Origin of the sequence: Kitasatospora sp. NPDC127060 (assembly GCF_042724935.1) — a bacterium.
Taxonomy (GTDB): Bacteria; Actinomycetota; Actinomycetes; order Streptomycetales; family Streptomycetaceae; genus Kitasatospora.
The window spans coordinates 94,573-151,625 of record NZ_JBHXEG010000009.1; the positions used below are offsets into that span (position 1 = coordinate 94,573).

The following is a 57,053-nucleotide window of genomic DNA, read 5'->3' on the forward strand; positions in this document are numbered from 1 at the left end:
AGCGCCCGTCGTCGGTGCAGGTGCGGAAGTGCTCGCCGACGACCGGCAGTCCGAAGGCGGGGTCGGTGAAGGTGCGTCGGCAGACACAGCCGGTTCCTGCGATGGCGGAAGAGCTGTCGGCATCCTCGTCCACGCAGGCGTGGAAGAGCTTGGGGATCTCCTGGTTGGCGACCAGCGTGGTGTGCAGGGGGTTGGGCTCGCAGCGCTGCAGCCGGTCGAGCCACTCCTGGACGTAGTCGCTGCGGTGCGCGATGACGACCGTGCCCTGCACGTGGGCCGTCACAACTCCGTGGGCTGGCTCGGTGTACAGGACGAAGTGCCCGGAGGACTTGGCCGGGTCGTACGTCAGCGTCAGGTCGTGCTGGGTCTCGGTCACCTGCGGTCGCCCCCTGGAGGTGTCTCAATGTGCTGATTCGGTGACGCACAGTCTTTCAGAGTGGGGATCAGGCGGGGGCGGATTCGCGCAGACCGGCGTTCGAGGGCACCGGTGGCCACCGCCGGCCACCGCGGAGTGCGGGAGCGGGGGTCAGCGGCGGATCGGCGGATTGTCGCTGGGGCCGTAGGCGCGCAGCTGTGGGGGGAGGCCTTCAGGGCGGCGCCACCACACCTCCAGGCCGCAGGCCCCGAGGGCGACGGGCAGTGCCGGGCGGATGGCTTCTTCGATGGCGGTGCGTAGGGTCGCGGCGGGGCCGGTGGCGGCTGTGAGCCGGCGGGAGGGGTTCCAGCCGAGGTCGGCGATGCCGGTGGTGTCGTCGTCGGGGTCCAGCGGCAGGCACGGGCGCAGCGTGATGCCGGGGTCGCCGGGTTGGTGGGCGACGGGCAGTCCGGCGAGGGTGGCGCTGCGGTGGACGGCGGTGATGACGTCGGGTCGTATGCCGGGGGCGATGGGCTCGGGGCCGCTGGGGCGGGGGCCGGGCGGGGCGGTGAGGTCGCGGGGGAGGGGCTCGGCGTCGGTGACGCGGATCTCCCAGAGGGTGGAGGCTTCGCTCGCGGTGACGCCGAGGAGAGGGAGGGCCGTGGTCAGGGCGTGCTGGACGGCGTTGACGACGAGTTGCTGGGCGGTGTGGGCGGGTTGCTGGTGGTGCTCGGTGGCGGCCGCGTGCGCGAGGCGGGGGGAGGGGAGCCAGTGCAGGGCGGTCAGACCGTGGCAGTGGTCGTCGTCTGTGAGGGGTTCGGCGGGGCGCAGGTGGACGCCTGGGCCGTGGCCGCCGTGCGCGATGGGCAGGCCGGCCAGGTGCAGGGCGTCCATCACGCGGTCGGCGAGGACGGGGTCGGGCCGGGTCGGGGCGGTGCCCGGGGGCGGTGGGGGAGTGGTCACCGGCGCAGGGCCTGTTCAGCGTCCTGGTGGTCGGCGCGTCGGTGGGCGCTGGCCTGGGCGGGGATGGAGCCGAGGGCCAGGACCTCGTCCCGGACTCCGTAGGAGAGCCGGTAGGTCAGGGCCTGGGTCGCGGTGTCGAGCCAGGCTTCGGTGTCCTCGCGCGGCGGCATCGGTCCCAGGGCGGTGGTGAACCAGACCGGGAGGAGGTCGGTGCCAGCGAGGGCGGTGCTGATGCGGTCGCGGGCGATCCGGGCGAGGTGCTGGTGGGCGGCCTGGCCGGCGGCCGCGGCCTCCGCGAGGTTCCGGTCGAGGGAGTCGTCGCGGTCGAGGGCGGTGCGGGCGGCGTCAGCGGCGCCCTGGAGGCTGCGAATGTGAGTTTCCGTGGCGCGGGTGATCGTGCTGGCCTCCCGGTAGGCGGAGGCGGCCTGCCGGAAGGCGTCGCTGCCGTGGGCGGCGGTGGCCAGGGTGGCCGCGGCGTCCAGGACGGCGGTTTGGGCCTTCGCCAGGCGGGCGGCCGCTTCCTGGTGGGCGTTCAGGGTGCGGACGTGGCGGGCGCGGTCGGCGGCGGGCAGCAGCTGGGCTTCGGCGGCCCGGCCGGCGGCGATCCGCTTCACCAGCTGCTGGGTCTCGTGGTCGGTGGCGTCGAGGTCGACGGCGCGCCCGCCAGCCGCGGTGCGCACCCGGCGTTCCAGCCAGGCGACCCGCTGGTCGAGGTCCCTGGCCGCGCGGCGCAGGAACCGCACGTCCTCGTCGTGGTCGTCGACCCGCTCGACCAGGCCCTCCGTTTCGTCCTGGCGTTCACGCAGGTCGCGTTCTACGGAGTCCAGGCGCTCCCGGTCGTGGGAGCGGTCCGCTTCGGCCCCCTCCTGGAGGCTCTGCAGGCGCGACTCGACGCGGCCCACGGAGTAGCCGAGTTCGCGGACCTTGCGCTCCAGCTCCGCGTCGTAGGGGGTGGTCACGTGGTGCTCCTGTTCGTACTCGGGCCGTCCGGGAGGCCGGTGGCGAAGGAGGCGGTGGCGCAGCCGAGCGCGGCGATGAGCCACCAGGCGCTCAGCGTGCCGAGGGCGACGGTGCTCAGCAGGAGTGTGCAGGCGGCGAGGAGCGCCGCGCTGGTGCGGTGGCGGTGGTGGGGGCGGTCCTTGGCCAGCGGCTTGGGTGTCAGTGCGGAGTCCAGGGCGACGGCGAGGATGGGCAGTAGGAGGATCAGCCAGCCCCAGGGCACCCAGCCGGGGATCACGGCAGCGCCGGTGAGGGCGGCGAGTGCTGCGGTGCCCCGGGAGGTCCACAGCACGATCGTCTGGGTGGTGCGGCGGGCGGGCTCCTGGCGCAGGCCGGGTACCTGTGCGTCGTAGGCGAGGAGGCGGTCGGCGGCGGCCAGCAGGGCGTCGAACGCGGCCTGCCGTCCGTCGGTGCCCGCTTCGAGCGCGGCCGCGGTGGCGTGGCACCGCCCGACGTCTTTCTGCAGCTGCGCGAACCGTGCGTCGACCGTGTCCACCCGTGCCCCTCTTCTCCCGGAAACGGCTCCTGCCGCTTCGCCGTAGACGGTATCTATGAGCACTGACAGTTCGTCGCCGAATCCGGAATGTGACCACCTGCAGCTGGTCGGCAGCGCGGGCGGCGCAGCAGAGGAGAGCCACTGATGGAGAGCACCGCGCAGACCGAGCCGGCCGGGACCGACCGGCAGGTGTCGCTGCTCCTCGCCAAGACCATGAACTCCGTGCTCAAGGGCGGGCCGTTGCAGCTGCCCGAGGAGGTGGTGTTCACGAGCCCGGCCCAGGACCGCTTCCTCGGGATCGTCCTGGGCGCGGTACGCAGCCAGGACCACGGGTACGAGGACGAGCTGCGCCGCGAGCTGCACGACAAGGGCGTCTACGCGCCGCCCTGCCTCGACCTCGCTCCCATCGGCGATCCGGGCGCGGGACGTCCGGTGGTCGAGGAGGGCTTCCACTGTCTCCACCCGGAGGTGGGCGGTTGGAACATGGAGCGCTGGCGGCTGGCGGTGCCCGGCGCCGGGGACGACGAGCTCGGCCAGTTCGCTGCCTCCGGCCTCCAGCAGCACCTGCTGGGCGCGTCGGACGTCGGCGTGGGCCTGGATCAGGTGCGGGCGGCGACGGTCACGATGCACTTCTTCCAGCAGACCGGCTTCGACGACGCCTTCGGGACGGAGAGTTTCCGGGGGGTGCTCTACGCTCCCGCCATCGGCTGGATCGCGATCGACGGCCCGGGCGCCGAGGACGACCAGGACGACCAGGACGACCAGGACGACCAGGACGAGATCCCGGAGGCGCAGGTGTGGACGTCGCCGTCGCTGGCCGGCCTGCTCGCGGCCGTCGGCGACGGCCTGTCCGGGCTGCACCCGGGCCCCGAGGGTGTAGGCGGCGAGGAGTTCGGCTGCCGCTGGGTCAGCGACTGGCTGGGCTCCGCGCTGGAAGTCTGGGCCGGTCTCGGGCGGGGCATCGGACGCCGCTGAGGATGTCCCGGGCCGGACTTCACCTGGCCGGCCCGGGCCACCCGGCGGGCGCCGGGATGCCGGGCGGGCGGATCGGTGTGGTCCCCGTCACGGTCGCACTGCCCAGTACTGGGCTGTCCGCGGCGGGCGGACGCGGCACGATCTGGGTTCCACCGACTCGGGAGGTCCGACCGTGGCCATGACGCTGCGCCAGCTCACCACCTGCCCTGATCCCGCGACGCGGGTTCTTGAACGCCGCAGCCGGCGCCGTGACCGCGTCCACGACTACGTCCTGTACGCGTGTCACCGGCACCGCTGGCTGATCGACAGCTGGGAGGGGGGCCGCAGGACGGTGGAGGAGGGGGAGCTGCGCTGCGGGGTGGTGTTCGAGTACAGGGACTATGCGGAGGTACTGCGGTCGCACAGCCGGGAGTGGGTCTGCCGGCTGACGTTCAACGACCTGGAGGACGACCACCGGGGCGACGTCGTCGGGTGGTTGCGGGCGGCAGTGGCCGAGCTGTGCGTGGCGGGGCGGGAGGCGCACGAGGGTGTGCGGGTGGCGCTTGGCCACGCGGTCCTGGCGGCCGCGGTGGAACGGGACGCGAAGGTCGCGCAGGCTGCGGTGCTCACCGCGCTGGCGGTCGCGGAGACGGCCGAGGCGGCGGCCCGGGGCGCCTGAAGGCTGGCGGTGGCCGGGGGAGCAGCGGTCGCTCGGGCGAGGTGTGCGCTTCGCCCGGCGGCATATGACAGATGCGTGCAGCGGTGTGAGCGTATGTGACCGGTGGTGAGCGCGTTGCGGGCGCCTGCCTCCGTGGATATGAGGATCAGCCGCATTTCTGCCCGGTTCGGCTCCCACTCTGCGCGCGCAGCGGGTTACTGTCCGCACAAACGAAAGGGCCCCGGGGTGAGGTTGGTCGCCGGCCGCCGGGGTCCCTACTCGCTAACCGTCCCAACCGAACCTGGAGGAGCCATGCGGCTTCCTGTCCTGGGCCGGTCCCGGCGTGTGCTAGCACGCCGGATCGGTCCGCTCGACGCTACCATCCCCGTCCGGCCCGTCGGCCAAACGCGCCAGCGCCCCTGGCAGGGCGCCGGCCTGACGCCTGATCGGCGGGCCTTCGTCGTCGTGGCGCTGGTGGTGGTCGTGGTCTGGGTCGTCGAGCTGCCGGGCGGGCAGTGCGGTCGTGACGTGGTCCGCCTGGTCCCGGTCGTGCTGTGGGCGCTCACGGGTGGCTACCGGCCCGGGGAGAGGCTGCGCACCCGCCGGCGGGTCTAGCGGCGGCGCGGCGCGTCCCGGCCGGGTTCTGCCCCCGGGGTGTCGGGCCGCGCGGATTCCTCCCCCGGCGGGCGGGCGACCGCCCGCCGGGGGCATCCCTCTTCTCTTCCCTCGTACGGTCCCTGTCATCTGCGGGACCTGTCTTCGGCACGGAGCCTCTCGTGACCCAGATCCTGCGCTGCGTGTGGTGCCAGGCCCCCTTCACCCGCCCCCAGCGCCGGGGCCGAACCCCGTCCTACTGCCGTACGCGCTGCCAGCAGCAGGCTGACCGCGCCCGTAAGGGCACACCGGCCGACCGGAGCGTCGACGACCTCGTCGGCGCCCTGGCGCGCGAGCACCTGGCGCTCGCCCGCCGGCTCGCCCAGGCGGCGGCCGCGGTCGCCGCCGCGCAGCCCGGCGAGGACGTCCAGGCCGTCCTCGCCCTCATCGATGAGGCGGAGGAGGACCTGGAGGATCTGCGGGCACACGTCGTGCTCCAGGCCCGCGCCCGCAAGTTGCCTTGGGCGGCGATCGGGCAGCTGACCGGGCGGTCCGCCGACACCGCCCGTCGTCGCTGGGACGAGGCCTACGCCGCCCGGCGCCGCGTCCAGCGGCAGACCCGAAGCCAGCGCGCGCAGCTGGCGGGCGAGGCCATAGCCGTCCCGGCCGCGCCCGCGGGGCCTGCGGCGGCGGGCCGCCGGAACCCGGAGGACGGGCAGTCGTCGGCCGTCGCGCCGACTGCGGCTTCGCGGCACGGCCTTGCCGAGTCGCTGCCGGCGTTCGCCGCGGCGAAGTTGGCCAGCGCGCTGTCGTTCCTGCAGCGCCGGTCGGGACGCTCCGCTCGCGAGCTGGCCGCGGCGGCCGGGCTTTCTGCCTCGAAGGTCTCCCGGATGTTCGTCGGCGACCGGGTCCCCTCCTGGCCGGTCACCCAGGCCCTGGTCGAGGCCGTCGGCGGCCACCCGGCCGAGATCCGCCCCCTGTGGGAGGCCGCCTGCGGCCTCCTGCCCGAGCGGCCGTTCGACGCGACACCAGTCGTCGAGGCCCAGTACGTGGCGTCCTTCGTCGCGGCGGTGCGCGGTCTCCACCTGGCCGCGTTCGCCCCCGACCCGCTCTCGATCAGCCACTCCTCCAAGGGCCGCGTCAGCCCGCAGACCGCCACCGATCTGCTCTCGGGTAACCGCGTACCCAGCTGGCCGACGGTCGAGGCCGTCCTGGAGGTCCTGCACGCCGACCCCGCCCTCGTCCTGCCGCTGTGGGAGCGCGTCCAGCTCGCCCGCCACCGCCACACCTACACCAACGACTACGACGGACCGCCCGCCGAGGCCTTCGGCTGACCGGAGAACCGCATGCTCCCCTTCTCCACCCCGCCCCGTCGGCACGACCCGGCGCTGGGCGTCATCACCCTGCTGGAGTCCCACGTCCACCACTACCTCGCCTACACCGGGCTGCTGCTGCCGCCTGAGGAGGTGCCGTCCGCGGTTCGCACCGCCGTTGCCCAGGCCGCGGCCTGCTGGCAGAGCGTGCTGGCAGCCCCCGACGCGGCCGCCGCCGCCTGGCGGCTGGTCCGGGCCACCCTGGTCGGCCGTGCCGGGCCCGGCGCCCTGGCCCCGCTGGCCCACCTGAGCACGGACCAGCAGGACGTGGTGCTGATGCGCCACGCCCTGGGCTGGAGCGACGCGACCATCCTCACGGTGACGGGCGCCGACCGGTGCGCGCTCGCGGCCACGGCCCGGTCGGTCGCCAGGGTCGCGGCCGAACGCCCCCGCCGGAACGGGCCGTGATGTCCGAAAGCCGCCGCGTCCCCGGCCCCGGCGCGGCCCGGGGACGCCTCGGAGCTGCCGACCGCACGCCCCCGAGACGCCGTCCGGGGGTGCCGGGGCGGAGGCGGGCGGGCACGGACGGATTGCGCAGCGCCGCCCGCCTGCGCAATGGGGCCTTGCGCAGAGTTGATCCTGCGCAATGGGCCTTGCGCAGGACTGCGCCCGGCGTTGCGCGACAGGACGGGCGGAACGGTGTTTCCGCAGGTCAGACGTGCGCATCGGTTGCGCAATGGCGCTTGCGGGATGGTGTCGCCGTCCGGTCGGCCCTTCTGCGCAGGGCGCTCGGGTTCGATCGCGCGGGTGTGGACAGGTGGCTGGCAGGTGGGGGCGGGCGCTCCCGGTCCGGGCGGCTCGCCCCGGACCGTCACGGCCGGCGCCTCCGCGGGCGGGGCGGCGCCTGCCGGGCCGGGGCCGTCGGGTCGAGTGGGACCCGGCTACCTGCTCGGTGCGCCGGCGGGGCGGCCCGGCCTCGGGGCGCGGACCCGGCCCATGCCGCCGGGCACGGGCGCGGTCGCGGCCCAACGGGCCGGGTCCGGCAGCGGGCGGTCCGAGAAGAAGTAGCCGTACACCGCGTCGAGGTAGGTGTAGAGCGCGGTGGTCGACTTCATCGGCACGCCGGTGAGCCTGTCCCACTCGGCGAGGGTGAGCTCCTTCGTGTCGATCAGGGTGCGCAGGCCTTCCCGGACGGCCGCGGTGTAGGCGGACTCGGGGTCGCTCACGCCGCCCTTGAGGTCCGCGAGCTGGCCGATCCACGTGCGGCTGAAGGCGTTGGTGACGAACTGTCGGACGAAGGGGTCCAGCGGCACGGGTCGGCCTCTCGGTCGGCTTGCGGGGAGGGGGTCACACCAGCAGGGCGGTCGGGGCCTGGGAGAAGCGCTCCATGGCGAGCAGGACCGTGCCGCGCACGGCGGCGTGGTGGTCGGGCCAGGTGTCCGCGAGGCGGCCCGAGGGGTCCTGGTAGGCGTACAGGTGGGCGCGGGCGATCGCGTACAGCTCGGCGTGGCGGCGGCGCAGTTCCTCGTCGGCGGACCGGATCGCCGCTCCCATGGCCTCCCGGCCGGGGGCGGTGCGGTCCAGCGTCATCACGATGTCGCTGACCGCCAGGCGCAGACGCTCGCATTCGTGGGTGCGTTCGATCAGGCGGGCGAGGGTCTGGCGGCGGCCGGCGAGTTCGTCGGCTGCCGCCGTCAACATCCGGGCCGAGGTCATCGGGGGCAGGGCGGAGAGCCGGCCGGTCGGCTCCGCGTACGCGGCGGGGGCGGCAACGGTGGACAGGAAGTCGAGTTGCTCGGCCCAGGTCTCCAGCACCAGGGGGTGGCCGAGGGCGTCGGTGCGGGCGCCGGGCTGGAGTGCGTCGCGCAGGACGGCTTCGCGCAGGGTCTCGGCCGGGGAGGCGAGCAGGCGCTCCACCTGGGGACCGACGGGGGCCTTCATCCTGCCGGTGGCGACGTGGCGGGCGACGCGTTCCTGGAAGGTCCCGTGGTGCAGCAGCGCGGAGTCCACGCCGGCGGCCAGGGCGTGCTCGATGACGAGGTCGCGCCGCTCGGCTTTCAGGTAGCGACCCACCCAGGCGGTCGCGACCCGGTGGGGGTCGACGGTGTCCGCGGTGGTGCGGGCCGTGGGGAGGGAGGCCTTCCTCGTCCGGTCGGCGTGCGCGCGGGTTTCCTTCAGACGGCGCCGGACGGCGTCGCGGCGCCGGACCAGGTCGCGGTTGCGGGTGCCTGTGGCGATCTGGTCGGTCTCGGCCCGGATCTGCAGGTCGTGGGCGGCCCGCAGGAGGGCGTCCAGTGACTCGTCGATCCAGTCGGGGCTGAAGAGGAGGTCGCTAATCTCCGGGCCGGCGCGGCCGCAGGCCTCGGCGATGACGGCGTTCTCGTACGCGGTGGGGTCGGCGGCGATGGTGTCGAGGAGGGAGCCGGTGACGGCTTCCCAAGGCCGCTCGTCCAGGTCGCGGAACCTCGCGCGCAGCAGGGCGCCGCGGCGCCGGGCTTCGGTGGCCGTGAGCAGGGCCTGCCAGGTGGTGGTGGCCTGGGGGCGCAGGCCGAACCGGACTTCGAGGTAGCGGTGGGTGCGGCCCCGGTGCAGCACGGGGCAGGGTCTGACCCGCAGCGTGACGCACTGTTGGCCGACGCGGACACGGCAGGTCGGGCACGGCACGGTGCGGACATCGGTCGAGGTCACTCGCCAGGTGCCAGTGCGGACGGACTGACGCACACCAAGCCTTCCGGTCAGGGCGCGGCCCGGGCCGTGCCGGCGTTGGGAATCGGCCGGATCATCGCGAAGGCACGGGTCCGGCACCAGTTCGTGGGGCCGAACGGGCGCCGCTTTCACCTGATCGGTCGACGTCGGCCACCCGCTCGGCGGCTCGTAGGGGCACACACCGTCCGCAGGTCCTGCGGGTGCACAGTGCGGCGGGTTCCTCGCGCGGCCACCGGTACCGCCCCCAGCGTTCGACGGCGCACTCGGAATCCGGCCGGGGCTGGGGGATGAGGCCGAGTGATGCGCGGGCCGCCGCCCGGGCCCCGGCGAGCGCGCCCTCTTCCTCGGGGTCCTGCAGCAGTCGAAGGGCGAGTTCGAGCTGGCGCACGCCTTCCAGGAGCTGCGGGACGTCGCCGATGGGCATGGCAGGTCCGCGGGCGCGGTCTGCGGTGTCCTGTTCGGCGCGCCAGGCCAAGAAGCGCGGGTCCTTGCGGGGGTCGTACCAGGTCATGGTTGTCGGTATCGGCACGCCGGGGCGTGGTCTTGAGACCGTCGCCGACCCGGCCGCCGCCGGGGCCGGTGGGATTCGCCTCGGGTCCGTGGCCGAGGCAGTACCCCGGGATGCCGTGACGTACGGCGGCGGCCGGCGGACGCTCGACCGGACAGCCCGGGTCGGTTTGCGTTGCCGGTCGTACCGCCATGCCCTCCTGTGGTACGGGCCGCCGATCCTGCGGAGCGGCCGATCGGGGACGGCGGAGACGGGCGGCGGCGCTCACCTCGCCCAGCACCCGGGAGTGCGGGGCAAGGTTGCCGGACGGCAGGTGTTCGCCCGCTCCTGCTCCCGAAACCAGCAGGCCGCGGTGCTTCGTGTTGCTACGGGCCGGCGGACGCCGAGTCCGGCGGGGCGCAACCCTGTCCTTGTGGATACTTCGTCGGTCCTACTGTCGTAGCCGGTCCGTATCCTGTGTCAGCCCGCCCGCACTCCAGAGGAGCCGAGTATGCCGACCACCTATGACTGGAGCAGGAAGGACCTCCCCTCCGTCGTCTACGCCCCCGGGGTCCCATCCGAGCGGCGCGCCAGGGAGAAGAGCGGCCGCCCTCTCGGGTGGCACGCTGTGAACCGCGTCGATCGCCTGGGCGAGCAGGCCCTCTACGTCTGGAAGCTTGATCTTCGCCGGGACTTCTTTCCCGGGCAGCTGCCCCTTCCGATGGCTGCCCGGGACCGGCTGGTCCATGTCTTCTGGAACGCCTGCCGCGCCGTGTGGGCGTCGGCCCAGCCGGTGGCCGGCATCGTGGACCTTGCGGAGGTCGATCGCCTTCTCGCCTCCGAGCTCTGGACGGCTGCTCAGTTCGTTGTGCAGCTGCAGGTACTGAAGGACCTGCCCTACAACACGAGCGAGGCGATCGAGCGGCTCCTGGTTCAGCTGGACTCGCGTCGAGTGGACCTTGAGGCGCTCGCCGAGCAGAACGCGCGACTGTACGAGGAATCCGGCAGCGATCCCTCCACCATGCCCGAAGTCGTCCGCCGCGCTCTGGCGCACGCCGAGGCCCTCCATGCGCATCGCCCCGTCCAGGACCTGAACCTGCTGACCGCCGCCCTGCGCGAAGCCGTCCAGCGGATGAAGCTGGCGGAAGAACCGGCTGTCCCGCCCTTGCCCTCCGGTGCCGGGCGACCGTCCACCCCCTGACCTTCTTTGCCGGGCGATTCGCTGGTCAGAGCGGGTGCCAGCCAGCTCGGATCCGCCCCACTCGCAGGACGCACTGGTTGGGGTCCGGCACCACGGTTGCATTCAATGTCTTCTTCATGGTATTCTTTGTCTTGGCACTACGGGTGTCTATCGTCTATCAAGGGAGGCCATCGTGATCAGCTTCGGACGCCAGGTCATCGACCGCGAGGACCTGGCCGCCCTGGCCGGCAAGGCCGTCGGGACGCTGCGCAACAACGGCGTGTTCCGGGAGCTGGACACGGTGGCCGGCGGCGGCCGCGGCGCCAAGGAGCTGTACGACCTGGCGCAGGCCGCCGTCGCGGCCGCCAACGTGCGCCGCAGCAAGGGCGAGGCCCCGGTACCGGTCCCCGCGCCGGCCAACCACCAAGCGCTCGGCGAGAAGGAGCTGCGCACCCTGGTGCGCGAGGTCCTCCTTCAGGAGGCGAAGGGCGGCCCCGTGGCCGGCCTCACGGTCGAGGCCCTGGACGCCCTGACCGACCGGGAGCTGCGGGAATGGGTCCGCGGCCAGGAGCTCCTGACCCTGCAGGAGGCCCGGATGTCGCTGCCGCAGGAGCGCCGGCCGACGCGGGCGACGATGGAGTCGTACTGCCACGGCGGCAAGACGGCCCTGCCGGCTCCGGACGCCGTCTTCTACGGCGTCTCCTTCTGGCTCCGCGTCACCATCGAGACCTGGCACGGGGCCCGCAAGCCGGCCCACGGGGTCAAGGGCCACGGCCGCCCCGCCGGCTCGACTGCCGCTGCCGTCGTCGCCGTCGCGCCGGAGGCGGACGAGGCCGTCGAGCAGACCGTCCAGGCCGAGGAGGCCGCGGGCCGGCCGGAGGCCGCCGTCACCGAGCCGGTGGTGGCGGCCGGCGCCGTCACCGGTCGGGCCGCCTCCGGCTCGGGCGCGGCCGCCGCAGAGGTTCCGGGATCGGCCGGCGCCGTCGAGGCCCCTTCGGCGATGGAGCCCGACGCCGCCGACCCGCACCAGGTGCGGGCGGGTACCGGTCCGGCCGCGAGTCGCAGCCCCTGGAGGGTCGGCCCTCTCGCTCCGGCGGCCTCGGTCCGGCGCTGCGACCGTGTCCGGCGGCTGCGGAGGGCACCCGCTGGCGGGGTCTGCACCGGGACCGGGCGCACCGCCGCCGGGGCGGTCCGGTCCAGGGATCGATCACCCTGGTCCTGGCCCCGGGCACGCCCGGCCTGGAGGAGCTGGAGGAGTACTTCCTGCCCGAGCACCGCAGCGCCAAGGGCTACGGCCTGGCGTTCCTGGAGAGCGAGGAGCACTCGGTCATGTACATCGGCACGGTCTCCCAGATCAAGGAGTACCGCACGGCGAAGGCCGCCGGGCTCGCCAGGCTCGACGTCTCGAAGGGCCCGTGCTACCCCTTCTGGCCGAACGGCAAGGGCTGGGACGACCTCCTGCCGGCGACTTACTGGAACGAGGACCGGGTGGGCCTGGTCACCGACTTCGACCACCCGCTCGGCGGCAAGGTCGTCGTCTACGAGTACCTCCAGGACAGCCCCGCCGGCGACAGGGTCCCGATGGTGGGCTTCCACTGCTGGCGCTGGCGCTGCCACATCGACCCCAACATCCAGAGCGAGGCCGGGATGCCCAACCGCGGTCCCCAGGACCGCCGCTGGATCGCCCGCAACGCCCGCCAGCACGTACGCGCGCACGAGTCCCTCTGCCGTCCCGTCGACCCCCGGATGAGCGAGGCCGTCGCGGCCGTCGCCAACAAGGTGTACGGCACCAACAACCCAGTGGTGACCTGGGAGTCCCACTGCGCGACCACCGGCCCCTGCTCCGTGGTCCGCCACCTGCGGGCGAAGGCCTAATCCCCGTCACCGGGCCCGGCCCGGAGGGTGTCCGCAGGCATTGGAGCTGGCTGCGGACACCCGCGCCGGTTCTAGGCCCGCGTTCACCGCTGGCCGCCACGCCCCCCAGCCGCCGCCCCGCTGACACCGACCGGGGCGCCGCCGCGCCCCACCGAGCGCCCACCGTGCCGATACCGATCGAATCCCAGGAGGAGCGGGAGCTCAGGGAGATCGCCTACCGCGACCGCTACGTCGGACTGAACCACACCGGGCGGACACCGACGACCGCGGGGAGATCGGCTGCATCCGAGGCTGGCTGAGGTGGAAGCAGGCGGTCCGCCAGGAGAGCTTCGAGGAGCAGTACCCCGGTGTTCTCGTGCCGGCCAGGGCAGCCAGGGCACCGTGTTCGGCACATTTCGCCGGTGTCCACGGCGGCCAGGCCGCGGGCGCGGCGCAGGTCCGTAATCGCTCGCAGGCTTCGTTCGGACTCCTAGAGGGCGAGGGCTGGCTCGGGTTCCAGGGTCTGGGCCTCGGTGAAGAGGTAGGCCATTCATCCAGCAGACCTGCACCGCTTCTCGGGTCGAGGACCAACCTGGGGCTGGCGTTTCGGTCCCTACCTCCACTGGACCTGCCAGGGGTGTCCGCTCAGGGTTCCCGGTCCCTCAGGGGTTCGGCCCCTGTCTCACAGACCGTTCAGTCCCTCTGCGTTTCTGCAGGTCAGCGCAATGTTCACTACCTGCCAAGGGACTGAAGGGACTGAGTTTCCCCATTATGAGTGGAACTTGCCCTATCGCTATGGTCCTTGCATGCGGACACGCGTGAGATCCCATGACCGGCATAAGAGATCTGGTCATAATGGGGAAACTCAGTCCCTTCAGTCCCTGACCGTGACCCCAAATGCCCCCTGACCTGGTCTTTCCTAGCAGGGACCGAAGCAGTTTGAGCCCCTGCTCCCGAGTCCCCCGCCCCCTGACAAGACCGGGCCCACCCTGCTGCCCGTACCTCAGGGACCGGAGGGTCTGGAGGGACTGAGTTTCGACCACCGGGCTAGCGAGCGGCGTGTCCTCCAGACACGCCCACACAGGTCGCTACAGTCGGAGAGTTCGAAGGTTCAGTCCCTTTGGTCTCTCGCAAAAACAGGCAGAACGTCAAGTACTAGACAGAATGCCCCTTCTTGCCGACACCTGAGGCGGCTGCGACGCAGGCAGAAGGCGGATCCTCACCCGCCCACGCTAGGCTCTGTCCATTCCAGAATTCAGTCCCTTCGGTCCCTTCGGTCCCTGGCCACCCCCCAGCCAGGGACCGAAGGGACCGGGATCCAGCGAAGGACAGAGCGTGCACACCGAGCAGAGCGGCAATGCCACCGCGATGCCCGCAGGGGGCATCGCGGTGGCCCGCTGGTGTGCGGCCCAGGCCTGGCCCGTCCATCCTCTCGCTCCTGGACGAAAGACCCCCGCACGGGGCTGCGACCGCTGCCACCAGCTCAAGGACGATCCGCGCTCGTGCCCCTGCATCAGCCAGGGCCGCTACTGCCATGGCTTCCATGCGGCCACTATCGACCTGGGCCTGGTCGACCAGTGGTGGCAGGAGCGTCCGGATTTCGGAGTCGGGGTCGCCTGCGGCCCTGCAGACCTGATCGTCATCGACGTGGACGCTCACTCCGACGCCGTCCCCGACCGGTCCCGCTTGCTGCCGGGTATCCGGATCCCCGAGCAGGTCAACCTCGACGGGCTGGCCTCCGGATACGACACCCTCGCCCTACTCGCTGCCTACCGCAGTCAACCCGACCCGGCAAAGGACACCTCGACCCTGCGGGTTCGTACGCCCTCGGGTGGCCTGCACATCTGGTACCGGAGCACCACGGCCTTCCGCTGCTCCGCCGGATCCAGCTCCAGGGTCGCCCTGGCCTGGCAGGTGGACATCAGGGCCCACGGCGGGTACATCGTCGCGCCCGGCACCCGGACCCCCACCGGCGCCTACCAAGCCATCGGGGAGGCCCGGCTGCCCGCCCCGCTGCCCACGTGGCTGGCCGACGAACTGACCCGCACAGGCCACCGCATCCCCACAGCCGGTGAAGAGCCGGCTCCCGCCCCTGCCCCGGTACGCCCCCGTAGGGCCCGCGCTGCCTCCCACCCCTTGACCCCGCTGCTCCAGGAAGTCACGGACTGCGCCCGCGTCCCCCAGGGCGCCGGCTTCACCGAGAAGCTGAACAGGGCCGCCTACACCGCCGGGGGCCTGGTCGCCGCAGGCCACCTCGCTCACGGCGAAGCCGCCGAGCTGCTGCGGGCCGCAGCCCTGGCGGCCCGCCCCCATCAGGCCCGCCGGATCGAAGACCTGATCGCCACCGCCCTCGCGGCGGGCGCACTGCGCCCGCTCCACCTCAAAGGACGTCGTTCATGAGCGCCGCCGACGCCCCGCGCGGGTTCGACGCCGTTGCCGCAGCCCAGGAGATGCTGCGGTTCGAGGAACAACTCGCACCCGCAGCACCCCTCCCAGCCCAGAAAGGCATCAAGGCTCCGGCCGCACGGCCGGAGGACGGCCTCCTGCCGCACATGCTCACCGACCGCGGCAACGCCAAGCTCTTCATCCGGCTCTACCAGGACACCTTCCGGCACGTCGAGGGACTGGGCTGGTACGAGTGGGCCGGCTATCGCTGGAAGCGCGGCGCGGAAAAGGCGGCGCTGTGGGCCGCCGGGGAGCTCGCCGAGCAGATGCCCGACAGCGACCCCACCCTGGTGTTCACCGACCGGGAGGTCGCCGTCCACCGTAGGCGCACCAGCTCCACCGCGGGGATCAAGGCGCTCTTGGAGCAGGCCAAGTCCTCCCCGGCCCTGTCCATGGCCGCCGAGGAGCTGGACAGTGACCCCTGGGCGCTGTGCACCCCGGCCGGCGTCGTCGATCTGCGTACCGGCCAGCTCCACAAGCCGTCCCCGGCCAACGGCTGCCATTCCCGGGCCACCAGCGTGGCGCCCGAGGACATGCCGACCCCGCGCTGGACACGCTTCCTCGACGAGACCTTCGGCGACGACGAGGCGGGCAGGGAGATGATCGACTTCCTCCACGTCCTGCTCGGCTACTCCACCACCGGCGATGTCGGCGGCCAGGTCCTCCCCTTCCTCTACGGTCACGGCAAGAACGGCAAGTCCGTCCTGCTCGATGTGATGCTGCAGCTACTCGGCGACTACGCCGACGCAGCCCCTCCCGGTTTCTTGATGGATCGAGGTGCCTACAACGAACACTCGACCGAGCTGACCGAGCTCCACGGACGACGCCTGCTGGTGTGTTCGGAGCTCAAGTCGACCGACCGCTTCGACGAGGCCCGGGTCAAGCTGCTCACCGGCGGCGACAAGATCAAGGCCCGCCGGATGCGCCAGGACTACTTCTCCTTCACCCCCACCCATCACCTGTGGCTCCTCGGCAATCACCGGCCCGAGGTCACCACCGGCGGCTTCGCGTTCTGGCGCCGCATCCGTCTCGTGCCCTTCGAGCGGACCGTCTCCGACGAAAACAAGATCGACAACCTGGCGATGGAGCTGGTCCGCGACGAGGGCCCCGGTATCCTCCACTGGGTGGTGCAGGGCGCCAGCCGCTACCACGATCTCCGTGAACGGCGGCAGACCGGGTCTGGCCTGCCCGACCCGCTGGAAGGACCGCCCCGGGTACGGCTTGCCACGGATGCCTACGCCACCACCGAAGACACTATCGGCCGGTTCCTAACCGAGTGCTGCACCCGCAGCGGGGAGGAGACCGAGCTGCGCGTGGAGCAGGGCCAGCTCTACACGGCCTACGTGACTTGGTGCACATCCGCCGAGGGAATCCGCCCCACCAGCAACCGGGCGTTCGCCACCCGCGTCCGCACCGATCTCGGCCTGGCCACCCCGAACGACATGCTCAAGAGCAACGGCCGCAAGTTCTACCCCGGGCTGGGCCTCCTTGCCGACTGAGTACCTCCCTGCTGGGACGGTATGCGGAAAGCTCAAAACCGGCCCTGGCCGTCTACGCTCCGCGGGCCTGGCCCGCCTACGATGCAGACGACACCGCTTCTCCGACCTCTCCTACCCGGCCCGCAACCAAGAAGGAAGGCCTTCAGTCATGAGCTCGCTACTGGACGGCAGCGCTCTCACCCACGAGAAGGACGTGGTCTGGCTGGAGGATCTCTCGGCGCTCGACTACGTACGCCAGACCATCGACAAGACCCCTCGCCGGCAGGGCAAGCCGCGCTGGCTGCGCGACGGCCGGATGGTCGGCTACGCCGAACTCGACGCCACCGCGGAAGCCGACCCCGACAGCGGCCTCCACCGACGCCGCGTCTTCTTCCTCCTGCCTCACGACCGTGACCTTGAACCCGACGGCCCCTACGCCGCCGGCGCACCCGGCGAGGCCGTCGACCCCCGCACCATCAAGGCCAGGGCCGTCGGCATGAAGACCCCCCGCTCCCAACGCGGCCGAGCCAGCGCCTGACTCGCTCGGGCTCCACTCAAAACCGCCAGGTGTAGGCCGCCATCAAGCCCGGGCGGGCCGGGCCTGGGGGGCGTGGTGAACGTCCGCGATCCGATCGCTCGCAGCATCCGCGCGGACTCCTCGCGGGCGAGGACCGGGGCGAGTTCAAGGGCCTGGGTCTCGGTGAAGCGGTACCGGGCTCGGGTACGGGAGACGAGGGCAACGGCCGCTTGACGGCGTCGCATGGCCGCGCCCGCAGGAGCCCGCAGGGAGTGGCCCCGTCCGCGGGGACTGGGTGTGGGTCTTCTTTCGGGCAGCGCCCGTGCACCCCGAAGTAGCGGTTCGGCGGGCCGGTGTGCGAGGCGCGCGGTGTGCGGGGTCGGCTGGTCAGGCTGCGCTCTCCTGGTCGCGTTCACCGGTCTCGCTCGCAGGCAGGCCGAGGATCGCCTGGCACGGGTCTCCCCAGGTTGCCCATCGGGTCAGCTGCTTCCGGGAGATCATGTGGATGTCCTGGCTGTGCCCGAAGCTGCTGGCGTCCGGGGTGAAGCTCCGGTTGGTCATGGCGACCACGGTGTCCGCGCGGTGGATCGGCCGTGCGGTGCCGTTCAGGGCGTACAGGACCTGGGGCTCGATCTTCGCCCCCTTCCGGCGGTGCTTGCACTGAACCACGATGCGGTGCCCGCCGGGGGTTTGGGCGATGACATCGGCGCCCTGGTCCCGGGCGCCGCCGCGCTGGCGGATGACGGTGAGTCCGTCGCGTTCCAGCAGGTCGGCGGCCAGCTGCTCGAACTCGGCGTAGTTCATGTTGTCGATGTGGTCGAGTCCGATGCTGGCGGCGGAGGCCATGTACGCCTCGCGTCGCTGGTCGGTGATCTCCAGCTCGCCGATCCGGGCCGTCGCGTCCTTCAGCCGCGCACGGGCCTGAATGCTGATCGTGTCGGCGTTCTCCCGCAGGTTGGTGAGGCGGTCGAGCGGGGAGGAGCGCCGGGCCTCGTCGGTGTACTGCTCCCGCGCCGAGGAGCCGATGCCGCGCATGAGGAGCAGGTGGAGGTCGACGATCTCGTGCTCGATCGCCTTCATTGCCCGCGCGTCACCGTCCAGCTCCCGCGCGAGGCTCGCGCAGAGCGAGCTGAACTCCCCGCCCGCTGTCTTCCAGGCGTACTTGTAGCTCAACTGACCCCAGCCGTAGCGCGCGGCCTTGGCGGCCCGGCGCGTGAGGCGTTCACCTTCCGCGTGGACTGTGCTGTAGGCGTCGCCCACCATGCAGAGTTCCTCCTGGAGTAGGAACGCGGCCAGGAGGTCGTCCTGGGTGGCTGCGGCTATGCGTTGTCCCATGGCCTTGCGCATCGTGCGGGCGGCGTAGACCGGAGGCTGGACGGCTTGGTTGCGGTTGATCTTCACTGCTGGAGGATAACCACCTGGTCGGACAATGCTGACCTGCGATTATGCCGCTCCCGGGTGTGAATGGGGGGGTGGCGGTGGGCCGGGCGGTTCGCCGCTCGGTGTCGCGTCCGGCCTCGGGCAGGTCATGGCCGCCGCGCGGGTTCCCTGAGCGGTCGTCCGGCCGCGCTCCGCTGCTCCGGCTACCGCTGCCTGTGAACGTCCGTCGGGCGCGCCGCTGGGGTTGGCCGGGGGCGGTCAGGTGACGTCCTCTCCGGTACAGCCCGACCGCTGGGGGGGATGTCCGGGACCGGGTCGTCGCGGTCCTCTCGCTCTCAGCGGCCGGCTCGGGGCCAGGTTGGCGCGCGACTGCAGTAGCGGCGGCGCAGCTGCTCGGTCGCCTCCGGTATCCGCGCGGGCGGTTCGCGGGTCGGCGTCGCGGCCGCTTCGGTGTCGGGGAGGAGTCCGGTGGGAGGTTCCTCGGCATGCGCGGAGCCCGGGGACTACCATCGGGGAGCCCCCACACCGAAGGACCGTTCCCGTGCGCCCTGCCCGCTTCCAGCAGCTTCTGCTTTCCGCTGCCGCCGCCCTGCCTGGCGCCGCGGCGAAGACCTTCGCCGACAGCGGCCACAGCAGGCACCCGTACGGTGTCGTCGTGGTCGGGCCCGGCGGTCGCACGAGCCTCTGGCAGGTCGTGGTCGTGAGTGCGAACGGTGAGCGATGGGAAGGGGATTCGGATCCGGAACCGGTGCTGGGTGAGAAGCCCGTCGGGCCCGAGATGCCGGTGGACCTGAAGGATCTCGCCGCGATCGAGCACGGGCTCGTCGCGGCGCTGCTGGCCGCGGATCCGGGTGAGATCGCCGCTGTCGAGGTGTATTCGGCGCGTTCGGTGCCGCCGGCGGTCGGGCACGGTGCCACCCTGGACCTGCACGACGGGTCACGCGCCTTCATCAACCACGTCCGTTGAACACGCGCTGCACCTCGGTTTGGCGGGCCCGTGCGGCCGTGTCTGCTGGGCTCCGACCTGGCACCCGGTCGCGACTGGCGCGCCCGCCGTCGCCACCCCGGCGGCTTGGCGAGCGGCCAGACGCGGGGAGTGGGCCCCGGCCCGGCGCTCGCCTGCGGGCGACGCCGGACGCGTGACCCGGGCCGGTCACCGGCTGTCGAGAAGCCGGTCTCGGGTCGGACCGCAGCCTGTGGGCCGGCCCGGGTTCAGCACACGGTGGTCTGCCCGTCCGGGTTGCGGGTGGGGGCCGGCAGTAGCCGGTTGCCGGTGAGGGCTTCGTGGAGTCGCGGGGCGAGGGAGGAATTCCTGGGGTCCGCCGGCCTCTTGATCGCCGTCGCGAGGGCTTCGGGGTCCCCGACCACGACAACGAGTTCGCGGGCGCGGGTGACCGCGGTGTAGAGCAGGTTGCGGCGCAGGAGCAGGTACGACGAACCCATGGTGAGCGGCACGACGACGATCGGGTACTCGCTGCCCTGGGAGCGGTGGACGGTGATGGCGTAGGCGTGCAGGAGCTCGTCGAGTTCCTCGAAGCCGTAGACGGCGGCCACTTGGTCGTCCATGGTGACGTGGATCTGGCGTTCCTTGTCGTCGATCGCGGTGACGGTGCCGGTCGTGCCGTTGAGGACGCCCTTGCGCGGGTCGTTGCGGATGGCGATGACGCGGTCCTTCAGCCGGAAGGGCCGGCCGTCGGCGAAGTGCTGGGCTGCGCCGTCCTGGTGGGGGTTGACGGCGCCCTGGACGGCGAGGGCGAGGTCGCGGGTGCCCGCGGGGCCCTTCGTCGCGGGCGCGAGGACCTGGATGTCGCCGGGCTGGACCGGGTAGGTGTCGGGGAGCCGGCGGGTGACGAGGTCCACGACGGTGTCGGTGATCTTGTGGTCCGGCACCGGCAGGAACCAGAACTGGCCGCCGTTCACGGTGTCCTCGCCGCGGTTGATCCGCTGGGCGTTGAGAGGGATGGTGCTGGCGCCGTCCTGGCGGAAGATCGTGCTGAGCTCGGTCCTCGGGATCTCCGGAACGGAGAGGAGGTCGCGCAGGACCTGGCCGGCGCCGACGCTCGGGAGCTGGTGGACGTCGCCGACCAGCAGGAGGTGGACACCGGGGGCGAGTTTACCCAGGAGCCGGTCCAGAAGGGTCACTTCCAGCATCGACGCCTCGTCGACCACGATCAGGTCTGCTTCCAGCGGGTCGTAGGCGTCGAAGAGGCTCAACGGCCCGTTGTCCTCCTCCTTGGGCTTGCCGATCATCCGGTGCACCGTGCTGGCGGGCCGGCCGGTGATCTCCTGCAGGCGCTTCGCGGCGCGGCCGGTGGGCGCGGCCAGGCCGACCCGGCCGCCGACCGCTTCGACGAGGTCGAGGACGGCCTTTACGGTGAACGACTTCCCGCAGCCGGGGCCGCCGGTCAGCACCGCGACGGGTTCGGTGACGGCCATCAGCACCGCCGCCTCCTGCTCCTCGGTGAGCTCGGTGGCGCTGTCCAGCAGCGGCAGCGGCCCCCTGCGCCAAGGGCGCAGGGTGGCCAGGCGCGTCGTGGTGCCGCGCAGCCGGGCGATGCGTGAGGCGACCGAGGTCTCCGCGGCGTGCAGGCGCGGGGTGAACACCGCCGGTCGCAGGCGGCCACGGTGGGGGAGGTCCTGGAGGACGACGCGGCGCTCGGCGGCGAGCGTGTCGAGTTGCGCGGGGAGGAGCGCGTCCAGGCCTTCGTCGCGCAGGTTCGCTGCCGCCCGTCGGATCAGTTCGGTGTCGTAGAGGAAGGTCTGGCCGTCGCGGACGGCCGAGTCCTCCAGGGTGTGGACAAGGGCGGCCTGAAGGCGTTCCGGGCTGCGTTCCGGCCAGCCCAGCGACAGAGCGAGTTTGTCCGCGGTCGCGAATCCGATCCGGTAGACCTCGGCGAGCCGGTACGGGGCCTCCTGGACGATCTCCAGCACGTCGGCGACGTCGTGGGCCTCCTGTCGTTCCACCCGGAAGTGGTGCGCGATCCGCGGGGCGTGGGTCGGGGAGATCCCGGCGCCCTGGAGGAGCACCATCAGCTGCCGGATCTCCTGGTGGACCTGCCAGGCCGCGACGATGCCGGCGTAGCGGGCGTCCCCGATCAGGTGGACCTCCCGCAGCCGGGCGGGGGTGGTGTCGATGATCTGCAGGGTGTCGAGCTTGAAGTGGTCGACGATGGCGTCGGCCAGCTTGGGGCCGATGCCCCGCACCAGGCCCGAGGCGAGGTACTTGCGGATCGCGTGCAGCGTGGCCGGCTCGACGTAGCGGCACTCGCCGGCGTGGAACTCGGCCCCGTACGTGGGGTGCTGGGAGTGGGTGCCGGTCAGCTGGAGGGTCTCGCCGGGCTGGACGCCGACGAGTGCCTCTCCTTTGGCCGTGAGGCTCTCCCCGCCCTCCAGGCCGAGCCGCAGGGCGGTGAATCCGTTGCTGCCGACGAAGAGGATCCGCTCGACGATGCCGTCCACCGTCGCGGGGTGCTGCGCCATGGGCCGTTCCTCGTGCTCTCGTCTCGTGCTGTCCCGGGCTGCACCCCGGCTGTGCGGCGGATTGGTGCCCGGGTTCAGGGCGCCGGGGCGCAGCGGCGGCACTTCTTGTAGGAGCGTCCGCCCTTCGGGCCGGTGTTCTCGGCCATCCAGGCGCGTGCCTCGGCGGAGGTCATCGCCTTCCAGCGGGGGTGGTCGCGGGCGTACTCCAGGTCGGACTGGCCGCTGTGGGGGTCGACGGAGTGCGCGTACCGGCGCAGTTGGGCGGTGTAGGCGTCGCCGGCCGGGCGGGCGTAGGTCGGCGGCATCTCGCGCCGGGCGACCGGGCAGGTGACCTCGTGCAGGCCGCTGCGGCCGGCGATGAACCGGTGCTTCTCCGGCTGCGTGTACCGGGCCCACAGGTTGTCCGCTGCGTCGAGCTCGCTCTCGAACCAGTCGCGGCGTGCCTGGCAGAGGGGGCAGTTGGGCGGGTCCTGGAGGCAGAGGGCCTCCAGGTGGTCCTCCGCCTCGAACGTGTACGCCTCGAAGGGGATGTAGAGCTCACGGGCGGCGAGGAGGAGCAGGTCCCGGGCTTGTCCGGGGTCGGCCCGGCCGTCCTGGACCAGTTGGAGGAGGTCGAGGACGGCGGGCAGCTCGATGCTGTAGCCCCATCCGTCCCGCAGATCGCGTTCCCGCTTGTGCGGGAACACCTTCGCGAAGTCGAACATCACGTCGGGGAGGGATGAGCCGGTACTCAGGTTGACGTTGACTCTCCCGGCGCCCAGCAGGACTACGCCCGGTTCGACGGCCTGGCGGGGCACCGCGGTGGGGGCGGCGGCGGCGTCGAGCCGTCCGGCGCCCCGCAGGGCGGGGTTGCCGCTGCGCCGGTGTCCGGCTTTCTTCTTGCTGCCCATGAAGCCTTCCTGCAGGTTGTGGCGGCCGTGGGTGGTGGCGCCGGCCGCCGAGCCGGAGGGGATTCGATGCAGCGGATGGTACGGGCCGCAGCAGCTGGGTCGGTACAAATTCTGACCGGGCGCCAGGGGCGGCCGGCGCGAGATCGAGGAGGGCTCGCACATGGTCGAGTTACGGAACCGCCCGCACGCGGTGATCTACGACGACAAGGGCGGGGAGATCTGCGGCAACCGGCGAAGTGGTTTAGCTTGTCGTTTAACGTCCGGCTTCGAACAAGCGGGCCGGTGATCACTCGTCCGGGTGTTCACCAGACAGTGGTACGGCCTTCGCATGATCCTGAACTCGACCAAGAGATACAGGACTTGACGCGAAGGCCGTAGTCATGAGTGTGGTGGAACAGGGCGTTCAACGCGATCCGTTCGTGGAACTGTCACGCTTCCGGGGGGTCTTCTACGACTGCCTGACCGGACGGCGCGACGCGTTGTTCGAGCTGGCCGACGCGCTGCTGTGCACTGAGGGACCGGTGAAGACGCTGGTGGACTTGGCGCTGGCCCCCGAGCACCGGCGCGGGCACGGCGCCCTGTACGGCGCGCTGAATCGGGGCCGCCTGGACGCCGAGCGGCTGCGGGCCGAGCTGGCCGGCCTGCCGCTGCCGCGCGCTGCGGACGGCCACCTGGTGCTCGCCGTCGACGTCTCCCCGTGGCTGCGGCCGGACGCCGGGACCTGCCCGGACCGCTCGTACTGCCACACCTACGGCCGCGGCGACGCCAAGCACCAGATGATCCCCGGCTGGCCGTACTCCTTCGTCGCCGCACTGGAGCCCGGCGCCGACGTCGCGGCCGTCACCGCCGCCCAACTCCGCGACGTGGTAGCCCGGTTGGTCGGCGCTGGGCAGTGGACGGCGGGCAATCCGGAGGTACTGGTGGTGATGGACGCCGGCTACGACGCCCCGCGCATCGCCCACCTGCTCGGCGACCCGCCGGTGCAGGTCCTCGGCCGGCTCCGCTCGGACCGGGTGATGCGCCGTCCGGCGCCCAGCCGCGCGGAGTTCGCCGCGGCGAACCCGGCCGGGGGCCGGCCGCCCAAGCACGGCGGCGAGTTCGTGTTCGGCGACCCCGCTACCTGGGGCGAGGAGCGGGTGGTGACCCGCACCGCGACCCGCCGCTACGGCACCGCCACCGTCCGGGCCTGGGACCGGCTCCACCCGAGGTTGACCCGCCGGGCGGCCTGGCTGGACCACGACGGCGAGCTGCCGCTCCTCGAAGGCACGGTGGTCCGGCTCGCCGTCGAGAAGCTGCCCAGCGGCGGGGTGAACCGCCCGGTCTGGCTCTGGTGGTCGCGCACCGGCGCCAGCGCCGAAGACGTCGACCGCTGCTGGCAGTCGTTCCTCCGCCGCTTCGACCTGGAGCACACCTAATCCGATAGGAAGGCAGCCCGGGTCCTCCTTCCCCGGAGGGACTGGGGTGGTCTTCCGTGGCGGATATCTAGAGCACACAGGGCCCGCTGAGGCCTCTCGGAAGAGTGGTGCCGTCACGACGGTGGGTTTCGTGGTGGTCGCGTGGGCGCCGGGCTGAAGCCTGACAACCCCCTGACCTACGAGGTCTCGACAGAGAGTGGCGCGGTCCGGCGTCTTCGGGCCGCCGCGAAACCCACCGAAGATCGTGTTTCCGTGGTCGTGGCGCGAGCCCGTTCCAGGGCTGACCTCTTGTTGATCTCCGCGAGCCTTCGAGCTCTGGCGAAGACGGGGGCCCCTGGGACGCGCTGGTGTCATGAACGGCTACTGAGATGGCGGACCACCGAGTCCTGGGATTAGGGCGCCGCATGACCCGCATGTGCTCGTGACCTGCGAAAACAGGCAACGTTGGGAGAACCGAATGGAGATCTTCTGCGGCATCGACTGGGCCGAATCGCACCACGACGTCGCCCTGGTCGACGACACCGGCGCGCTGCTGGCCAAGCGCCGGATCACCGACGACACAGCCGGCTACCGGCTGCTGCTGGATCTGCTCGCCGAGCACGGCGACAGCCCAGAGCACCCGATTCCGGTGGCGATCGAGACCAGCCACGGCCTGCTGGTCGCAGCCCTGCGTACCGGCCGGCGGCAGGTGTTCGCGGTCAATCCACTGGCCGCCGCCCGTTACCGTGACCGGCACGGCGTGTCCCGCAAGAAGTCAGACCCGGGCGACGCCCTGGTCCTGGCGAACATCCTGCGCACCGACATGCCCATGCACCGCCCGCTGCCCGCCGACTCCGACCAAGGCCGGGCTGTCACCGTGCTGGCCCGCGCCCAGCAGGATGCCGTCTGGAACCGGCAGCAACTCGGCAACCAGATCCGTTCGCTCCTGCGCGAGTACTACCCGGCCGCCCTGGGGGCCTTCCAGAGCAAGCCTGGCGGCCTGGCCCGGCCTGACGCTCGCGTGATACTCGCCGCGGCCCCGACACCGGCCAAGGCCGCAAGACTCTCCATGTCCCAGCTGCGGGCCGCGCTCAAGCGCGCCGGACGCCAGCGTGGCATCGACGCCGAGGCCGAGCGGCTCCGCGACATCTTCCGATCCGAGCAAGCCCGCCACCCCGAGGCGGTCGAGGACGCCTTCGGCCACCAGCTGGCCGCCCTGCTGAAGCAGTTCGACGCGGCCTGCCAAGCCGGTGACGACCTCGCCCAAGCGGTCGAGGCCGCCTTCCGCGAGCACCCCGACGCCGAGATATACCTCAGCTTCCCCGGCCTCGGCGTCCAGCTCGCAGCCCGCGTCCTGGCTGAGATCGGCGACGACCGCACCCGCTTCGCCGACGCCCGCGGCCTCAAGGCCTACGCCGGCTCCGCACCCATCACCCGGGCCTCCGGCAAGAAGAGCTACGTCGGCAGACGCATGGTCAAGAACAACCGGCTCATGCACGCCGGATTCCTCTGGGCCTTCTCCTCGCTCCAGGCCTCGCCCGGCGCCGACGCCCACTACCGCCGCCGACGCGACCACGGAGACTGGCACGCCGGCGCCCAACGCAACCTCCTCAACCGACTGCTCGGACAGCTCTTCCACTGCCTCCAGAACCGCCGGCCGTTCGACGAACAGATGGCCTTCCCCGTCCGACAGGGAGTTGCTGCGGCGGCGGCGTAACCACCGAGGACGAGCCCGGTTTGCCTGCATGTCACAGCCCGACGGCACACTGCACGCATGAGTTCTGATCAACACGCCGTTCATCAGGCCCCCGGCCCGGCCTGGGTCGAGTCCATGGGCGGCCCGCTGATCGTTGTCCCGGTGTCCGCGCTGCACCAGTGGAATGGCTGCACCGAAAACGGCATGATCGTCGGCGACGGTGACCAACCCGACGACTACGATCGCGCCTGCGCGGTTGAGGACCTGGCCGAGGTGATCAGCCTGGTCGGCCACACCGCCAATTCCGCACTCGTGCTGGGCGATGAACCCTCTAGCACCTGCTACCTGGCCGAGCAACGAGCCTTCGTGCGCTGGCTCGCAGCCGATTCCGATGCCGAGTTGATCGCCGCCGCCATGGCCGTGCTGAACGATCCGGCGACGCCGTGGGAGGACTGCGGGCTGTGGCAGACCGACGGTCCGGCCGTACTCATGGATTCGGCCGAAGCCGGCGGGAGCCTCGGCGTTCCCTACCCGGACGGCCAGGGCCAGCCCGAGCAGGCCCCGGTGCTTGTGCCTGCAGGGCTCTGGAGAGTCCGCGCGTTGCACGACTGGTCCGACGAATCCACCTGGGTCGGCGTGGTCCAACTCCTCCCGGCTTGACGTCGTAGCACCCTGAGATGTCTTCCGCGTGTTCAAACAGACCCTCGGCTGGACCCGGCCCCGCCTGCGCGACTCCGAGGCCGCCAACCGCTGGACCTGGCTGGTGATCGCCGCCCACACGCAGCTCCGCCTCGCCCGCCCGCTCGTCGCCGACCTCCGTCACCCCTGGGAGAAGCCGACGGAACCGAACAAGCTCACCCCCGCCCGCGTCCGGCGCGGGTTCAGGAACCTCCGCACGAAGGCCCCCTCACCAGCGCGAGCACCGAAACCCACCCGCCCCGGACCCGGCCGGCCGCCCGGCTCGAAGAACAAGCAGCCCGCCGCCCGCTACGAGGTCGGCAGGGTCCTGGCCACCGGTGAGGCGTACGCCCGGCCCGCCCACCACAAGAAGGGGACCAAACCAAGAAGGACGGCTGCGGAGAGCTGAACGCACTGCTCAGTGCACCGGAACAGGTGTCTCCGCAAGAACGCCGACGCCGCGTACTCGCATCGCTGCGGTCAGCGCGAGCGGACTGATGCCCAGGGCCGAGGCGATCTCGGGGGCCATGTCGAACGCCCGCCACTTCCACTCCTCCTCGGCATCGTCGTTGCGCGCGTTCTCGTCCCAGGCGGCCGGCAGGCCCATCCGCTCCCGTTCGACCTGTTCCTGCACAAGGGGTTGTCCCAGCGTGAGGAGTCCGTCGTCGACTTCGCCGGTCTCGCAGTACCGCCGCACCACGACTCCGTGCTCCGCGATCAGCCAGGCTGAGCCGTCGTTCTGTGTACCGAAGTAGTACGCCTGCGCCACTCCGTAGCGGGAGCTGAGGTCGACACACAGACGCAAGACCTCGTCGCTTCTGTCGCCGTTGCAGGGATCGCACCACGGGCCGATCACCAGAGTCCATCCGTCAATCTCAGGACTCACGTACACCCGGGCCATCCCGTCCGGATTGTCCTCAGCGTCTCCGTGTCCGTCCTCGTCGATCACAGCCTCGGCCTCGGCGAACGTCACGGGTACGGGTCGGGTGAGGCCAAGGGACGAAATGACTCCCGCTTGGTCCCCAGTCGGTACGGCAATCCAGTAGAGCCAGCACGTCGACAGCGGCCTTGGCTGGTCGTCCCTCGCGATCTTCACGACCACAGCCTGCCACTTCGGGGCGCACCTATTCGAAGTCGGACGTTAAACGACAAGTTTAGCTTGATCCTTAACCATCGGGCCTGTTCAGGGCTGTGATCGCTGTGGTCTAACTCGGTCGCGTTCGATCAGGGTCTCGGGTCGTTTGGCGGTTTTGCCCACGTCGTGGCGGGTGGCCCGGTGCCGGTTCGGGATTCCGGGCGGTCGTCCAGGCCCTGGCCTTGACGGTTTCGGTGCCCGGGCGGGACTTGGCAGGTGCGGTCGGATGTTCCTGGACCCCCGTCGGACCCGGGTCGGGGTGAGCGCGACGTTGGCGGGGCTGGTCTTCTCCCAGGGCCGGCGCTGATCGACGGCCAGGGGCAGTGCCAGGCGAAGTTGGGTGTGCGCGACGATCACGATCCAGGTCCACCGGTCCGCGGCCTCCGGCGAGCGGAGCCTGGGCCGGGCCCAGCCCAGGGACTGCTTGAACAGCCTAAATGTGTGCTCCAGGTCGAATCTGCGCAGGTAGCAAGACCACATGAAGTCGACGTCGGCCGCGGTGAGACCGATGGTGGAGGACCATAACCACACCGGCGGTGCGTCCCTGTCGCGGGGCAGATGGTCGACCTTCAGGCGGACCAGGGTGCCTTCGACCAGCGGGAGTTCGCCGTCGTCGTCGATCCACGCGGACCGGTGGGTGAGGTAGGGGTGGATCCGGTCCCAGGCCATCGCGTTCGCCTTGCCGTAGCGCACGGTGTCGTTCCAGGTGGTCGCGGCGGGTTCGGGCCAGGTCGTGGGGTCGGCGAGCTTGAACCTCGGTCCGTGCTTCGGGGGTCGGCCGCCCTTGGGGGCGTAGACGTGGGCGGGCTTCGGCAACCGCAGGACGCGGTCCGAGTGCAGGCGCCCGACCAGCTCGACCGGCACATCCGCGAGGACGTGGGCCAGGCGCATCACGTCGTAGCCGGCGTCCAGCACCACCATGATGTCCGGGTCACCGTCACGCCACTGGCCTGCGGCGATAAGACGTCCGACCACCGTGCGTAGCTGGTGCGCGGTGACGGCCGCGGCGTCGTCGGCCGGCCCGAGCCGGACCGCGTCCAGGATCTGCGTCCAGGACGTGCGGCCTGGGGTGAGCGCGGCGACGAATGAGTACGGGTAGCCGGGGATGATCTGCGCGGACGACTTCGAGCGTCCATGGACGTGGCAGAAGAGACGCTCGGGCGAGCACGCGGCGTCCGACCGCAGCCACGGCGACACGTCCACGGTGAGCACGATCCGGCCCTCGAAGCGGGGCCGCGGCAGCTCAGCCAGCAGATCCCGCAGCAGATCGGTGTCCAGACGGCCGTGGTTGAGCGCGCCGTAGAGGGAGCCGTAGCCGCGCTGGTGCTCGGCCGTCAGCGACAGCTCCACTGGCTTCCTGGCCGGTGCGTCCGAGCACAGCAGCGCGTCGGTCAGCTCGAAGAACGCGTCCGCCCGCGCGGACAAGCACGAGTAGTAGCTCTCCCGGAAGAGTGACAGTTCCACGAACATGTCTCGTCGGGAGGCAAGTTGGAGCACACTCATCGGCACGGCCCCGTCGTCGATTCCTTGATCTCCTCGCAGAGTCAGGATCACGACCGGGCCGCCCTCATGTCCCCCGATCACCCGAACCAGTGCATGCTCGTTGACTCGGGCAGAGGGCGGCCATCGCGCTGGTGCGACCTGTGCTGCCCGCAGGCAGGACAGTCCCGACCAGCCATGACCTCTGTCCGCAGTGACGTGCCGAAGGCATTGGGTATGCGAGACAGCGTCCGATCAGTCTAGACCTTGCACGCTCGGCGGCCCGATGGTTAAGGAACAAGTTTAGGGCCTGTTGGGAAGGCGCTGGTCACAGCCAACAAGAACGTCTGACCTCGCTGTTCTGGTTGTCACTGCATTCTCATAGGCTCTCGGCGAGCCGATCGAAGGGATTGCCATGGAAGACCCAACGGGCATCGCAGCGATGGCCGAAATCCTCCCGCCGGATCTTGGCGCTGACGAGGAGATCGACTGGTCGGCCGCGGAAGCGCGGTGGGGCACGCCGCTCCCACGGGACTACATGGCGTTCATGTCCGTGTACGGTGCCGGCTCGTTCGCGGAAGTCTGCATCCTCATGCCCCTGCCGAAGGAGTACATACGGTGGGATCCCGGGACCTTCGAGGGGGAGACGGAGAACGCCCGTTACACCTGGGAGATGCTGGACGGCCAGGAAGGCCTCGACATCAACCCAGACCACATCCTCGCCTGGGGCATCACCTCTGGCCCGGACATCCTGTGCTGGCTGACCACCGACCCCGACCCTGACCGGTGGCCGGTCCTGGTCTGCGGCCGCCACACTCGCGACGACTTCACCCTGTTCCCCTGCGGCATGGTCGAATTCCTCCGCAAGCTGCTCCTGGACGAGTTCGACCCGTACCCACTCAGCATCGACCTCCGCGACGCCTCACCGCGCTACGTGCACTGGCTCGGGCAACAACGGCGCTCGCAGGCGGGATTGGACCGGCACCCCGGTGAACCACGGTCAGCAACCCAGTGATTCTGCCGCGGCCCTTCTGGTCACAGCCACTCGTTGTCGTCTAGGTTCTGTCCGGCGGATCAGGTGATCGCCTCGCGTGGACCATTGTGTTGCTCGTGGGGCGGGGCGATCTTACGGACGACGAGTGGGCACAACTGGCACCAAATCTGCCGAAGACCGGGCGCCGCGGCGGGCGTTGGGCCGATCACCGGATGGTGATCAACGGGATCCTTTTCCGGGTGCGCACCGGTGTCCCGTGGCGGGACCTGCCGGACCGGTTCGGGAGCTGGAAAACCGTCTATGAGCGCCACCGCCGATGGTCGGCGGACGGCACCTGGGAGAGGATCCTCCAGGCCGTCCAGGCCGAGGCCGACTCCCAGGGGCGCATCGACTGGAGCATGGTGAGCGTGGACTCCACCTCGTGCCGGGCTCACCAGCACGCCGCCGGTGCACCGCGCCGAACACCCCGGATCCCAAAGCGGAGGTCCACGCCCCGGCAGCACCGCACCGACGAAGGACTCGGCCGGTCGCGTGGCGGTCTGACCTCCAAGATCCACCTCGCCGGGGAAGGAGGCCGCCGTCCACTGGCCATGCTGATCACGCCGGGCCAGTGGGGCGACAGCCCGCAGTTGATCCCAATCCTGGAACGCATCAGGGTCAAGCGCCCAGGTGGCGGCCGCCCGCGCACCCGCCCTGACCACCTCGGCGGCGACAAGGCTTACAGCTCCCGTCGAAATCGCCGCTACCTGCGCAGACGCCAGATCAAGCACACCATCCCTGAGCCGAAGGACCAGCGAGCCAACCGCCGGCGCCGAGGCAGCCGAGGAGGCCGGCCTGCGGCCTTCGACAAGGAGATGTACAAGCGCCGGAACGAGGTCGAGCGCACGATCAACCGGCTCAAGCACTCCAGGGCTGTCGCGACGCGGTACGACAAGCGCGCCTACGTCTTCCACGGCACCGTCACCGTCGCGTCGATACGCCTGTGGCTCAGGCCCTGAACCGACGCACGGGCCACCTACAGCAGACCCAGGACGGAGGCGCTCCACCCGAGGGCCTCGGGTGTGTGCCAGCGGGGTCGCTCTTGTGTCCCGGCCATGGCCCGGCCCGCCGCGAACGCTTGCTGATGGGCCGGCTGATGTTCCTGGACCCTCCTCCAGAGCGCCTGCGCCTGCGGGTGATGGCCGGTGCTGACGAGGAACTCGACCAGATCCTGCGCGAACCCCCACCCAGTGAGAAGAGGATCAGGAGCTGTCCGCGCGATCTGCTCGGGATCGGCGGTACTGGCGAACCATGGGAGCGCGGTGTCACGAAGGTGAGCTGCGAACTGCTCCAGTCTCGTCGGGCGCTCCTCGGGCTGGGTGAGCACCACGAAGTGCTGTCCGGGCGTGTCGAGGAAGCTGGAGGCGCAGACGATCGACTCGACGGATTCGGGTCGGCGAACGGTCAGCTCGGGGTTGGCCCGACGCCACCTGCCCAGGTTGTCGTCGAAGACGGTCAGGCTCGTCACGGAGAACTTGATCAAGTGTCCCGATCGGTTCCACTTGCTCTTCTCCAGCTGGAGCACCTCCCGGCGAACCGCTTCCCGGCGCTCCAGCGAATGCCGAGACCTGACCCACCCGAACCCGTCAAGCATCCCAGCCAGGCAAGCGGCCCCGGCATGGACAACATCGGCTGGCTTCTCGGCCTCAATCAAGCGGGTGATCAGGTCATCAGGCTGCGTCGAGGTCACCTCGCACATAATGCCGCACGAAGATCCGCCGGACAGAACCTAGGCGTCCCGCCTACGGCGGGCCGGGGCGAAGACGGGACGACCGCACTCCGCACAGGTCAGCTGCCGGATGGTGCGGCCGTCGCGGTGCTCTCACGCGGCGCCGATCAGGACCAGGAGCGCGGAGCGCCGCTCGTCGACCCTGCGGTCCCGGTACGCCTGGGCCCGACCGGCCCCGTCGCAGTACCGGCGGTGGGCCGGTGCCCCGCGCGGAAGCCGGGTACCGCAGGATTCGCAGAGGCGTAAGCGGGCCACGACTCGGGGTTCGCACGCCGGCCAGCTGACGTCAGTTGCTCGTGCGGTTGAGAAGGGCCGGTCCGACGCCGGTCCACCGCGGAACGTCGCGGGTTGCTTCAGGGTGGGCCTGGCCGTTCATGGCTCGGGCGGTGTCGAGGAGTCGGCGCATCTTGTCCCGCTCGGTCTCGGGTGCGCGCAGGCCGCCGCGGATGTCGGCCTCGATGGGTCGCAGCGGGTAGACGTCGGTGGTGATCCGGCCCCGGGAGTGCTTGGTGAGGTGCCGGTTACCGATGTGGAGCCAGTCGGAGCAGTCGTAGCCGGCGGCGAGCGCGGCCTGGTCGATGGCGTCGCCGAGCGGCGCCCCGCCCGTGGTCCAGGCGTACCAGACGTGGGCGCCGCCGTCCGGCCGGTTGAACACGATCCACAGGAACGTCTCGGGGTCGAAGTCGCCGACGATGCCGTCCACGACGGCCTGTTCGACGGGTGTGGGGTCGTCGGTGGGCGTCAGTACGAGCGGGGGCGTGGCCAGGGCGCTGGTGGGCATGACGGCTTCTCCTCAGAACCAGTGGGGGCGGTAGGCGCCGCCGGCGCGGGTGGGGCAGTCATCGCCGGGACGCATCGGGAGATCTCCTGCCGCGAACGCCGCGGTGATCTGCTCGGGCGTCATCTCGCGGTCGCCGAAGGCGGTGAACTCCCACTTGCCCGGCTCGGCCTCGCGCCAGCCGTCCGGGTCCAGCTCGTACGCGCGACGCACGACGCCGTCCACGGCCACGATCGCGTACTGCGCCTCCCTCTGGACCTTCCTGCCGATCGGCCAGATGCCCCGGTCGACGGTGTACTGGTCCTGGCCGCCGACCTCGCCGGCGTACCGGGCAAGCTCCACGAGCTGACGGTCGGTCGGGTCCAGGGCGAACCGGAACGCCCGCAGGATCTCCTGGTGCACGACGCCGTCCACCCCCACTCCGTATCCGACCGACTACGTTCGGCGAAACCATAGCCGACCCCACCGACAACCGCCGCCCAAAGCCAACCCTGCTGGTCAGAGACCATCAAACCGCTCAGGCATGCGATGGCGCTGAGCGGGCTGGAGGTTGTGGGATTGCACCAGGGCGGCGCGTGCGGCTGCGGTGCCACACCTGCACGGACATCACCGCCCACGGTCAACTCCCCTGCCTGGCCAAGGCGGCGGCCCGCCGGGCGTTCACTGCGTCCCGGGTCCGGTTCGCTCCGACGACGTTCAGGTCAGCCGGAACCACCGCACCGCCCTGTTCCTGACGCGCCGCTACCCGGGCTAGGTGTTGCTCCACTGCCGCCAGACGCCGGCGCAGCAGCCACTCGGCAGCCCGGGCCCGCGCCTCCTCCGACCGCTCCGTCGCACACCGCCGCACCGCGGCCTCGCTCGGGAACCGGTGCCGGGCACGCATCACCGCCTCGTAGGCCGCCACCGCCTCCTCGCACGCCGACTTCGACCTGGCGAACGCGCGCAGCGCCGACGCCCGGTACCCGTCCAGCGCATGTTGCACGGCCAGCACCTCCGCGGCCCCGCCGATCACCTCGTTCGCCGCGCCGAGCCGTGCTTCCTGTCGGGCCTGGCGCACCTCCGCCCGGGTCAAGTCCCATGCCCGGCGGACACTGTCGTAATTGCCCAGGTCGGCGAACGCCGCCAGCACCATCGAGATGCAGGCCTTGGTGCCCTGCCGGATCTCCCGGCCCCGCGCACACCCCCCGCACAGCCCGGCCGCCTGCTCCGCCCCGCAGTCCTCGCACGGAACTGCCAGCCGGACCCGCTCCGCCTCGGCAGCCGCCGCTTCCCGCTCCGGACGCTGCGCCTCCCACAGCGCCTGAGCCTCGGCCGCCCGGCGCGCGGCGTCGGCCTGAGCCTCGGCCCGTACCAAGGCATGGCTGCGCAGCGCGTCCTCGATCGCCTCCCGGCGCTGCTCGAACGTCGCGGACGGCAGTTGCCGGACGACCTGCCCGATGATGACGCGCCGGGTGGAGCGCCGGTCCTCCAGCCTCAGGTCGCAGGTGACGCAGTCCTTGTCGGTGTCCAGCCGAACGCCGTTGTCGCACGCCGGGTGCTTGCACTGCCGCTCCTGCGGCAGGCCGCGCTCCAGCATCCACGCGACGACGTCGTCGATGTGCGGGTTGCCCTGGCGCCGCTGGCGCTTGAGCCGGAAGAGCAGCCGGTCGGCGAGCACCTCTGGGGCGTCGGTCGGCCCGGTCCACGCGGCGATGCCGTCCAGAGCGCGCCGGACGCACTTCAGCAGGAATCCTCGGGTCGACGGTCGCTCCAGTCGCTGCCAGAGGTCCTGCACCGGGGCCAGGGCGCAGGCCAGCGCCGCGTCTTGGGGCAGGGCGACGATCGGCGTCGCCCTGACCTCGGGCTGCTCCTGGTGGTTGTGCTGGTCGTCGTGTTGGTGCTGTTCCCCGCGAAGCGGGCCCGCGGCCCCGACGAGCCGCAGCGCGGGCACCTCGGGAGCCGCCGCGTCCTCGCGCGGGCCCGCGCGCTCCGGCCGATGGTGGGTCACCCCAACGGCGCAAGCGCCGGAATCGCCATCCACCTCCTCAGCACAACCATCAACATCAGCAACAAGAGCGTGGCGAGCGTGAAAGTCGGCACTCTCCGAATCGGCCGAAACGTCCTCGCTGCCCGCCATTTGCGCAGGTCGCAGACCTGCCGGACCGTCAGCGGGCACCTGCGGACGGCCAAGATCCCCGTCGGCACTCTCTGGAGCCGACAAAGAGGCCGCCTGGGCCTGCACGGAGTCCTCCGAGTTCGGGCACGCCTCAGCGGCGGGCGGCTCCACCGGCCGTACCACCCGCGTGCCCGCCCGGCGGGTCGCACCACTGGAGGCCGGCTTCTTCGCCGCCGCCAGGACCTCGGCGCGCTTCTCGGCAATCGGGAGCAGCCGCACCCGGCCGGTCGGCGCACCCTCACCGTCCTCCAGCTCCACCTCGACCAGGCCCTCCGCCTGGAGCCGCCCCAGCACCCTGCTGGCCACCCCCGGGGAGACCTTCGACTTGCCGCCGCGCAACAGCAGCGCCAGCGTGGCCGCGCCGCGGCCCAACTTCGGGGACTTCAACGAGCCCGAGCACAGCTTGAGCCAGCCGTTCTCCCGGCACGACAGGACCAGCAGCAGCAGGGCGAGCCGGTCGGTCGCCGCCCCGTGTCCTCGCCGATCCCGTTCGGCCAGCAGGCCTGGGGGGATCGCCGGCTTGTCCTTCGGCTCCCACCCGGGCCCGAACAGCGCCTCACACAACCGCAGCAGGGTGGCCAGCTCGTCACGGTTCAGGGCGAGGGGATGCCGCCGGTCGCGGGCATGGCGCACCCGCGCGACCGGTTCCAGGCGCAGGTCCAGCGCGACGACGTGGCCGTCCTCGTCCACGTGCTCGCGAGTTTTGATCACGCCCCTGGACCGCAGCGGGGGGAGGACCTTGTGGCTGACCATGGACACGCTGACGCCCAGCCACCGGGCGAGCTCACCCGACCAGAGCGTGGTCACACCCCACTCCACCGAGCCCCTGGCGAGCAGCACGACCGCGGCCAGCCGGGCCGCGTCCGGCAGCCCGGCCACCGACTCGTCCGCCAGCAGGCCCCGCACCGCGGCCTCCAGTCGAAGGCGCATCGGCTCGCCCAGCAGCAGCGCCTCGGGGGAATCCTGCTGGCTCGGGACAGCACGAAGCCACCGGCGACCCGCCGCCGGACGAGGCCGGGCAACGGGCGGACGGGACGCCAAGATCGCGTTCGCGCTCATCGGCTGCCCCGAAGGGCCGCCGAGAGCACAACGCGACACGCCCGCACGGCCGGGAAGGCCGAAAACGGACGGTTTCGTCGGCATTCGGGGATGCCGGACTGGATTTGGGCAGCACAGTGCTGCATCATGTCCTTGCTCTCCTAGTTGAGCTCAGGAGGGAACGCGAAGGCCCCTCGCTGGGCTGGAGTGGTTCTGGAGAACCGATGAAGTGCGAGGCGACTGGCCCCTGGCAGGGCGGTCCCTCAACGAGGACGATCTGGGCGCGACACCGGCTGGCACCTGGTGAAGCTCCCGGGCGGCGCTACCGCAATACCTCCCTGGCAGGAGGACAAGCGGATCGGAGGCGCCGCCCCCGAAGGCCTAGGTCATCCCCACCCCCACAAGCCGGCCGCCCGAGGCGGCCACGGCGAACACCACGCTCCTGAAGACGCGGAGCGCAGCGGAACCCGAACGGATCAAGCCCTCAACACGGGCGACACACGAACGGGCGAACCCCACCAGGCGGAAGCCGCCGCTGAGCAGGGACGTCTCAGACCTGTACGGGCCCAATGCAGCCGGGCGCGGCACAATGCCGCGCGACATCGGCCGGGCGCTGTTGCACCCTCGGGCCGTCCAACGGGTACGCTGAACCACAGCGCACACCTCCTAGAGCTATAGGTGTACTGCTATCGAGCCAGTCGAGCCGCTACCACACAGCTCCTGGCTCACCGGCCCCGGGCAACCGAGTCCGGCGGGATCTTCCACCCGCCGCGGATGCTGCGGGGCCTTAACTTTTTGCGACCTTCACCGTCCGGCGGGGCTTCCACCTCCCGCCAGACCAGTAACGGTCCGCACCTGATCCTAAACCCACAGAAGCCCTCTGCGGCCACGCCATTGCACCGCGAACGCACGTGTGTCGGTCTTGACCGTTCATCACACCGCCTGCCGACGGAACCGGTGGTACAGGGTGAGCGCAGCGTCTGCGCCCCTGCCGGCCGCGGTGGCAACCCGCTGGCCGTCCCTGGCGCTCAGATCACCCGCAGTGATGACCCGCGGATGCTGGGCTACCGGCGGGCAGAAGCCGTCTGTACCAACGGCCAGGCCGGGAAGGCAGGCCGGTACCGTGCCGATGTTGGTCAGCACCGAGTCGGCTTCCAAGGTCTCCCGGGCCCCGTCGGCGCGGTGGACGTCCACCTTGAAAGGCCCCGCGCCCATGACCGAGACTGCCTGAACCGGAAGAAGGTGGACGCGCGGGTCCGTGCGCACTTCCTCCACCTTGTAGGTGTCTCCAAGTGAGTGACATACCGTCAGTTTCAGGTCAGCGTCCGGATGGGTCCGCAACCAGGTTCCCAGGGGTCTGTCCCCGACCAGGACGACGGTGCGAACGCCGAGGTCGGCGGGTGACGCGTGGGTGATCTGGGGGAAGAGCTCCGTGCAGGTGATCCACGAGACCTCGGTGGCCTTCGCTGTGTGCACGCCAGTAGCTGCGATCAGCAGCTCGCCGGCCACGCTGGTGTCGTCGGACAGGACAGCACGCACACCGTCTTCCCTGGCTTCAACTCGAACCACCTGCGCCTGCACGTACGAGCACTGCCCGTCGAGGCCGGCCAGGTGCTCGCCGAGCGCTCGGGCGTAGCTCGGGCCGTTTGGGAAGCCGGGCCAGTTGGCGAGGTGGCCGATGCGCCAGAGTGAGCCGCCCGGTACGGGGGCTGGGTCGATCAAGAGCGAGGTCATGCCGACGCTGGCCGCCGTAGCGGCGGCCAGGCAGCCAGCGGGCCCGGCGCCGATGATGAGCAGCTGGGCGGCGGGGCGGGTCATTGGAGTCCTCCTTCGGAGAGCATGTGGTGGACGTCGGTGCTGGTGAGCAGCAGGCGGCGGCCGAAGTTGCGGCCGGCCAGCAGGATTGCGGCGTTGTGGTACTCCGGGCCGCCTGAGGACGCGCAGGCATCCATCACCAGCCACGGGGTGATGCCGTGCTGGTAGGCGTCGGCGGCGGTGTCGTAGACACAGCTGTCGGTGTCGATCCCACAGAGCAGCACGTCCGTCCACCCTCTCGACCGGAAGAGCTCCAACGCACCTGGTGCCTTGAGCAGGCTGGACGTGGTCTTCATGATCCGGTGTGCCGAGCCGGCGAGGGGAGCCAACTCGGTAGCCAGGGCCTGTTCCTCCGGTGAGCGGAGTTTCGTCCAGCCGCTGATCCGCTCGTACTGGGAGCCCACCGGGTTGTCGAAGGTGGCGACGATGGTTGCACCACCGGCGGACTGCCAGGCCTCCATCAGCCGCGCAATCGTCGGCACGACGTGCCGGCTCGAATCCCTCACGAACCCGGCCTGCACGTCGACGGCAACCAGGACGGTCGAGTCCAGCCGCAGTGCGGCGGGCGCCGTGTTCACGATGCCTCCTTCAGTGCCGTCCAGGCGTGTTGCAGGCGATCGGGAAGATCGCTCGTCCCGATGACGGCCGCCCGCATCGCGCGGTGCTGGGCCGTCTCCGTCGGTCTGGCCGAAGTCAGCCGGGTGTGCGCTCCACGTAGCCAGCGCCACCCGAAGGGCTCCGGCATCGCCGGATCACGTTCGCCCTCGACCGAGCCAAGCAGATGCGTGGAAAGAGCCCACAAGGCCTGGGTGTCGAGCTCCATCGCCACGATGTCGTCGATCGTCAGCGCTCGTTCGTCGGGGTGGGGGTGGTAGGCCACGCCTGACCAACTGGCTACCCCTCGCGACATCCCTCCGCTGAACCCGATGGAGTCCGGGTCATTCCAGCCTGCGGCGAGCCGCTGTTCCTCGATGCCCAGCGGTAGTGGGTTGTCTTCGTCGGAGCGGTCGACCAGCACTCCAGGCGTCGCGAGGAGCTGAAGTGCGCTGTCCAGCACCGCGCCGTCCCACGGGTGCTGGTGCAGCTCGTAGACCGACAGCACGTAGTCCGGCAGCGGTACCCCGGACACGCTACCGAGTAGGCCGGCGGCCACGGTGGACACGGCCTGCTGGGCCCAGGCGCGGTTCTGCCCGTAGGCCGGGTACCGCCACAGGGCAAGGTCGGTTACCGACTTCAGGCGCAGCTGCTGGCGTACATGGAGGACGGCGACGCCGAAGGCGTAGACATAGAGGCTGCCATCGCGGCCCTTGCCTGTAGGAACCTTCAGCAGGCGGCGATCGAGGGCCGCCGGGCCGGGCGGGGCGAGAGCGCCCCTGTCGAAGAGAGCGTTCGCCATTGGGCCGAGATGCAGTGGGATGAACTGGTGGGATGTCAGGGAGAAGTCGCCTGCCAGCGTGACAGGTTGCCCGACGAGCTCGAACTCCGTCCCGGCCTGCTCCAGGAGGGCCCGGAAGGCAGCGAGCTCGGCAGGGCTCATCAATTCAACCGCTCGGTCGAACAGTTGGCTGGTCCCTGGATTGCACACCCAGTCCTCGCCTCCCTTGCGCCAGTTCTTCACCGATGCCAGTGAGACCCCGAGGCGATCGGCAAGGTCCCGGTTCGACATCCGCAGCGCCTGCTGCAACCACAGGACCTCGCGGCCCGTCCAGCACCTGACGCGGATGCTCACGATTCCACTCCTCCCCGATTCGCCACGATGAGTGTGCCGTGGTTGGCCCACTATTGGCCCACTATTGGCCCGGCACTGGCCCAGCAGGTTCTCCCCGTGCCTCCATCGCCTCGCCATGCTTGATCCGCAGCGGCCGTCAGGTCGTGACGACGTCGGGAGGCGGCATGCGCAAGCGTTGGAAGGACGCCTTCGGGGGTTCCCGGTTAGAGCAGTCCCAAGAGGTCGAGCCCGTCGTAGACGAACTCGACCCTGTCGGGCACAGCGGCGATCTGGAGGAACTCCAGCGGCAAGCCGGACTCGTCGACGGTCATCCGTTCGACTCGGGCCACGAAGCCTCCTGGTGCCACCTTCAAAGTGCTCACCTCGGCATCGGTCGCGCGCCGGTAGCCGACCCGCTCGGAGCCGAGCCCGAGGCGGTACCCCTTGGCCAGCGCCGGAAGCGCTCCGCCCTCAACCTTCCCCTTGCGGTCGAGTCCGCATCGACGAGCAACTTCGGCGGGGTACCAGGCGTGCTGAATCTGGAGCACCTCACTGTCAATCTTGGCATGTCTCGTTCGACGGATGACGTAGAAGCCGGTCTCTTCGGAGAGGCCCAACTTCGCCGCCACACTGACCGTTGCTTCCGTGGAGGAGACGTCGATCAGAACCATCTTCCCGTTCATGCCCTGGGCCCTGGTCGCCTGTTCCCAAGGGCCCAAGCCGTCAGCGCCGGCCTGGCCGTAGCGGCTCAGGGGGATCGCGACAACTCTCCTGTCGCGCACGATGTAGCCGGTCCCCGGAACCCCTCTAACAAGCCCGAGGTTCATGAGCTCGCGGTATGCACTCGACACCGTCGAGCGAGAACCGCGCCCTTGAGCGATCAGCTCCTCGGTACTCGGAAGAACGCTGCCCGGTCCGAGCTGGGCGCACAGCTGCTCCAACTCGTCCTTCAGCACCTCCCACTTGAGGGGCATCTGAAGCCTCCCTTCAGGTCCGTCTGGTTGGTGAGTATCGGAAGGCATAGTGAACCACACCCGCAGCTAAGCCTGTATAGCTGCGTTCCGAGCGAGCTATGCCGCAATAGCGTTGACTCTTCTGCTGATGGTGTGTCATTGTTGTCTCGTCGCCAAGCGGAACGGCCTCGCAACCCGGGAAGCCGCTGGTGGCACACCAGATCGCCGTGTCAGGACCGGAGTTCGCACCCCGGAAACGACACTGCGGGTCCAGGATTCGCACTCCTGGACCCGCAGCTGGTGCGGCTCGCCAGCCGCACCGATGGCGATCGCCTCGACCTCAACGCTACTGAGGGAGTAACTCGCCGTGAGCATCATGCCGCAGGCCAGCCCGCCCAACTACACCGACCCCACGAACACCGCCCTGGCCGTCGCGCCGGTGCTGAACCTCCACGCCGCGCCGGCCTCCCCTGCGGAGTCGGAGGCCCTCTCGGACGACATGTCCCCGGAGGAGCTCGCCGAGGTCCGCCCCTTCGACATCGTCGAGTTCCCGACCAGCGCCGTGCTGGTCGGTGCCGTCGGCGGCCTGGACCTCGGGACCGTCACCGCCGACTGCTTCGAGTCCATCGTCTGCGCCCTGGAGACCGGGGACGTCCGGGTCGAGGGCGACATCACCACCGTCACCAAGACCACCCGCGCGGGCCGGCTCGCCGTGACCGTCCGGGTCGACGCTGACGGGCAGGTGGCGGCGTGAGCGGGAATGACTCGGACGCGCGGCTCGCCCTGCTGGTCGCCAAGCTGGCCGCCCGCATGGCCAAGGGTGCCGCGAAGTCCGCAGCCGACAGGCTGAAGGGCGTGACGCAGCCCGAGGGCACCGCGTGAACGACAAGCGCTTCCTCGCCTTCGGGCGGATCGAGAAGGGCGCGGTCGTTCGGCACGACGTCTCGATCGACCGGGTCGGCGTCCTCAGGGAGGCGCAGCCGGCGTCCAAGGCGGACAGGCGTGCGCGGAGGCGGGGCGTCACGGTGCCGCCCGCCGAGATCCGCAAGGTCTGACCTCTCCTTCTGTGCAGCAGCTCTAGCGACTGCCCATGCCCCGTGAACAACCCGCCTGGCGGGCGCGGGGGTTGGGGACCTGGCTAGGACTTCGCTCCGCCATCAAGTGATCACTCCGTGTGGTCTGACGGTGGCTCGCCGTAGGTCTGTCCCGTGCTCGGAGGCTTCCTCGGAAGGGTCGAATCCGTGAGCACTCGTTACTTGAGAACTCCATAGTGTGTCATGTGCATAGCAGGACCGCCGCGTAAGCGGCGGCCGCGGCCTGGCGCGGATTGCCCCCTCCGGGGAGTAGAACCGCGCCCGGCCAGCACCGCAGCTGCTCCCTCTCGTGCTGGCAGGCACGGCGCTCTCGGGCGCGGGGGAGCAGCGGGTCCTGAACGTGAGGGCGAGATGAGACAGATCGCCCCCCCGGACGGCAGGGAAATGCCGTCGGCAACACGGGACCGAACTACCCGGTCCCGGCGCGTCTGCCAAGCGGTCCGGCTCTGGAGAACACGCCCTTCGGCGTGCCACCCGCCCGCGCGCTGTTGCCCCGTCGTCGGTGAGCAGGCGGATCTGATGCTCACCCGGTCGCCGGCCTCGTCAGGCCGGCCAGTCCCGCCCTACCGGCGGGCGCGCCCGGCGTCGCGATCGCGTGACGGCTGGGCGCAATCAGCAGCCCGTTGTTGCCCTGATCCCCCGGCACCTGCCCCCGCTCACCTGAGCAGCGGGCGGGGTCCGGGGGTGATGGGGAGTTCCGGGACCGAACCGGCCCCCTCCACCAAGACCCACCAGGAGGCCCCGTGGCCAGCAACAAGGCGCCCAGCCCCAAGGTCGGCGCGAAGAAGACCACGAACCACGGCGATGGCGGAACCGACCCCGACCGGCGCACCCACGCCGAGAAGGAGCTGGTTCCGCAGTTCTCCCCCTTCCAGAACGGCCCGCGGTTCATCTGCCGCCGCTCGGGCCGCTACCCCGACGGCAGCCCGGCCGGCGCAGTGGCGCAGCCCGCCCGGCTGCCCGCGCCGACCACCCCGCTCCACCCCTGGCCGCCGGTCCGCCACCAGGCCGACCCGCAGATCGCGGCCTGACCGACCCGCCGGACCTCTCGGCCCGGCCCTTCCCCTTCCTGGAGAACACCGTGCACCAGCACCTGGTGTGCCGCAGCTACCTCGGTGGCGGCGGCACCGGCACCAAGAAGACCGAGAAGAGCAGCGCGGACAAGAAGGACTGTGCCAAGTGACCGGCAACCAGACCACCGCCCAGCAGCTCCTCCCGGCGACTGGCCGCCCCGCAGACGCCGAAGAGGGGGCGCAGCGCGAGGAGGCCTACAAGCGGGACCTCCGTCAGCGCGAGGCCCTGAGGATCCAGGCTCGGCAGGCCCCCGGCCTCGTCCCGTCGACGGCGCTCGGCGGCCTACTGGCCTGGTTGAACGACCCGGCGAACCGGGTGATCTGGTACGAGGCCCGGTGCCGTCGGCTGGACGAGCAGGTCGACGCCTCGATCGCCCGTACCACCTTCGTCTTCTCCAACCCCTCGGCGCCCGGCCAGGAGCTGGCCGAGCTCCAGGCGACGGTGAAGCTGGCCCGGGAGCGTGTGGAGCTTGCCGCCCTGGTCGAGGACTTCGCCGAGCGGAGCCGGGTGCGGATCACCGCCACCGTCCGCCGCCCCGAGGCACTCGACGCCACCGCCGCGACGGCCGAGCCCGTCGCCCGGATCTGCACGCTGACCGGCCTGCTGCTGCGCGCCCTCGGCCAGCGGGACTTCGCGGCGCCCGCCCAGGTGGTGCTCGCCGTGCAGCACACCCTCGCCGCTCTGGCCCCCGGCTACCAGGCCCCGCGCAACGCCCCCTCGCCCGCCGCGCTGCGGGCCTGGGCCGACGCCCTGGACCTGGCCCTGGCCGCCACGACGTCGGCCCCCGCCCGGAGCTGACCAACCTCCAGCTGTGAGAAAGGAGTTCGCCATGGCATGGCGACACCGCGCTTCGTGTCGAGAAGAGGACCCGGAGCTGTTCTTCCCGATCGGGAACACCGGGCCGGCCCTGCTCCAGATCGAGGAGGCCAAGGCCGTGTGCCGCGGCCGCTGCCCGGTGATGGAGCAGTGCCTCCAGTGGGCCCTGGAGACCGGCCAGGACGCCGGCGTGTGGGGCGGCATGAGCGAGAACGAGCGCCGGGCGATGAAGCGCCGGGCGGCCCGCAACCGCGCCCGCACCGCCTGACCACCCACCCGTACACCGAGAGGACCCGAGACCGTGCCCCTTCCCCAGTGGCTCCAGGAGCACCTGGAGACCAACGACCCGATCGCCGACCTGCGCCGACTCGGCCGCTGGCTCGACGACGACGAGAACCGCACCACCTGGCACACCGTCCGTGCCGGCCGCGAGACCGCCGAGCGCGAGACCGACGCCAAGCTGCGCGACCGCCTGGGCGGCTTGACCATCGGCGAGACCGTGATCCTCAACGGGAAGGTGAAGGACGCCAAGGCCCGCCACATGCTCGCGGGACTCGCCCTGAAGCTGGCCGAGTCGACCCGGCTGCGCACCGCGATGACGCTGCGCAGCCCGGTTGCCGAGGCGGCCGACGAGCAGTGGGTCCGCGTGCAGGCCGCCGCGATCAACACCGGCGTCCGCATGCTGCTGACGCTCCTGACCGAGGCCGCCTTCCGGTACCCGGTCGAGATCGTCCCCACCGCCGTGGCGGTCCTTGGGGACCTCACCAACAACTACGACGCCCGCATGGCCACGCGCGAGCCCAAGGACCTGGAGGCCTGGGCCGAGGCCGTGAACGCCGCGGTCGAGATCCTGACCAGCGCCCCGGCCACCAGGTCCTGACCCGATCCAGCCGTCACCGCCGGCTCGCACCACGCGAGGCACCGGATCTGTCGGTTGCCTGATCCGCCCGCCGCGCCCCCTCACCAAGGGGGTCGGCGTCGGGCGGTGACGGGGAGCCGGAAAGCCCGGCCGCTCACCCTGCGGAGGCATCCATGCCCGCACCGACCGCGCTCGTGCTCCTGGCCGTGCTGCTGCTGACCACCGCGGCGGTATGGGCCCGGGGGCAGCTCCTCCGGCCCGAGCCCGATGTCTACGAGCCCGGAGACCGGCTCAGCCCGGCCGAGGCCGCCGAGACCGCCGAGACCGCAGAGGCCTACGACTGCCTCGACCCGGTTTACCTGCCCGCCGTTCCCCGGTCCGACTGGGCCGAGGCCGCCCGCGAGCTCCAGGCCGAGGCGGCCGCCGCCGAGGCGCGCCTGGCCGCCCGGTCGAAGGCCCTGGACGACCTGCTCCACCGCCTGGACCCGGTCCCCGTCTCCAGCGGCGACCACTCCCCCCAACGAGCGCTCCTCCGAGCGCCCGCCCCCATTCCCCTCCGGAAGGAGCAGACGGCGTGACCGTCACCATCGAGAAGGCGAACGGCCACTCCCCGCGCCTCCTGCCCACCCAGCCGAACCCGATCCACGAGCCCCCGTTCGACCCGCACGACGAACCTGTGTATGAGCCCGACGACATCCAGCCCGAGCCCGACGACTGGCAGGATGACTCGGACGGCTTCCCGGGCGCCCTGGCCAAGGGCGCGGTGGCCATGGGCGCGGTGGTCGCCGCGATCGGCTTCACCGGCTCCTACGGCACCCTGCGCGACCTGGCGCTGCGCAAGCACTTCGGCCTCTTCTCCTACGCCTTCCCCATCGGCATCGACGCCGGCATCGTCGCGCTCCAGGCCATCGACCTCTACCTGCTCCACAAGCGGGTGAAGTTCCCGCTGCTGCGCTGGCTCGCCATGGGCCTGACCCTGGCGACCATCGCCTTCAACGCGGCGGCGTCCGGCCCGATCACCAAGGACCCGCTCGCCGCCGCGATGCACGGCGTCATCCCCATCCTCTACATCGCCTCCGTCGAGGCGGCCCGCCACTACATCGCCCGCCGCAACAAGCTGCTCCACGGCGCTGCCGACCTTGGGGCGCCTCCGCTCAAGCACTGGATCCTCTCGCCCTTCAAGACCGCCCACCACTCGCGCCGGATGGCGCTGTGGAACAAGCCCTACGGCGTCGTCGTCGCCATGGCCCACGAGCTCAAGGTGTACGAGGAGCGCCTGCGCCAGGAGCACGGCAGGGACTGGGAGACCAAGGCGACGCCGGACGAGCTGCTGCCCTTCAAGATGGCGAAGGCTGGCTTCAGTGTCGACGCGGCCTTGGCAATCCCCTTTGAGGAGGAACTCAAGACCCTGGCCCGGAACGGCCGGATGGCCCTTCAACGGTCTGAGGCCGAGGTTCAACAGATCGAGGCGGATCTTCAAATCCGTGAGGCGCGCCTTCAAGCACAGGCCGCTGAGATCCGCGCGAACGGCCGGTTGCAGCAGGCCGAGATCGCGACGAAGGCCGAGATCGACAACGAGCTTCAACTGCGGACGATCGACCTTCAGAAGAAGGTGGCGGAGCGTCAAGCCCAGCTGCAGCGCCTTCAAGACGAGGCAGCCGCCGAGATCGACGCCATCAACGACGCGACCGCCAAACGGCGCTTCGAGGCCGAGCTCGATCGCAAGAAGGCGCAGCTCAAGGCCGAGATGGAGAACCGGCGCCTGGAGGCCGAGGCCGCCCAGCAGACCCAGCAGATCGAGCTTGAAGCCGCTGCCCACGCGGCCCGCATCGGGGCGCTGGGCCGGCTGGCCGACTCGGAGGAGCTCCTGACGGCGAAGCAGAACGAGTTGGCCGCCGCTGAAGCCGCCCGCAAGGCGGTTGAAGCCCGCACCGCCGCCGCTGAAGGTGCCCGCACCGCCGCTGAAATCGAGCGCGACGCCGAGAAGGCGCAGGCCGAAGCTGAAGCGCTTCGCGCCCAGTCGGCCGCCGACAACGAGCGGGCCCTTGAAGCCGAGCTCCGCGCCACTGAAGGCCGGGCGCGCGTGGCCGGGGCCGCCGCCAAGGCCCGCCTGGGCCAGGTCGAGTTCGACGTGCTGCGGATCATGGCGCTGCTCGTCGCCGCCGAGGACGAGAGCACGGTGACTAACGAGCTGATCGTGGCCGAGATCGGCTGCCGTTCCACCGGGACGGCCTCCACCCGCCGGGCCCTGGCCAAGGAGCACCTGGAGAACCCCGACAGCGCCCTGCGAGGCCTGTTCTGGGCCGCCTACGCCACCCCGGAGCAGGACGAGCCCCTGGAGGGCTGACAGGCCCCTGCACGACTGGATCCCGGCCTCTCCGCCGGCCACCAGGACGCGCCCGTCGCCCTGGTGACCGGCGAAGGCGCTGAGGCGCCGAGCACCGCCCACGACCCGGCCGACCGGCCGGAGCCCGGGTCGCGAAACCCCCCAGGTCACGGCCCCGCCGAGACCGCACCAGCGCAACTCCCCGGAGGAACCATGACCACCAACGAGAGCCGCGAGTCCATGCGGGCCGTGGCCCGCAGCCCCGAGGCCTTCGCCGGCTACGTCGGCGACATCCAGAGCCGCCTGCTCGGGCTCGTCTCCACGTTGAGCCTGCTGGCCCAGGAGACCCAGATCGAGCTGCGTGGAACCCACGTCGAAGGCGACCGGCCCTGGGACGCCCGGGCGCGGGCCTGGCCCACCGAGCGCCAGCTACGCAACCTCATCCGATCGATCGAAAGCGCTGTCGCGGCGGCGGAAAAGGTCAATTTCCGGCGCCGCAATCACGACGAAAAGGTTGCAGCACTGCCCGCCCAGCGTGCGGCAAAGGCGCTGGAAAAGGCGAGCAAGCGCACTCCGAAGACCCTTCCGGTCAACAAGACGGCCGAACAGGTTCCCCCGCCGATGAAAACCGGCTACGCTGATCCCCGGTCGATTCACGATCTGCGCGAGCTGCGCGACAGGAAGTCCGCATGAACCGACCACAGACCAGCGTCGAACGCCGCCAGCTGAACCAGCGGAACTTCTACGTCAGCGGCGAAGCCGAGGCGATCGAGAAGCGCGGCGACGACAAAGGGACCGCCGAGAACTGGCTGCGCATCACGCGCAAATGGCTGGCCCAGGAATCCAAATCCGGCCGGGCCGATGTCTGGCTGGGCTGGGCGATGGTGTGCCGGCTGTTCCTGACCGCGATGCAGCGGCGGGCGGCCGGCGATCCCCGCGTCTGGGACGACCTCCAGCTCTACGCGAGGGACGTCACCGCCCAGTTCCCCCCGAAGTAACCATGCGTCACCGCGAGGGCCCCGTCGACCGCCGGCGGGGCCTCGCGCGCGTATCGCGTGCACGCGTGCACGCGTGCACGCGTGCACGAGGACCCCACCCTCTGTCAACCCCCTCTCAGCCCCCGAAGGGAGCGAGCAGTGTCCGACGATGACCCCAGCGGGCGGGTGATCACCTTCCCGGGCGGCGACAAGCCCTACGCCGCGCCGCGGATTCCGCGTTACGCGGACAGCGCCGAGGAGCAGGAAGAGCGCGAGGTCGCGCCGGAAATCCCGGCGGTCCCCGATTTTCCGGACCCGGCTTCATTTCTTCGATCCGAGGGAATTCCCGCCCGGACCGCAACCGCTGACGAGTACGCCGAATCCGAAGAGGAAGGCGAATACGAGGATTCCGGCGAATACTACGAGCGGCGTTCTCTCGCAGAAGTCGTCTCCGATTGGCTGCAATTCCACGTCGACCGCGTCCGCGAGAACCGGGAGGAACACGCTCCAATCCGGGAGGCGCAGGTCGCGGACAAGGTGTCGCGCCTCAATGCGCAGACCGAACGCGAAATGTCGCTGATGGCGCAGCACAACGAATTGCAGAAGGCGCACGTCGACGCCCGCACCGCGCTGGTGTCGGCGCGGGGAAAGGGCGCTGCGATCGGCAGCGGCTCGGATTCCGGCAAGGGGCTGGGCAAGGGTTCGCAGCGCGGCCCGGGCGGCCCGACCAACCGGGGGCCGGGCGGCTCTGGGGGAGGAGGCGGGCCGACCAGCCGAGGCCCCGGCGGTCCCGGCGGGGGGAGCGGGCCGACCAGCCGGCCCCCGGGCGGCGCAGGCGGCGGTTCCACGAACCGCAGCACCGGCGGCAGCCGGGACCAGAGCCGGCCGAATGGCGGGTCGCAGCGAACCGGCGACCGTGACCGGAACTCCGACGGCACCAGGAAGGGCCCTGGAGGCTCCTCTGGCGGCTCCAGCGGCCCCGGCAGGTCTCAGGCGTCCGGAGGCGGGAACGGCCGCCAGAGCGGCTCTGGTGGAGGCCGGGGCGGAGGCGGTGGCAGCGCGGCTGACCGCAGCGGCGCGGGACCGGCCACCAGCAGCCGGGCCGAGCGCACCCGAGCCCGTGAGCAGCGCCGCAGCACACGGCAGGATGCCGACCTGGCCGACCGCACCGCGGACCGCGCGCAGGGCCGGGCGAACCGGCAGCGGGTCGTGGACGACAAGCGGGACCAGCGCAACGCGCGGCGGGAGCAGAAGGCGGCCGAGCGCAAGGCGCGCCAGGACGCGGAGAAGGACGGAGGTACCCCGCAGACGCTCGTCGGCCTCGTCGCCCAGGAGCTGAAGCGTCGCCGTGATCGCGCTGACGGCAAGGACGGCGGCGACAAGGCGCCGGTGAAGCCGGACGAGCCCGAGGTGAAGCCCGACGATCCGGCGGTGAAGGCCGACGACGCGGGCGTGAAGCCGGACGAGCCCGAGGTGAAGCCCGACGATCCGGCGGTGAAGGCCGACAACGCGGGCGTGAAGCCGGACGACGCGTCGCTGAAGCCGGACGACCCTTCGTTGAAGGTCGACGACCCGTCGTTGAAGGTCGATCTGACCAAGGGCTCGAAGGACAAGGAGATTCCCGAGGAAGCTGCGGCCGCCAGCGCCGGTCCCGATGTGGCACCCGAGACCGTGCCGACGCCGGAACCCGAGCCCAGACCGGAGGACACGGCCAAGGCCGAGGAAGCCACCGCGCCAGGGGACACGACCGGCAACGAGTGGATCAGCTTCCTGAAGGACCTGCACGACAAGACGGGCCAGCCCCCGCCCGGCCAGCAGGACCCGGACCCGGACCCGGACCCGGAGCCGGAGCCCATGCCGGCCTACGAGTGGAGGCCAGGCCAGCAGGGCGCGGCGGAAGACGAGGACGACAACATCCCGGACGCGGAGATCGTGGAAGACGACGACGAGCCGGTCAAGGCGCCGGCTGCCCCCAAACCCGAGCCCGGCCCCGAGCCGTCGGGGGAGGCCCGGCCCGCAGCCCGTACCCGGGCCCGCACCGTGGGGCGCCAGCGGACGGCCCGCCAGCACCGCACCGAGGTCACCTTTGGCGAGTACCTGACCGCGATGGCAAACATCGCGGTCAACGCCTCGACCGACTACCTGATGGTCCAGGAAGCCATCGCACAGCTCAGGGCCCTGGCCCGTGTGCTGCGGGAGATGAGCTCCGACCTGGTCGGCAGCCACAACATCGACCGGAAGGTGACCAACCTGATCGCGGACCTGGCGGACTTCGCCGCCACGACCTCACGCGAGGCCGACCGCCTGGCGCAGGTCTGCGAGAAGGCCTCGACGGTGGCCGTGCTCGCCGCCGAGTCGGTCGCCAAGGTCTACGGCGAGGACCTGGACGCGATGGACGAGGGCGGCCTCGACGAGGCTTCCGCAGCCGTCCACCACAACTAGACACATAAAGAAAGGGGACAAGAACATGAGCGAGCAGGCCAGCAACCTGCCTGCCACGCCCGCCCCCGGAACCGCCGTCGCCCCCGCGAGCACGACCGTGGTCCCGGCGCCCGCGGCGGTGCCCGAGACAACGGTCGTGCCCCGGCAGGACTCCCGGCCACGCCGCAAGGTCCGCCGGCGGGTGCCCGTGGCCGGCGACAGCGACCACTCCTTCGATGCCGTCCAGCACAAGCTGCAAGTGGTGATCGAGGCGATGGCCGCCGCCAACACCCACCTGGAGGGCCTGGACCGCAGGGCAAAGGCCACCGCCACCGAGGCCTCCAACCTCGCGTCGAACATCGCGGACGCCGAACTCGACGACGTGTTCGTAGCGATGACCCAGGAGGTCGCCACGGCCCAGGCCGAGGCAGCCCAGGCCGTCCGCGCGATGCTGCGCTCCGCCCAGCAGGCGCAGAAGTCCGCCGTCGCGGCCAAACGCGCCCACGCCCGGCACTACGCCGCGCTGCACCGCGTGCGCAAGGGCCGCAAGTGGCGCACCCCCAAGCCGGACTTCCTCCGACGGTAGCCAGTCCGCATCCCCTTCCCCCGAGGGTGGGCACGCCGAATGCGTCGTGCCCACCCTGTTCTTTGCGCGAAAGGACCTCCCCGGTGGCACTCGCCGTCAACCTGGAACGATCCCTGTACCTGGCGGCCGCCCCCTTCCTCGGGGCGGCCCCGCACCTTCCCTCCCACCACCCCGTCAGCCTCTCCGTTCTCGCGGCCGGAGGCATCGGCATCGGCGCCAGCATCGTCGTCGTGTGCACCGAGAAGGACAGCGCCGGCCGCTGGCTGGTGCGGCTGTCGCCGCTGACCCTGGCCGCCGGCGTCGACTACGCCGCGCACCACACCCCCGGCTGGGGCTGGGGTATCGCGATGACGGCCGGCTGGACCCTGCTGTGCTGCGCCTGGGCGCCGGTCGCCAGGAGCACCGGCCGCTACCGCAAGCGCCGTCGCCGCGCCATCGCCGCCGCCTCGGAGCCGATGGTGCTCACCACCGCCCCGGAGCCGACCCCCGAGCCCGTCGCTGACGACGGCGCGGACGACTTCACTCGGGGCGTGCGCAAGCTCTGGAAGCAGGCCGGCGACCCGGCCCGCACCCACGTGGTCTTCGCCAAGCCGCACCCCGGCACCCACGACGACTTCACGGTCCTGCTGCGGGCCAACGAGGTGGGGCGCCCGATCAGCGGCCTGCGCGAGGCGGACGTCGCCGCCGCATTCGGCGTCCACGAGGCGGACGTGCGCTTCGTGGAGACCACCCAGCTGGCGGGCCGCCAGGCCGGTCCCGGCTGGCAGGAGGCTCAGGTGATCCCCGACGAGCAGCGTCGGCGCCGCACCAAGCCGACCATCGAGGAGTGGTGGGAGGACGGGATCGGCGAGGTGGCGATCCCCGGCTCCCGCTACACGAACAGGATCCGCAAGGACGACCGGGGAGTGACCTACTGGCGCGCGAAATTGCCCGACTCCATCGGCGAGCCGCGTGTCGACCACGCGGCGCTGGCCAGGGCGTTCGGCACCACCTATGAGGAGGGCCGGGTGTTCGTCGATTTCGACGGGCGCCAGGTCCTGGTCACGGTGTGGGACGTCTCCCCGCTCGCGAAGGTCTACCCGGCCACCCGCGAGCTGCTGACCCCGGATGCCAACGGCTGGTACACCACCGGCTTCCTGGCGAACGGTCAGCCGGCCCGGGGCCGGGTACACACCGACCGCGGCATGGCGCACGGCCTGGCCGTGGCTCCCTCGGGCGGCGGCAAGACTCAGCTGATGGCGCTAGCGGTGTGCGCGAACGCTAACTGGGGCGCTATCTGCTGGGTGGTCACCGAGGCACCCGACGAGAAGACCACGGCGCTGGGCGTGCACTGCGACCGGTACGGCGTCGGAGCGCTGTACATGGTGCGCGCGATGCGGGCGCTGGTCGCGCTCATGGAGATCCGCGGCGAGATGCTGTGGGCGGACGGCAAGGTCCACGACTGGGACCCGTGGCTCCCGGGCTGCCCCTACCGGCCGCTCGCTGCCTTCTGGGACGAGTTCCTCTCCGCGGCTGCGGACGGCGAGTACGGCGCGGAGATCATGGACCTGGGCGAGGCCATCTCAGTGAAGGGCCGCAAGTACGCGATCGGCGAGACCCCGGCCGGCCAGTCCATCTACGTCCAGGACGGCTTCACGCAGCTGTTGTTGGAGAACATCCGCGAGAACTGCATCCCGATCGTGCTGAAGGTCGCGCCGAAGAAGATCCTCGACATGTTCAAGACCCTCGGGGTGGCGGCCGACGACATCCCGGACCCGCTGCCGCGCTCGTTCTCGAAGGAGAACGCGGGCCGAATCGACCGGATCATGCAGGGCGAGGCCGAACCCCCGTCCGATTCCAACACCGGCGGCGTCGGCTGGATCGTGCCCGGCCGAAAGCCCGAAGTCCTGCGCACCCTCCTCATGGACTTCAGCCAGCCCATCGCGCCGCTCTTCCCGGAGGAGGCCTTCGGCCTCACCGCGCACGAGATCGCCGAACTCGACGCGCGCGGGCTGTGGTTCGACTGGAACGAGCCTCCCCGGCCGGGCGAGTTCGGCGACGAGCCGGACGACGAGGACGACTGGGAGGACGACGAACCCACGCCCAAGCGCAAGGGCGGCAACAAGGCGGGCGCGGGCAAGCCGGCCGGGCGCAGCAACATCACCAACCCGAAGGACGCCCTGGCCGCCATCCAGAAGCTGCGGGTCTGAAACGCCCTGGGGGCTGTCCGCGAACGGCGGGCAGCCCCCAGGCCCGGCCAGGCCAGGCCTGGGGGCGGTCAGTCCTCGGGGGTCTCGTTCTGCGCCCCGCAGTCCCAGCAGTCCCACACCGCTGGCACCTCGATCTCCTCGCAGCAGTCGCAGTAGTCGCCGTCGACCACGCAGTCCGCGCCGCAGTTCCAGCAGGTGTAGTGCAGGTGCGCCACCGCGAGGCCCTCCAAGTGGTTGCCGGCCGCGACGTGCGGCCCGCCACCAGCATGCCGCCCTGCGGCCCGCCGCAACCCCAACTCCGGCCACCCGGGCCGCTGCTCGGGCAGCGCCGTCCCGACCGTCCTGGAGTTCACCCGCGATCGTCTCCGTCTCCCTCGTCGCCGTCACCGGCGCCGTCGCCGCCTTCCAGCTCTGGCGCCACCACGTGGCGTACTGGCGGGCCGCCGTGTTCACCGTGCTCGGCTTCTGCCTGGCCCAGACCGCCATGGCGCCCTCCATCGACAACGCGCTCCACTCCGTCACCTCCTTCTTCACCAACCTCGCTTCCTGACCACCGCCACCGGGCGGGCCGGAGCGTGGGGCACCTCCCTCCGGCACCGACAACCGAGCACCCCGCAGGGCGCAGCAGCACGGCTGCCGCGCCCTGCGCCATTCCCTGGAAGGACAAGCACGTGGAATCCCAGCAGCCCGCTGCCGCCCAGCTCGCCGCCCTGCGGACCATGCCGAACCGGCCGAGCACCGCGACCCTGCTCGACACCAAGGAGGGCACCGTCGCGATCGGCCGCCATGCCGACGGCAGCGACGCCACCCTGGAACTGTTCAGCCCCGAGGGCCCGGTCTGCGCCGCCATCACGGGCCGCCCCGGCAGCGGGATCGGTGCGCTGCTTGACACGCTGTGGGACGCCGAGGAGGCCTCCGGCCTGGTGGAGTCGTGGGTGGTGGACCTGGACGGCACCCACATCGCGAACCGCCCGCTGACGCACCGCGCCGACACCGTGGCCCGCGCCGCCGAGCTGGTGGCCGAGGCGAGCGCGCTGGTCCTGGACCGCTGGCACAAGGGCCTGTCCGGGGCCGGGTACGAGGAGTACCGGCCGACGGCCGAGCGGAAGCTGGCCACCCTCACCCTGGTCGGCGTGACCGGCCTCCTGGAGCAGGACAAGCGGATCCAGGCGCACTTGGAGACGATCGCCCGATGGGCCGCGCTCGGCGGCCTGCACCTGCGCACGGTGGACAGGCCGGGCAGGTGGGCGTCGGGAGCGCTGGGCCGCTCGATGCGCGACGGCAGCCTCATCGAGCTGCTGGCCGGCGGCCCCGCCATCGACGGCGAGCAGGCACTGCCGGGCACCGGCCTGCTCACCCAGCCCTTCGTCGAACAGGGCGAACTCTTCCGGACCTGGCCGCCGATGCCCGGCGCGACGCCTTGATCTGACCGGACGTCCGGACCAGCTGTCCCCGCCGAGGCGGGGCCCCGCCGAGCCCTTCACCGCTCCGGCCCAGGGCCCCGCCCCGGCGACCCCCATCCCCTCGATTCGCCTCCTAAGGAGTTCTCCGTGTCCACCCCCAACAGCAGCCCCGAGAGCAGCAGGCCCCTCGACCCGGCCCAGGTCATCCTCCTGGAACCCGGCTACGCGGCCGCGCACATGGACGGACGGATCGTCGCCATGGCGGTGGGCCGGGACCGCGACGACGCCGCGTTCGTGCCCGCGCTCATCGACGGCCAGGCCGAAGCCGTGCCCGTTTTCGACGTGACCGCCTACCTGGACGCCGCCGAAGCGCGCCGGGCCGCCCACCGCCAGGCCGTCGAGGGCATGGCCCCCGCAGCCGCGTCGGCCGCCGACCCGGGCCTGCCGCAGGCGGTACGCCAGTACATCGTCTACGGCTCCCTCGCCTCGCTGGCGGCCAGCGGGACGGTGTGGGTGCTCGGCGCCGCCGTCGCCGAGGTCGCCCCGCACGCCGACAAGATCGGCGAACTCCTGAAGTGGGCCGCGGTCCTCGTCGGCGCCGTCGTGCTCGGCGTGGCCGCCCTGCTCGGCAAGCTCCGCTCCGTCACCACCGGGGCGTCCGGCACCACGCCCTCCACGACGGCCAGCGGCGAGGGGGCCTCCGCGACCGGCACCGTGCTGGCCCTCGTGCACCGTCCCCGCACCCACATCACCACCATCGGCCGCCAGTCCGCCGGGTGGCGCGGGTCGATCACCAACCACAACGGCTGAGGGAGAGCCCGCCATGCGTTTCGTCGACCTGCTCGGCATCTTCGGGCCCATCGGGCTCCTGCTCTTCCTGGCCGGCCAGCACCTGCGCTGACCGGCCGTCCGGCTTCGCACCCGGCCCGCACCGCCCGCCCCGCGCACCAGCCGGGCGGGCGGTGTGCTCCCCGGGGGCGTTGCCGGCCGACCGGCCGACACGGACACCCAGGAGGACACCGTGGGAAGCACCCTCGCCTTCATCACCCTCGAACGCGCCGAGTCCGCCCTGGCCGACCAGGACCCGGCCGCCGACGCCGTCACCATCTGCGCCGACGGCGGCTGCGGCGCCGAGATCGAGCCCGGCCCGGCCAGCCGGTGCGGCAGCACCGACGACGACAGCGCCGTGGACGGCTGCGGGGAGCACTTCTGCCCCGAGCACCTGTGGCTGGACGGCGTCGTGACGCCGCAGCCCCAGCACTGCGAGCCGTGCCTCGATGGGCGCGCCCTGCGGACGGCGGCCTGACCGCTATGTTCAAGCAGCACCTGTTCATGTCGCGCGCCGACCGCTCCGCCTGGCGCGCCACCACCTCCCTGGCCGACCTCGGCGAGCTGACGGCCCAGTGGCTGGAGGGCACCATCGCCTCCCACCCCGGGTACGGGCCGAACTTCGGCCCGGACGAGGAGACCACCCACACCCCCGGCCTGGTGCGCGCCCTGGCCCTGTGCAACCGCGGCGGCTTCGTCACCGAGTGCAGCCAGCCCGGTCTGCTCGGGACCGACCGCTACCGGGACTGGTGGGCCCAGCACGAGGCCGTCTCCGGGTTCACCGCCGACCAGGATGTGCTCCACGCCCTGCGCCGGGCGGCTGTGCAGCACGGGCTGCTCTACGTCGAGCACCGCCCCGACACCGCCGACCGGCCGAGGCCGCCGGGCATCGTCGTCACCACCGTCAACGGCGAGCCCTGGACTCGGTTCGGCGACTGGATGCCGCCCGAGGATGTCCGCTTCCTGTGGAAGGGCGCGGGGGAGCAGGCCGTCGCCGCCGCGCAGGACGCCTGGCAGGTCACCCTCGTCAACCCCGTCCCCGGGCCGTTCCGCCAGCTGCTCACCGCCCTCGTCGAGGCCTTCGCCGATCCGGCGCAGGCTCGGTGCGTGCACTGCGGCTGCACGGAGGACGACCCGTGCCCGGGCGGCTGCTGGTGGGCCGCGAACCCGGCGTTCGAGGACCGGTGCAGCGCCTGCCCGCCGCCGGTCCTCTTCGACGACCTCGCCGCCGGGGACGACGACCACCCCGACGGCATCGAGCCCCGGCCCGCAGGTCCCGGAGCCCACCAGCACCCGGCGGCGGCCGCCGTCCTTCACCCCGTACGAGGAGACCAACCCGTGCAGCCCTGGAACCACGCCGGCCACCGCATCGCCGGCACCGAGCACGCCACCCTCGCCTTCGCCGACGGCAAAGAGCTCGTCCTCGCCGACTGGGAGGTCACCGAGGCCGCCCCCGACCAGGACGGCCGCGTCTACGCCACGCTCCGCGGCTGGATCGCCAACGCCACCGGCAGCGCAACCCCCGGCGACCGCTACGTCCTGCCCGTCGAAGCGGGCCGGGCCCACCTGGTTCGCGCGGACCTGCGCGGCCGCGACCCGCTGTCGGACCTGCTCGTCCACATCGACATCCACCACCCCGGCGCCCCGCACCCCAACTCCTGGGACCACCCCGGCTACCTGTGCCGCGTCTCCTGGATGGACCGCCGGATCGACGCCGACGGCCACCGCGTGCCGGAGACAGAGATCGGCACCACCCACTGGACCGACCCCGCCGACGGCCGCGCGTACGACCTGGAGGCCGCCTACCTGCCCGAGGGCGAGCAGTACAACCCCCTCGGCTTCACCTGGCGCCACTACGACCGCTGGCACCAGGGCGTTCCGCTGCTGCACCCCTTCCACGCCGACGACCGGGCCCCGGCCGAGGACGCCGCCACCGCCCGGCCGATCACCGACGGCCCGTGGGTCCTGGCCGCCGAGGCGCCCACCGCCACCAGCCGCTGATTCGCCCTCAGCCCTCCCGGCGGGCCCGGCCCATGCGGCCGGGCCCCCCCCCCCCCACCCCCCCCCAACGGGGGCAGAACAGGCCACCAGCAGCAAAGCCCCCACCAACCCCGCCCCCGGCCCCCGCCCCCGGCGCCCC

General features: G+C 71.5%; 54 protein-coding genes and 2 pseudogenes (1 of these 56 running past the window's edge). 36 read left to right on the forward strand and 20 right to left on the reverse strand.

Annotated features, from left to right (window positions below):
• The 4 genes from ACFWIS_RS08135 to ACFWIS_RS08150 all read right to left on the reverse strand — a co-directional run.
• Positions 1-376: the start of a hypothetical protein gene (locus ACFWIS_RS08135; protein ID WP_380523683.1), read on the reverse strand. It extends 380 nt beyond the left edge of the window; the window shows 376 of its 756 coding nt (coding positions 1-376); the start codon lies at positions 374-376; its stop codon lies off the left edge, out of view.
• 150 nt (positions 377-526) lie between these two features.
• Entirely contained in the window at positions 527-1,318 is a 792-nt protein-coding gene (locus ACFWIS_RS08140; protein ID WP_380523685.1) for a hypothetical protein, read from the reverse strand.
• Positions 1,315-2,277, reverse strand: a complete 963-nt coding sequence (locus ACFWIS_RS08145; RefSeq protein WP_380523687.1) for a hypothetical protein — start codon at positions 2,275-2,277, stop codon at positions 1,315-1,317. The genes ACFWIS_RS08140 and ACFWIS_RS08145 overlap by 4 nt, the downstream gene beginning before the upstream one ends.
• Positions 2,274-2,813 (reverse strand): hypothetical protein, encoded by a 540-nt coding sequence (locus ACFWIS_RS08150; protein WP_380523689.1) that lies wholly within the window; start codon positions 2,811-2,813, stop codon positions 2,274-2,276. The genes ACFWIS_RS08145 and ACFWIS_RS08150 overlap by 4 nt, the downstream gene beginning before the upstream one ends.
• A gap of 144 nt (positions 2,814-2,957) precedes the next feature.
• Here ACFWIS_RS08150 and ACFWIS_RS08155 point away from each other — a divergent pair, with 144 nt between their 5' ends.
• The 5 genes from ACFWIS_RS08155 to ACFWIS_RS08175 all read left to right on the forward strand — a co-directional run bounded on the left by ACFWIS_RS08155 (position 2,958) and on the right by ACFWIS_RS08175 (position 6,800).
• Positions 2,958-3,788 carry a hypothetical protein gene (locus ACFWIS_RS08155; RefSeq protein WP_380523691.1) on the forward strand — a complete coding sequence of 277 codons (831 nt, stop codon included), beginning with the start codon at positions 2,958-2,960 and terminating at the stop codon, positions 3,786-3,788.
• 172 nt (positions 3,789-3,960) lie between these two features.
• Positions 3,961-4,446 carry a hypothetical protein gene (locus tag ACFWIS_RS08160; RefSeq protein ID WP_380523693.1) on the forward strand — a complete coding sequence of 162 codons (486 nt, stop codon included), beginning with the start codon at positions 3,961-3,963 and terminating at the stop codon, positions 4,444-4,446.
• A gap of 291 nt (positions 4,447-4,737) precedes the next feature.
• Positions 4,738-5,040, forward strand: coding sequence for a hypothetical protein (locus ACFWIS_RS08165; RefSeq protein WP_380523695.1), 303 nt, complete (start codon positions 4,738-4,740; stop codon positions 5,038-5,040).
• Between the two features lie 161 nt (positions 5,041-5,201).
• The gene (locus tag ACFWIS_RS08170) at positions 5,202-6,353 is read left to right on the forward strand and encodes a helix-turn-helix domain-containing protein (RefSeq protein ID WP_380523697.1); all 1,152 of its coding nucleotides are present in this window, start codon (positions 5,202-5,204) and stop codon (positions 6,351-6,353) included.
• A gap of 12 nt (positions 6,354-6,365) precedes the next feature.
• Positions 6,366-6,800, forward strand: coding sequence for a hypothetical protein (locus tag ACFWIS_RS08175; RefSeq protein WP_380523699.1), 435 nt, complete (start codon positions 6,366-6,368; stop codon positions 6,798-6,800).
• 473 nt (positions 6,801-7,273) lie between these two features.
• On the opposite strand, the gene ACFWIS_RS08180 is transcribed toward ACFWIS_RS08175, so the two are convergent.
• The gene (locus ACFWIS_RS08180) at positions 7,274-7,645 is read right to left on the reverse strand and encodes a hypothetical protein (protein ID WP_380523701.1); all 372 of its coding nucleotides are present in this window, start codon (positions 7,643-7,645) and stop codon (positions 7,274-7,276) included.
• 34 nt (positions 7,646-7,679) lie between these two features.
• On the reverse strand, positions 7,680-8,927 hold the full coding sequence (locus ACFWIS_RS08185) for a hypothetical protein (RefSeq protein WP_380523703.1): 1,248 nt from the start codon (positions 8,925-8,927) through the stop codon (positions 7,680-7,682).
• Positions 8,928-10,036: 1,109 nt separating this feature from the next.
• On the opposite strand from ACFWIS_RS08185, the gene ACFWIS_RS08190 reads away from it, so the two are divergent.
• The 5 genes from ACFWIS_RS08190 to ACFWIS_RS08210 all read left to right on the forward strand — a co-directional run bounded on the left by ACFWIS_RS08190 (position 10,037) and on the right by ACFWIS_RS08210 (position 17,020).
• A complete protein-coding gene (locus ACFWIS_RS08190) occupies positions 10,037-10,726 on the forward strand; it encodes a hypothetical protein (RefSeq protein WP_380523705.1) in 690 nt (229 codons plus the stop codon).
• Between the two features lie 1,308 nt (positions 10,727-12,034).
• The gene (locus ACFWIS_RS08195; protein ID WP_380523707.1) at positions 12,035-12,580 is read left to right on the forward strand and encodes a hypothetical protein; all 546 of its coding nucleotides are present in this window, start codon (positions 12,035-12,037) and stop codon (positions 12,578-12,580) included.
• 1,368 nt (positions 12,581-13,948) lie between these two features.
• Positions 13,949-14,959 (forward strand): bifunctional DNA primase/polymerase, encoded by a 1,011-nt coding sequence (locus ACFWIS_RS08200; protein WP_380523788.1) that lies wholly within the window; start codon positions 13,949-13,951, stop codon positions 14,957-14,959.
• Positions 14,956-16,503, forward strand: coding sequence for a phage/plasmid primase, P4 family (locus tag ACFWIS_RS08205; RefSeq protein WP_380523709.1), 1,548 nt, complete (start codon positions 14,956-14,958; stop codon positions 16,501-16,503). Before ACFWIS_RS08200 ends, ACFWIS_RS08205 begins: the two co-directional genes overlap by 4 nt.
• 148 nt (positions 16,504-16,651) lie before the next feature.
• Entirely contained in the window at positions 16,652-17,020 is a 369-nt protein-coding gene (locus ACFWIS_RS08210; protein ID WP_380523711.1) for a DUF6009 family protein, read from the forward strand.
• A 366-nt stretch (positions 17,021-17,386) separates the two neighbouring features.
• Here ACFWIS_RS08210 and ACFWIS_RS08215 read toward each other — a convergent pair whose 3' ends face one another.
• Positions 17,387-18,400 (reverse strand): restriction endonuclease, encoded by a 1,014-nt coding sequence (locus ACFWIS_RS08215; RefSeq protein ID WP_380523713.1) that lies wholly within the window; start codon positions 18,398-18,400, stop codon positions 17,387-17,389.
• A 520-nt stretch (positions 18,401-18,920) separates the two neighbouring features.
• Between ACFWIS_RS08215 and ACFWIS_RS08220 the strand changes: the two genes are divergently transcribed.
• Positions 18,921-19,346: a hypothetical protein gene (locus tag ACFWIS_RS08220; RefSeq protein WP_380523715.1), complete on the forward strand. Its 426-nt coding sequence runs from the start codon at positions 18,921-18,923 to the stop codon at positions 19,344-19,346.
• A 245-nt stretch (positions 19,347-19,591) separates the two neighbouring features.
• Here the strand turns inward: ACFWIS_RS08220 and ACFWIS_RS08225 are convergent, their stop codons facing one another.
• A complete protein-coding gene (locus ACFWIS_RS08225) occupies positions 19,592-21,859 on the reverse strand; it encodes an ATP-dependent RecD-like DNA helicase (protein ID WP_380523717.1) in 2,268 nt (755 codons plus the stop codon).
• Between the two features lie 74 nt (positions 21,860-21,933).
• Positions 21,934-22,749, reverse strand: coding sequence for a hypothetical protein (locus ACFWIS_RS08230; protein WP_380523719.1), 816 nt, complete (start codon positions 22,747-22,749; stop codon positions 21,934-21,936).
• A gap of 380 nt (positions 22,750-23,129) precedes the next feature.
• Here ACFWIS_RS08230 and ACFWIS_RS08235 point away from each other — a divergent pair.
• The 4 genes and pseudogenes from ACFWIS_RS08235 to ACFWIS_RS08250 all read left to right on the forward strand — a co-directional run.
• Positions 23,130-24,161 (forward strand): annotated as a pseudogene (locus ACFWIS_RS08235) (transposase); the annotation flags it as partial.
• Between the two features lie 460 nt (positions 24,162-24,621).
• Complete coding sequence (locus ACFWIS_RS08240) at positions 24,622-25,860, forward strand: IS110 family transposase (protein ID WP_380523721.1); 1,239 nt, start codon at positions 24,622-24,624, stop codon at positions 25,858-25,860.
• A gap of 57 nt (positions 25,861-25,917) precedes the next feature.
• Positions 25,918-26,499: an Imm21 family immunity protein gene (locus tag ACFWIS_RS08245; RefSeq protein WP_380523724.1), complete on the forward strand. Its 582-nt coding sequence runs from the start codon at positions 25,918-25,920 to the stop codon at positions 26,497-26,499.
• A 22-nt stretch (positions 26,500-26,521) separates the two neighbouring features.
• Positions 26,522-26,926 (forward strand): annotated as a pseudogene (locus ACFWIS_RS08250) (transposase); the annotation flags it as partial.
• A gap of 9 nt (positions 26,927-26,935) precedes the next feature.
• Here the strand turns inward: ACFWIS_RS08250 and ACFWIS_RS08255 are convergent.
• Together ACFWIS_RS08255 and ACFWIS_RS08260 are read right to left on the reverse strand one after the other, a co-directional pair.
• On the reverse strand, positions 26,936-27,490 hold the full coding sequence (locus ACFWIS_RS08255; RefSeq protein ID WP_380523726.1) for a hypothetical protein: 555 nt from the start codon (positions 27,488-27,490) through the stop codon (positions 26,936-26,938).
• A 210-nt stretch (positions 27,491-27,700) separates the two neighbouring features.
• The gene (locus ACFWIS_RS08260) at positions 27,701-29,155 is read right to left on the reverse strand and encodes an NF041680 family putative transposase (protein WP_380523728.1); all 1,455 of its coding nucleotides are present in this window, start codon (positions 29,153-29,155) and stop codon (positions 27,701-27,703) included.
• A 391-nt stretch (positions 29,156-29,546) separates the two neighbouring features.
• Between ACFWIS_RS08260 and ACFWIS_RS08265 the strand changes: the two genes are divergently transcribed.
• Both ACFWIS_RS08265 and ACFWIS_RS08270 read left to right on the forward strand, forming a co-directional pair.
• Positions 29,547-30,146 carry an SMI1/KNR4 family protein gene (locus ACFWIS_RS08265; protein WP_380523730.1) on the forward strand — a complete coding sequence of 200 codons (600 nt, stop codon included), beginning with the start codon at positions 29,547-29,549 and terminating at the stop codon, positions 30,144-30,146.
• Between the two features lie 95 nt (positions 30,147-30,241).
• Entirely contained in the window at positions 30,242-31,123 is an 882-nt protein-coding gene (locus ACFWIS_RS08270) for an IS5 family transposase (protein WP_380523790.1), read from the forward strand.
• Between the two features lie 17 nt (positions 31,124-31,140).
• On the opposite strand, the gene ACFWIS_RS08275 is transcribed toward ACFWIS_RS08270, so the two are convergent.
• The 8 genes from ACFWIS_RS08275 to ACFWIS_RS08310 form a co-directional block, all read right to left on the reverse strand.
• Positions 31,141-31,854, reverse strand: a complete 714-nt coding sequence (locus ACFWIS_RS08275) for a hypothetical protein (RefSeq protein ID WP_380523732.1) — start codon at positions 31,852-31,854, stop codon at positions 31,141-31,143.
• A gap of 325 nt (positions 31,855-32,179) precedes the next feature.
• A complete protein-coding gene (locus tag ACFWIS_RS08280) occupies positions 32,180-32,674 on the reverse strand; it encodes a hypothetical protein (RefSeq protein WP_380523734.1) in 495 nt (164 codons plus the stop codon).
• A gap of 12 nt (positions 32,675-32,686) precedes the next feature.
• Positions 32,687-33,085 (reverse strand): hypothetical protein, encoded by a 399-nt coding sequence (locus tag ACFWIS_RS08285; protein ID WP_380523736.1) that lies wholly within the window; start codon positions 33,083-33,085, stop codon positions 32,687-32,689.
• 205 nt (positions 33,086-33,290) lie between these two features.
• Complete coding sequence (locus ACFWIS_RS08290) at positions 33,291-35,885, reverse strand: hypothetical protein (protein ID WP_380523738.1); 2,595 nt, start codon at positions 35,883-35,885, stop codon at positions 33,291-33,293.
• A gap of 912 nt (positions 35,886-36,797) precedes the next feature.
• Positions 36,798-37,682 (reverse strand): NAD(P)-binding protein, encoded by an 885-nt coding sequence (locus tag ACFWIS_RS08295; protein ID WP_380523740.1) that lies wholly within the window; start codon positions 37,680-37,682, stop codon positions 36,798-36,800.
• A complete protein-coding gene (locus ACFWIS_RS08300; RefSeq protein WP_380523742.1) occupies positions 37,679-38,257 on the reverse strand; it encodes an isochorismatase family cysteine hydrolase in 579 nt (192 codons plus the stop codon). Before ACFWIS_RS08300 ends, ACFWIS_RS08295 begins: the two co-directional genes overlap by 4 nt.
• Positions 38,254-39,408, reverse strand: a complete 1,155-nt coding sequence (locus ACFWIS_RS08305) for an XRE family transcriptional regulator (protein WP_380523744.1) — start codon at positions 39,406-39,408, stop codon at positions 38,254-38,256. Before ACFWIS_RS08305 ends, ACFWIS_RS08300 begins: the two co-directional genes overlap by 4 nt.
• Positions 39,409-39,611: 203 nt before the next feature.
• Positions 39,612-40,361, reverse strand: a complete 750-nt coding sequence (locus ACFWIS_RS08310) for a GntR family transcriptional regulator (protein WP_380523746.1) — start codon at positions 40,359-40,361, stop codon at positions 39,612-39,614.
• 346 nt (positions 40,362-40,707) lie between these two features.
• Here ACFWIS_RS08310 and ACFWIS_RS08315 point away from each other — a divergent pair, with 346 nt between their 5' ends.
• From ACFWIS_RS08315 to ACFWIS_RS08380, 14 genes are all read left to right on the forward strand, one after another.
• Positions 40,708-41,094: a hypothetical protein gene (locus tag ACFWIS_RS08315; protein WP_380523748.1), complete on the forward strand. Its 387-nt coding sequence runs from the start codon at positions 40,708-40,710 to the stop codon at positions 41,092-41,094.
• Positions 41,091-41,222 (forward strand): hypothetical protein, encoded by a 132-nt coding sequence (locus ACFWIS_RS08320; RefSeq protein WP_380523750.1) that lies wholly within the window; start codon positions 41,091-41,093, stop codon positions 41,220-41,222. Before ACFWIS_RS08315 ends, ACFWIS_RS08320 begins: the two co-directional genes overlap by 4 nt.
• The gene (locus ACFWIS_RS08325) at positions 41,219-41,395 is read left to right on the forward strand and encodes a hypothetical protein (protein WP_380523752.1); all 177 of its coding nucleotides are present in this window, start codon (positions 41,219-41,221) and stop codon (positions 41,393-41,395) included. The genes ACFWIS_RS08320 and ACFWIS_RS08325 overlap by 4 nt, the downstream gene beginning before the upstream one ends.
• Before the next feature lie 782 nt (positions 41,396-42,177).
• Positions 42,178-42,465, forward strand: coding sequence for a hypothetical protein (locus tag ACFWIS_RS08330; protein ID WP_380523754.1), 288 nt, complete (start codon positions 42,178-42,180; stop codon positions 42,463-42,465).
• Positions 42,466-42,613: 148 nt separating this feature from the next.
• Complete coding sequence (locus tag ACFWIS_RS08335) at positions 42,614-43,306, forward strand: hypothetical protein (protein WP_380523756.1); 693 nt, start codon at positions 42,614-42,616, stop codon at positions 43,304-43,306.
• 31 nt (positions 43,307-43,337) lie between these two features.
• Positions 43,338-43,592: a WhiB family transcriptional regulator gene (locus ACFWIS_RS08340; protein WP_380523759.1), complete on the forward strand. Its 255-nt coding sequence runs from the start codon at positions 43,338-43,340 to the stop codon at positions 43,590-43,592.
• Between the two features lie 33 nt (positions 43,593-43,625).
• Positions 43,626-44,204: a hypothetical protein gene (locus ACFWIS_RS08345; protein WP_380523762.1), complete on the forward strand. Its 579-nt coding sequence runs from the start codon at positions 43,626-43,628 to the stop codon at positions 44,202-44,204.
• Positions 44,205-44,356: 152 nt separating this feature from the next.
• The gene (locus tag ACFWIS_RS08350) at positions 44,357-44,761 is read left to right on the forward strand and encodes a hypothetical protein (RefSeq protein ID WP_380523764.1); all 405 of its coding nucleotides are present in this window, start codon (positions 44,357-44,359) and stop codon (positions 44,759-44,761) included.
• Entirely contained in the window at positions 44,758-46,530 is a 1,773-nt protein-coding gene (locus tag ACFWIS_RS08355; protein WP_380523765.1) for a DUF2637 domain-containing protein, read from the forward strand. The genes ACFWIS_RS08350 and ACFWIS_RS08355 overlap by 4 nt, the downstream gene beginning before the upstream one ends.
• Positions 46,531-46,722: 192 nt before the next feature.
• Positions 46,723-47,202, forward strand: coding sequence for a hypothetical protein (locus tag ACFWIS_RS08360; RefSeq protein ID WP_380523766.1), 480 nt, complete (start codon positions 46,723-46,725; stop codon positions 47,200-47,202).
• Positions 47,199-47,507 (forward strand): hypothetical protein, encoded by a 309-nt coding sequence (locus tag ACFWIS_RS08365; protein WP_380523767.1) that lies wholly within the window; start codon positions 47,199-47,201, stop codon positions 47,505-47,507. The genes ACFWIS_RS08360 and ACFWIS_RS08365 overlap by 4 nt, the downstream gene beginning before the upstream one ends.
• 138 nt (positions 47,508-47,645) lie before the next feature.
• Positions 47,646-49,928, forward strand: a complete 2,283-nt coding sequence (locus ACFWIS_RS08370; protein ID WP_380523768.1) for a hypothetical protein — start codon at positions 47,646-47,648, stop codon at positions 49,926-49,928.
• 25 nt (positions 49,929-49,953) lie between these two features.
• Positions 49,954-50,493: a hypothetical protein gene (locus tag ACFWIS_RS08375; RefSeq protein ID WP_380523770.1), complete on the forward strand. Its 540-nt coding sequence runs from the start codon at positions 49,954-49,956 to the stop codon at positions 50,491-50,493.
• Between the two features lie 83 nt (positions 50,494-50,576).
• The gene (locus tag ACFWIS_RS08380) at positions 50,577-52,682 is read left to right on the forward strand and encodes a chromosome segregation protein ParM (RefSeq protein ID WP_380523772.1); all 2,106 of its coding nucleotides are present in this window, start codon (positions 50,577-50,579) and stop codon (positions 52,680-52,682) included.
• A gap of 68 nt (positions 52,683-52,750) precedes the next feature.
• Here ACFWIS_RS08380 and ACFWIS_RS08385 read toward each other — a convergent pair whose 3' ends face one another.
• Positions 52,751-53,035 (reverse strand): hypothetical protein, encoded by a 285-nt coding sequence (locus ACFWIS_RS08385; protein WP_380523774.1) that lies wholly within the window; start codon positions 53,033-53,035, stop codon positions 52,751-52,753.
• Positions 53,036-53,106: 71 nt separating this feature from the next.
• Between ACFWIS_RS08385 and ACFWIS_RS08390 the strand changes: the two genes are divergently transcribed.
• The 5 genes from ACFWIS_RS08390 (at position 53,107) to ACFWIS_RS08410 (ending at position 56,914) form a co-directional block, all read left to right on the forward strand.
• Positions 53,107-53,232, forward strand: coding sequence for a hypothetical protein (locus ACFWIS_RS08390; protein WP_380523776.1), 126 nt, complete (start codon positions 53,107-53,109; stop codon positions 53,230-53,232).
• Between the two features lie 121 nt (positions 53,233-53,353).
• Entirely contained in the window at positions 53,354-54,106 is a 753-nt protein-coding gene (locus tag ACFWIS_RS08395; protein ID WP_380523777.1) for a hypothetical protein, read from the forward strand.
• A 126-nt stretch (positions 54,107-54,232) separates the two neighbouring features.
• Entirely contained in the window at positions 54,233-54,895 is a 663-nt protein-coding gene (locus ACFWIS_RS08400; protein ID WP_380523779.1) for a hypothetical protein, read from the forward strand.
• 211 nt (positions 54,896-55,106) lie between these two features.
• Positions 55,107-55,391, forward strand: coding sequence for a hypothetical protein (locus ACFWIS_RS08405; protein ID WP_380523781.1), 285 nt, complete (start codon positions 55,107-55,109; stop codon positions 55,389-55,391).
• A 5-nt stretch (positions 55,392-55,396) separates the two neighbouring features.
• Complete coding sequence (locus ACFWIS_RS08410; RefSeq protein WP_380523783.1) at positions 55,397-56,914, forward strand: DUF6919 domain-containing protein; 1,518 nt, start codon at positions 55,397-55,399, stop codon at positions 56,912-56,914.
• Positions 56,915-57,053 lie beyond the last annotated feature (139 nt).

Excerpts from the sequence above, each read along its gene's own strand:
- ACFWIS_RS08375 (WP_380523770.1), top strand. The coding sequence starts at position 49,954 with ATGAGCGAGCAGGCCAGCAACCTGCCTGCCACGCCCGCCCCCGGAACC.
- ACFWIS_RS08340 (WP_380523759.1), top strand. The coding sequence starts at position 43,338 with ATGGCATGGCGACACCGCGCTTCGTGTCGAGAAGAGGACCCGGAGCTG.
- ACFWIS_RS08260 (WP_380523728.1), bottom strand. The coding sequence starts at position 29,155 with ATGAGTGTGCTCCAACTTGCCTCCCGACGAGACATGTTCGTGGAACTG.
- ACFWIS_RS08360 (WP_380523766.1), top strand. The coding sequence starts at position 46,723 with ATGACCACCAACGAGAGCCGCGAGTCCATGCGGGCCGTGGCCCGCAGC.
- ACFWIS_RS08230 (WP_380523719.1), bottom strand. The coding sequence starts at position 22,749 with ATGGGCAGCAAGAAGAAAGCCGGACACCGGCGCAGCGGCAACCCCGCC.
- ACFWIS_RS08190 (WP_380523705.1), top strand. The coding sequence starts at position 10,037 with ATGCCGACCACCTATGACTGGAGCAGGAAGGACCTCCCCTCCGTCGTC.
- ACFWIS_RS08165 (WP_380523695.1), top strand. The coding sequence starts at position 4,738 with ATGCGGCTTCCTGTCCTGGGCCGGTCCCGGCGTGTGCTAGCACGCCGG.
- ACFWIS_RS08310 (WP_380523746.1), bottom strand. The coding sequence starts at position 40,361 with ATGCCCCTCAAGTGGGAGGTGCTGAAGGACGAGTTGGAGCAGCTGTGC.
- ACFWIS_RS08205 (WP_380523709.1), top strand. The coding sequence starts at position 14,956 with ATGAGCGCCGCCGACGCCCCGCGCGGGTTCGACGCCGTTGCCGCAGCC.
- ACFWIS_RS08295 (WP_380523740.1), bottom strand. The coding sequence starts at position 37,682 with ATGACCCGCCCCGCCGCCCAGCTGCTCATCATCGGCGCCGGGCCCGCT.
- ACFWIS_RS08410 (WP_380523783.1), top strand. The coding sequence starts at position 55,397 with ATGTTCAAGCAGCACCTGTTCATGTCGCGCGCCGACCGCTCCGCCTGG.
- ACFWIS_RS08225 (WP_380523717.1), bottom strand. The coding sequence starts at position 21,859 with ATGGCGCAGCACCCCGCGACGGTGGACGGCATCGTCGAGCGGATCCTC.
- ACFWIS_RS08155 (WP_380523691.1), top strand. The coding sequence starts at position 2,958 with ATGGAGAGCACCGCGCAGACCGAGCCGGCCGGGACCGACCGGCAGGTG.
- ACFWIS_RS08195 (WP_380523707.1), top strand. The coding sequence starts at position 12,035 with ATGTACATCGGCACGGTCTCCCAGATCAAGGAGTACCGCACGGCGAAG.
- ACFWIS_RS08175 (WP_380523699.1), top strand. The coding sequence starts at position 6,366 with ATGCTCCCCTTCTCCACCCCGCCCCGTCGGCACGACCCGGCGCTGGGC.
- ACFWIS_RS08265 (WP_380523730.1), top strand. The coding sequence starts at position 29,547 with ATGGAAGACCCAACGGGCATCGCAGCGATGGCCGAAATCCTCCCGCCG.
- ACFWIS_RS08365 (WP_380523767.1), top strand. The coding sequence starts at position 47,199 with ATGAACCGACCACAGACCAGCGTCGAACGCCGCCAGCTGAACCAGCGG.
- ACFWIS_RS08245 (WP_380523724.1), top strand. The coding sequence starts at position 25,918 with ATGAGTTCTGATCAACACGCCGTTCATCAGGCCCCCGGCCCGGCCTGG.
- ACFWIS_RS08350 (WP_380523764.1), top strand. The coding sequence starts at position 44,357 with ATGCCCGCACCGACCGCGCTCGTGCTCCTGGCCGTGCTGCTGCTGACC.
- ACFWIS_RS08210 (WP_380523711.1), top strand. The coding sequence starts at position 16,652 with ATGAGCTCGCTACTGGACGGCAGCGCTCTCACCCACGAGAAGGACGTG.
- ACFWIS_RS08290 (WP_380523738.1), bottom strand. The coding sequence starts at position 35,885 with ATGAGCGCGAACGCGATCTTGGCGTCCCGTCCGCCCGTTGCCCGGCCT.
- ACFWIS_RS08280 (WP_380523734.1), bottom strand. The coding sequence starts at position 32,674 with ATGCCCACCAGCGCCCTGGCCACGCCCCCGCTCGTACTGACGCCCACC.
- ACFWIS_RS08240 (WP_380523721.1), top strand. The coding sequence starts at position 24,622 with ATGGAGATCTTCTGCGGCATCGACTGGGCCGAATCGCACCACGACGTC.